The organism is Streptococcus sp. A23, assembly GCF_043674155.1.
Taxonomy (GTDB): Bacteria; Bacillota; Bacilli; order Lactobacillales; family Streptococcaceae; genus Streptococcus; species Streptococcus suis_V.
The window spans coordinates 1-44,758 of sequence record NZ_JBIMJP010000015.1 but is presented as its reverse complement, the minus strand read 5'-3'; the positions used below and the strand labels follow the sequence as shown (position 1 = coordinate 44,758).

Here is a 44,758-nt window from a genome sequence, read left to right as displayed (position 1 = left end):
CTACTTGCATGTATTAGGCACGCCGCCAGCGTTCGTCCTGAGCCAGGATCAAACTCTCATTAAAATTAGTTTGTCCGACTAAGCACTCTGGCTTATCCGTTTATTGTTTTTTGTCATTGACGATTTATATAAATATAAATCACCCTGCACGTTTGGTTCGTCTTCTTTAATTTTCAAAGGTCTTGTCGTCCTTGCGACAACTATATCAGTATATCACATCCGTGATTTCCTGTCAACTACTTTTTGAAACTTTTTTTCGTTTCTACTTCGCCAACAGTCCCTCACGAGACAACTTCATTATTCTATCATCTATAGCTAATACTGTCAATAGCTTTTTTCAAAAATTTTTAATTTTTTTCATCGGCTAGGTTCTAAAAGCCTGATCAACAAATGCTTCAAATGATAGCTTGATTATTCTATCAGCTAAAGAGTCAATTGTCAATAAGGAAAATTGGGTTTTAAGCAAAAAAGAAGACCAAGAGGTCCTCTCGTGAATGTAGCTGTTCATCAGCCCACTACAATTGACAGAGACAAAAAAGACGCCTGAAGGCGTCCTGGTTAGCAATTATGCATTGCCACCGTTTTTCTTGATAATTTCGTCTTGTACAGATTTTGGTACATCTTCGTAGTGGTCAAATACCATCATGAAGGTACCGCGACCTTGTGTTGCTGAACGAAGAACAGTTGCGTAACCGAACATTTCAGCAAGTGGCACATAAGCACGAACGATTTGTGTGTTACCACGAGCTTCCATACCGTCAACGCGACCACGACGTGCAGTAACGTGACCCATAACGTCACCGAGGTTATCTTCTGGTGCAGTGATGGTTACGAGCATCATTGGCTCAAGGATAGTTGGTTGAGCTGATTTCGCTGCTTCTTTAAGGGCAAGAGATGCTGCCACTTTGAAGGCTGTTTCAGATGAGTCGACATCGTGGTATGAACCATCGTAAAGCTTCGCTTTAACGTCAACGATTGGGTAACCAGCAAGAACACCATTAGCCATAGATTCTACGAGACCTTTTTCAACCGCTGGGATGAATTCACGTGGAACCACACCACCGACGATAGCGTTCTCGAACTCGAAACCTTTACCTTCTTCATTTGGTGTGAATTCGATCCAAACGTCACCGAATTGACCTTTACCACCAGACTGGCGTTTGAAGAAACCACGAGCTTGAGTAGAAGCACGGAATGTTTCACGGTAAGATACTTGAGGAGCACCTACGTTTGCTTCAACCTTGAATTCACGACGCATACGGTCAACAAGGACGTCAAGGTGGAGCTCACCCATACCAGAGATAACTGTTTCACCAGTTTCAACGTTTGTTTCAACGCGGAAGGTTGGATCTTCTTCAGCCAATTTAGAAAGTGCGATACCCATCTTGTCTTGGTCAGCTTTAGACTTAGGCTCAACCATCAATTGGATAACTGGTTCTGGAACGTGGATAGACTCAAGGATGATTTTTGCCTTTTCATCTGTCAATGAGTCACCTGTTGTAGTATCTTTCAAGCCAACTGCAGCGGCAATATCACCTGAGTAAACTACGTCGATTTCTTGACGGCTGTTTGCGTGCATTTGAAGGATACGTCCGATACGCTCACGTTTACCTTTAGAAGTGTTCAATACGTAAGAACCTGAGTTCAAGACACCTGAGTACACACGGAAGAATGTCAAACGACCTACGAATGGGTCAGTCATAATCTTGAAAGCAAGGGCCGCAAATGGCTCTTCATCAGAAGCATGGCGCTCTTCTTCACCATCAGTATCTGGGTTTACACCCTTGATTGCAGGGATGTCAAGTGGGCTTGGAAGGTAGTCAATAACCGCGTCAAGCATCAATTGAACACCTTTGTTCTTGAAGGCAGAACCACACAATACTGGGAAGAATTCAACGTTGATAGTCGCTTTACGGATACCAGCTTTCAATTCTTCGTTTGTGATTTCTTCACCTTCAAGGTATTTCATCATCAATTCTTCATCAGTTTCAGCAACTGCTTCAACCAATTTTTCACGGTATTCTTGAGCTTGCTCAAGGTATTCAGCCGGAATATCTTCTTCAAGAATATCTGTACCAAGGTCGTTAGTATAGATTTCAGCTTTCATCTTGATCAAGTCGATGATACCACGGAACTCATCTTCAGAACCGATTGGCAATTGAATTGGGTGAGCATTTGCTTGAAGACGCTCATGAAGTGTGCTTACTGAGTAAAGGAAGTCAGCACCGATTTTGTCCATTTTGTTGGCAAATACGATACGTGGAACACCGTATTCAGTTGCTTGACGCCATACTGTTTCAGTTTGTGGCTCAACACCTGATTGTGAGTCAAGAACGGTAACCGCACCATCAAGAACGCGAAGTGAACGTTGTACTTCGATTGTGAAGTCCACGTGTCCTGGTGTGTCGATGATGTTTACACGGTGGTTGTTCCATTGAGCTGTTGTCGCAGCAGATGTGATTGTGATACCACGCTCTTGCTCTTGCTCCATCCAGTCCATTTGTGATGCACCTTCGTGAGTTTCACCGATTTTGTGGATTTTACCAGTGTAGTAAAGAATACGCTCAGTTGTCGTTGTTTTACCCGCGTCAACGTGCGCCATGATACCGATATTACGAGTTTTTTCTAATGAAAATTCGCGTGCCATGAGGTTTGTTCTCCTATAATTTTAGTTTTGTACTTTATTATACCATATTTTAAGAAAAGCGAGTGGGCAAGTCCCACCCGCTTGATTTCTTACTAATGGTGTGAAGTGGATGAGGCAAGCCTCGATCCGGTTTGTGATGGTTGAACGAAGTTCATTCATCTTAGATTAAATTCAGTTAACTTGCGTATATCCAATGTCGAACTGAACTCGAACGGCCTGCTGGCAACGAAAAAAGATAAATCTCATTGAATGCAAAAGCATTCTGCTTCGATTTCCTATTTTTCGTCGGCAGGCACGTTCTCTGTATCTTAATCTTACCAGCGGAAGTGTGCGAATGCGCGGTTTGCTTCTGCCATTTTATGGGTGTCTTCACGTTTCTTAACAGCTGCACCAGTGTTGTTTGCTGCATCCATGATTTCTTTCGCAAGGCGATCAATCATAGTGTGCTCACCACGGTTACGAGCGATCGTTACCAACCAACGAAGACCAAGTGTTGTACGACGCTCTGGACGAACTTCAACTGGGACTTGGTAGTTAGAACCACCGACACGACGTGCACGTACTTCAAGTACAGGCATGATGTTTTCCATTGCTGTTTCAAATACTTCAAGTGCATCGTTACCAGTTGCTTCTTTGATTTGATCAAAGGCACCGTAAACGATTGATGCAGCAGTACCACGTTTACCGTCCAACATAACACGGTTGATCAAACGAGTTACCAATTTTGAGTTATACAATGGATCTGGCAATACTTCGCGCTTAGGCGCTTGATTTTTACGACTCATTTATATTTCCCCTTTCTTAGCCTTTTGGACGTTTAGTACCGTATTTAGAACGGCCTTGCTTACGATCGTTTACACCTGCAGTATCAAGCGCACCACGAACGATATGGTAACGTACCCCTGGAAGGTCCTTTACACGTCCACCACGAAGAAGAACAACGCTGTGCTCTTGCAAGTTGTGACCGATACCTGGGATGTAAGCAGTAACCTCGATAAGGTTGCTCAAACGTACACGAGCAAATTTACGAAGGGCTGAGTTAGGTTTTTTAGGTGTCATTGTTCCGACACGAGTTGCAACACCGCGTTTTTGTGGTGATGAAACGTTAGTTTGAACTTTTTTACGGCTGTTGTAACCAACGTTCAAAGCTGGTGATTTAGATTTTTCTACTTTAGACTTACGTGGTTTACGTACCAACTGGTTAATTGTAGGCATCTACATTCTCCTGTATATATTTTTTATTTTTGGTGATAGGGCATTGGTGACAACCCCTATCTGTGTGTACTTTTGCAACATTTGTCAGCACGTCCCTGTACACTCTTGAGAGACCAAAAGTAAAAAGTACCGTCTAGTATAATACCATAGATGAGAAGCTGTGTCAAATAGATATGCTTTATTTTTTCTTGTCCAAAGCGACAAAAACAGCCAACAAAAGTTAGCTGTTCAAAACTTCTACCAAATAATCACACGGTCTTCTTTAGCACGCCACATACCGTCGCCTTCTTGAACGCCAAAGGTTTCATGGAATTCATCGAAGTTTGGCAACTGGATGTTGGTGCGTAGGTGCCCTGGTGCGTGGACATCGACACTCGCCAACATCTGCATGAACTCAGGACGGGCCTTCATTCGCCAGATGCGAGCAAAGTTAGTGAAGAATTCCTCTGCGGAGAAGTCATCTTCTGACTTGGCTGCTTCTAGGGCTGCCGCAATCCCACCAAGGTCAGCAATGTTTTCTGACACGGTCAATTTACCATTGATTTTGGCACCGTAAGAATCCTGACCTTCAAACTGGTCGATGACCTGCTGGGTACGAGCCTCAAAGGCAGCATAGTCTTCCTCTGTCCACCAGTTATTGAGGCTGCCATGCTCATCAAAGGAAGCACCATTTGAGTCGAAGGCATGGGAAATCTCGTGGGCAATAACCGCACCGATACCGCCGTAGTTAGCTGACGAAGACTGCTCCAGAGAGTAGAATGGCGCCTGCAAAATGGCCGCTGGGAAGACAATCAAGTTCTTCTGTGGATTGTAGTAGGCGTTGACCATGTGAGCTGGCATGCCCCATTCCTTAATGTCCACAGGCTTGTTCCACTTGCTCCAACCATGAGCAATGTCAATCTTGTTTAGCTCAATGGCATTTTCCACCAAGGACTTGCTTGGGTCAACAATCTTCTTATAATAACGCTCTGGCAAGGCTTCTGGGTAGCCAATGTAAGGCTTGATAACATTGAGTTTGACAATGGCCTTGTCACGCGTTTCCTGAGCCAACCAGTCAGCTGTTTCCAAACGAGATTTGTAGACTTCAATCATCTTGGCAACTTTGGCTTCCACATCTGCCTTGGCTTCTGGTGAGAATTTCTCTCCAGCATACCAAAGACCGAGGGCTTGGTTAAAGTAGCCTTGTGCCAAGTTGTAGGCTGCTTTTTCTTGGTTTTGCGCCTGCGGTGTACCGGAAAGAGCACGGCTGTAGGCTCCTGCTAGAATACGAATTTCATCCGATAAGAAGGCTGTATAAGCTCCTGCCGCTTTCAAAATCAAGGTCGCCTTCAAAAGCTCCCAATTATCCGCACTGTAAATGTCCTTGGCAGCCTGCCAAAAACGTTCCTCAGGCACGATAATCTTGTCTGGCGTTTGCCCTAAAATCGCTGTGAAGAAATCATCCAAAGGCAGCTCTGGTGCCAAGGCAGTAAAATCTACCCACTCGTAGGGGTGGTAAAGTTTGGCGTACTCAGAACCCTCTTCATTTGACAGGACATACTTGGCAATCGTGGCATCTAGTTCCAAACGCTTGTCCAAGAGGTCTTTGATTTCCTCATCGCTGAAACCGAACTTAGGTAGGAGGGCTTCTTGACTTTCACGCCAGATTTTGAGCAATTCCGATCCTTTTTCATGGCCTTCTTCATAGTAGGTCGTATCTGGCAAGATAATGCCTAGAGAATCTGCCCAGAGGACATTAGTAGTCGCATCCATAAAGTCAGGTGCCACACCAAAAGGCATGAGGTTTGGCTTGCCGGCCAATTCGTACTCTGCCAGCTTGCTGGTAAATTCTTCGAAAGAGTTGAGAGCCTTGTACTCTGCAATTAAGGCTTGTGCTGGCTCTGCTCCCAATCGATCACGGGTTGCATAGTCGGCTACTTGTTTGTGGAAGGCCACAAAGTTTTGCAAAACGCTATCTTCTGGGACATTTTCACCAGCCAACCATGCGTTTGTCGTGTCAATCATAAGTTTTTCAATCTCATCCGCCAAGTCTGAGAAACCACCTGTTCTTGGCTTATCGTCTGGAATGACGGCTGTTTTTGCCCATTCACCATTGACGTATTCGTAAAAATCATCTTGTAAACGTGTCATTATTTTCTCCTTTGCTTGTGTGATTACTTACTATAATAACAAAAAAGTCTGACAATTTCATTTGCCAAACTAAACTTTTAGGGCATTTTTTAGGAAAAAGCTGACGCAAACTGTCAGAAGCCCCATGACCGAACAGGTTCCAGACATGGTCAGGTCAAGCCAGCTGGCAAGCCCAAAGCCTAGACAAATCATCAGAATGGCGCAGCATTGCCCCAAAACTAAAAACTGACAGAAATGCTTCGACCAAGGTAAGGCCGCCATGCTAGGTGCCAGTAAGAAAATAATGACCGCCATAGAGCCGACCGCCTCAAAGGACGATACCGTTGTCAAGGAAACCAGAAAAATCAATCCCAGCTCCAGTCTTTTAGTGGCAATCCCTTGGAGTTTAGCCTGCTCCTTGTCCAAGAGATAGAGGGTCAGAGCTTGAAAATTCAAGAAAAAGAAGACCAGCAAAACCAGTAAGAGCCCGACGGACTTGACCAAGGCCAAGGGTAGGGATAGACCTAAAAAATCCAGCCTGTTAAGAGGGGCAAAGAGCACCTCGCCCATCAGGACCATATCCAAGTCCAGATGGACATTACGGGCAAAGAGGGAGATGAGAATAACCGCTAGGGCAAAGAAAAAAGTAAAGAGCAAGCCCGTCGCCGCATCCTGAGCCAACTTGCGAGTGTGTAGCCCCTCAATCGCTAGAACTGTCAGTAGACCAAAAACCGCCGCCCCAAACAAGAGCAGGGGGGAATCTAGGCTGTGACTGACAAAGAAGCCCAGTACTATCCCCAACAGAACCGAGTGGGACAAGGCATCTGCCAGCATGGCCTGATTGCGCACCACCAAGACAGACCCAATCAAGCCACAAGAAGAACCAACAGCCAGTAAAATCAATAAGACCTCAAGCACCTGCATTCTCCTTTCTGATATAGGTCATATAAGCAAAAGCCACTAAAGAGGACAAACTCAAGCAAACAATAATAGCCGGCCCAGTCGATAAACCTGTCACCACCGAACTCACATAACTTCCAAGTAGGGCTGAAAATCCAGCAATTCCTGCTGCTAATACCAAGGTCTGACCATAGGACTTTCCTAGAAGCAAGCCAAAGACAGCTGGTGCTATCAAGAAACTACTCATCAGGATAGCCCCAACCACCTTCAAGCCAACCGCAATCAAACTCATCATCAGAAACAGGGTCATACGGTCAATCTTTTCCACAGAAATCCCCACTAGCTTGGCAAACTGTTTATCAAACAGATAGAGCTTGAGCGACTGGTAGTGCCACCCAAATAGGAACAAGGCTAGCAAGGCTACTAGGCAAATCAATACAACATCGTCCAACTGCATAAAGGCTGCCTGACCAAAGACATAGTTTTCCAAACCTGCCTGGGCTGCTCCTTGAAAGGCAACATTTCCCTGAACATACTGCTTGAGAACCAAGCCCAGTCCAAAAAAAGCCGCCGAAACCAGTGCCAAGGCATTGACCCGACTGGTCCGCCCTCCTCGACAGAGCCAGCTGACCAGACCATAGGACAGGTAACCCGAAGCCACCGCTCCAATCAAGAGGAGCAGGGGGTGGCGTGACTGAAAAATCATATAGGACAGGATGATACCTGGATAGGCCGCATGCCCCAAGCTATCTCCGATTAAACTCTGTCTGGTCAAGACGCTAATGGTCCCGATTTGACTAGCCGCCAAGGCTAAAACAAGGGTTCCCAGAGCTACCGTCCAAAAAGAATAGTCCTGCAAGAGATCAAACATGACCAGGCCCCTCCTTTAGAAATAAGGCAGGTTCCTGACCAAAGGCAGCTTGATAGGCTTGCAGCAAATCCACCTGATCCATAGCCCCCTCTGCCACCAAACGACCATTGAGCCAGAGGACATAATCAAAATACTTTTCCAAGGTCAAAAGGTCATGGTGGATAACCAGGGAGGTCTTGCCTTCTTGCTGGAACTTCTTCAAACAGTCCATGATGACTTGCTCTGTCACCTGATCAATCCCAGCCAAGGGCTCATCCATCATGTAGATTTCAGCTTCCTGAGCCAAGGCCCTAGCCAGAAAGACCCGTTGCCGCTGACCTCCCGATAACTGATCAATCTGCCGATTACGTAAATCACTGATTTTCATCTCTTCCAGAGCCTGCTCTGCCTTTTCCTTATCCAAGGAACTTGGTCGGCGGAAGAAACCACTGGTATGGGCAAAACGCCCCATCAGGACAATATCCAGAACCCTTGCAGGAAACTGCCAGTTGACCTGGCTGGCTTGGGGAATATAGGCAACATTTTTTTGAATAACTTGATTCAGTTTCTCTGACTGACCCAGTATCGAAACCTTGCCACTTACCCCCTTCTCCAATCCCAAAATCGCCTTAAACAAGCTCGATTTCCCTGCACCATTTGGACCGACCAGGGCTGCACGACAACCCTTGGGCAGCTGAAAACTGACCCGATCTAGAGCCTTGACCTGTCCTGCACCATAGTGCAAGGACAAGTCTTCAACTCTCAGTATTTCTTCCATTCTTCCAACCTTTCTTACTGCAAATGCTCCACAATTAACTGGACATTGTGCTTATACATATCGATAAATGTCGCTCCCTCTTCCCCTTCTGGCGCTAGGGAATCTGAGAATAGCTCCTTGCCTTCACCGCTTACAATCGCTACTTGACCACCCTTGGCCTTGACAGCTTCTTGCAATTTTTCCATGCGTTCTGGACTGGTTGTTGACTCGGTAAAGATAGCCTTGATACCATGTTCTAAAATCATATTGACCGTTTCAATCATATCGCTGTTGGCAACTTCTGACTCGGTACTAATGCCCTGCGGTGCATAGAGGGTAAAGTCATAGCTGGCTGCGAAGTAGTTAAAGGCATCATGTGGGGTGACTAGGTAACGGCTCTCCGCAGGCAGGACGCTCAACTCTTTTTCAATCCAAGTATGTAAGTCATCCAGCTGAGCCAAGTAGTTTTCCGTATTTTTCTGAATCAGCTCTGCTTTAGCAGGTAAAAGTTTTTGTAGTTCCTCTGAAGCTACAGCTACAGCTGACTTGTACAAGGGAATTGAAAACCAGAAGTGTGGATCGACAATCTCTTCTCCATCTTCATCCATCGTATTCAAGTCTTTTGCATTAAAGTTCTTAGACACTGCTACACCCGTCTTTTCCAAGGCTTCCACCATCTTGCCCTCAAAGTGCAAACCGTGGTAGAGAACAAGATCTGCTTGCTGCAACTTGGACAGGTCGCTGGTCTTGGCAACATAGAGGTGCGGGTCTTCCCCTGCTGGAATCAGCAAATCACGTTCCACCTCATCACCCGCCAACTGATAGACCATGTCATTGAGGAAAGAGGTCGTGACCGCCACTCGCGGCTTGCTGGAAGCCTCTGGGCTTTGCGTTGAACGACAGGCTCCTAGCCCGATAAGGGACAATAGCAGAGCCAAACTGAGAAATAGTTTTTTCATAGTAGGTTCTCCTTTGTGTTTTATTAGGTATACTTAACTTTAGTTTTAATATATATTAAAAAAATCTTTCTGTCAATGATTTTTATAAAATTTTGGTATACTATTCTTACTAGAAAGTGAGAGAATATGACACCAAACAAAGAAGATTACCTGAAAGTCATCTATGAACTAGGACAGGCAGAACAAAAAATAACCAATAAGCAGATTGCTGAAAAGATGAATTTTTCCGCCCCAGCCGTTTCCGAAATGCTGAAAAAAATGGTCACGGAAGAGCTGATTGAAAAAGATAAAACAGCAGGTTACCTCCTCAGCCAAGTCGCCTTGGAAATGGTAGCCAACCTCTACCGCAAGCACCGCCTGATAGAAGTCTTTTTAGTTGAACAGCTGGGCTATTCCCCTGAGCAAGTCCATGAAGAAGCTGAAATTTTAGAACACACCGTTTCAGACCATTTTATCAACCAACTGGACAAACTGCTGGGCTATCCCCAAACCTGCCCACACGGTGGCAGCATTCCTAAAGAAAACCAGTTGCTTGTGGAACGCTACCAGACCCGGCTGTCCCAACTGACCGAAATCGGCAGCTACCAACTGGTCCGCATCCATGATTTCTACCAACTTCTCCAATACCTCGAACAACATGAGTTAGCTGTCGGCGATCAACTACTTGTGACAGCCTTCGACCAGTTTGCCCAGACCATCACCATCCAGTACAAGGACAAAGAACTGGCAATACCTGTAACCATCGCCCAAGAATTATTCGTAGAAAAGACTAATCGCCCAGCCTAAACAAGCTGAGCGATTAGTCTTGTTTAGTAAAAAAAGAGAGGAATGCCGAATCAAAATCTAAAGGAAAAAGAAGATGAAAAAGAAAATACTTGTTGCCCTTATCCTAACCTTCATAAGCCTCCTGCTTTGGGGGTTTGGAAAGTTGTATATCGCATATAATCTCTCTCACTATGCAGGGTACTATGTCCAACACATGCCTCGGAAAGAGGGGACCAATCCTGAGTTGGTCATCATTTTAACTCATTTGGACAGTATTGAAAGACCAGAAGTAAACGGACTTACTTATAACTTAAGGGGAAATGGCGGTATCATAAAAGATGATAGTTTTTACCTTTTTGATGTATCGGATGAATTTCAACTGACTATATCAGATGAAGACGGAGACTACTTCTTTAACCATGATAACGGTGATTTTTTGTATTATTACACTGATGATATCGACAATACAAATTCTGACACGCAATATCAAAAAGAGGCGGAATTACTTCTCGATAAAATCTTGCCCCCTATCCTAGAAGCGCAACCCAAACCAAAAATAAACCTTCAAAATCTATTTAACGACAAATACTACAAACAGTTTAATGAATAAGCTATCTATGAAAAAGAAAATACTTGTTGCCCTTATCCTAACCTTCATAAGCCTCCTGCTTTGGGGGATTGGAAAGCTGTATATCGCATATAATCTATCTCACTACGCAGGGTACTATGTCCAGCACATGCCTCGGAAAGAGGGGACCAATCCTGAGTTGGTCATCATTTTAACTCATTTGGACAGTATTGAAAGACCGACAACTAATAAATTATCCTATGACCTTGATGGGAATGGTGCAGTTTTATTGGATAAATCTTTGGTGTTAGCCTACGGGATAGATTTCTTACTCTGGAATAGTACTAAAAATGAAAATTATCATTTTGATATGACTGGAAAATTTTCTTATTATTACACTAATGATATTGATAACAAAAAATATGATTCACAATATCAAAAAGAGGCGGAATTACTTCTCAATAAAATCCTGCCCCCTATCTTAGAAGCACAACCTAAACCTAAAATCAACCTTCAAAAACTATTTAACGAGAAGTACTATAAGCAGTTTAATGAATAAGCATGCAGTTAAAATCAGGTATAGAGGGCTATTTTTGCTGTTCATTGAGTATCCAATCTCCTCTATTCTCTTTCAAAACCAATCGCCCAGCCTAAACAAGCTGAGCGATTGGTTTTTTCTTCATGTTATAGAAAATGGATCTAGTTGCAAAAAACACTTGCCCTAAGATATATACCAAACCCAAAAAAGAACCTAGATAAAAACAGCCCAAGAGAAAGAAAGGATTGTAGGTTATAGGCTGCACGACAAACATGAACACGAGCACCAAGCCCCACCGCATACCCCAGGTCATCTTTCTCTGAATCAACCATTCCAGCCTATCTTCTCCAACTGAACTTCTGGTTTCCAGATATTCTTGATTGAGGTCTTGAAAAAATTTTCTCATATTTCTGCCCACCTCTGCACTTGATAGTGGGAGTGGGAAAGAACTTGACCATTCATAGAAGAGTTCGTCAACAAGTCCTTATTTCCATTTGTTGAGCTGAAACAGTCTATCCCCAGACTGTTTCACTCCCATCCCCGCACAGCTCAAAAGGTTCAGTGAACCTTTTGAGGTTGGAAATAGAGCGAACTTTGTTCGCAACAGTCGTAATGGTCAGATTTGGAGTGTAAAACACGAACAAATCTGCCAATCAACCACTGCGCTGAGATGTTGACACTAACCTTGAGAAGCGGGCTTTTTGCCCAGCCTCGTTTCCTCTTAGTATACAGGCATTTCCCAAAAATGTCTACTGTCAATTTTTATCCACCAACCTGCACCAAACCAAATAAAATTTGGAGGAGTAAAATGGAGGCGTTATAGAAGCTATGTGCAAGGATAGTATCCGTCATTCGTCTATTGCACATATACAGATAGCCCAGATAAGCCCCTGTTATAAAGTGCCCTAAAAATGCTACTGAAAAGCTCCAAGTATGACAATAGGCAAATAGAAGGGCAGAAAATACGATGACCATTTGAGGATGCTTAGGAAAATACTGGGCTGTCTTTTCTAACAAAATCCCTCTGTAAAGAAATTCTTCTAAAACTGGTGCAAACAAGATAACTGAGAGAGCCATCACCCAAAAATTGTCCGAATTTAACTGATTGACTGTATCTAAGGCGTTAGAATCACTAAGGCTAAGACCCAAATACTGCCAAAGGAGGTTTAGAAAAGTTTGTCCAGTAAATACCAACGTTGTCATACCGACTATTTTAAAAATATTCAGCTTCTCTCTTGAAAATTCTTGATTCTTCACCATTCCTCGTCTGATGACAGAAAGTAGTGTCAATATTGCAAGACCAAGCCCTATCATGACTGCAAGTTTTAAAAGCACACTCTCTTGAAAGGCTGTTATCCCCACATAAGCCGGAAATTGAATGAGTAAAGTGAGTAGCAAGGTACCCACAGCGAAACCGATTGATTTTATTATTTTCATATTCTACTTATTTTTTATCTATTACAACTAATTCCGACTGTCATTTTTAAATGTATGATAACTCAGAATTAAGATTCCTACTAACCCCAGTATATTTAGAATATACCGCAAGTAGTCTGTCACTCGAAACAAGTTTAGTATTCCCATCATTAATAGTATAAACAAGGGAATAATAGTTATCAATTTTATTATTCTCATAATTTTGCTCCTTTTCTATCACCACAGATTTAGAAACTTATAACATTTAAAACGGTCACAATACTGTTCGACAAAATATGTGCCACTATCGGATATTTGAGATCGTTCGTTTTATAGTAAATCCAAGAAAACAAAAATCCTGGAAAAAGTGCCGACCAGAAACTAAAAGAAATTTCATAACTATGTACAAAAGCAAATAAAATGGCTGTAATTAACACGCTAATGATTGGATAGTGCTTACTCCTTATTCTCTCCTGAAAGATTCCCCTATAGAGATACTCTTCTCGGATAGGAGAGAGAATATTTGTACTAAGCAAGACCAGCCAGCCATATTTGGACTGAAATAGCTCCAGCATACTACTATTATCAACCGTCGAGCCAGATAATCGCAAGGAAACATTTAATAGTAAAATTTTAATAATGATTCCCAAAATAACCAATCCAAACAATTTACCATAGCTATAGCCTTTTGCCTCTAAACTATTGTCACGACAGTTTTTCCGAAGAGTTTCCAATAACCCAAAAACGAAAAGAGTGAGAAGAATCCAACAAAACACATGTAGGATATAACCAAGTAGATGTTCATCTATATTCCCCCAACTCATCTCAGCAATGAAGGGGACTTGTATGACTAAGGTTAACAATAAAACCTGCACTATGCTTTTTATCCAATGAATCATTACTACTCTCCCGTTCTAATAGAATCTTTTTATGAACTTAGTATATAGCAAATCAACACACTATTCTCATCCCTGTCACGAACGGTCGCTATTTTGTAATGAATGACCATTTTTTCGAAGTCACCGAATCTTATCCAAGATATTCAGTACCAGATTATCGCTTGACAGATGTAAAACAAATAGCTACACTATTGTTATACATATTAGAATTTGGAGTTGAAGACAATGGCAGGATTGGTTAGGGATAGACAATATAATTTTAGAGTAAATGCAAAATTATTGGAACAAGCAAAAATAATCTTATCAGAAAAAGATATGACCCTTTCTGATGCTCTTAATTTATTTGTAGAAAGAGTGGTTGAAGAGCAAGATTTGCCAATAAAAACGGTAGAAGAGGCACGTGCAGATGCTTTTCTAGATGAGTTGATTGCAGAGCTTGATGAAGGCTACCAAGAAGTTTTATCAGGACACACGACACCTGCTCGTGAGGTATTCGCCAAATATGGTCTATGAAGTACATTTATCTGCTAAAGCCGAGCAAGATTTAGAGGAGATCTACCAGTATTATGTCCGTGAATTTTCAGAATCAAGTACACGAAAGGTGCTTGCATCTCTGAGCACAGCTATCTTGACTTTAGAAACATTTCCAGAGGGATATATTGACCTCGACGCTCGTCTGGGACGAGCATTATTCCCAGAAGGAAAAACAAGGATGATTCCTGGAAAACAGCACCTCATCTTCTATTTGATTCGTGGCTCTCGTGTAGATATCCTTCGCATTAGAGGAGCAAGGACAGACTACCTAAACAACCTAGACAATCTATTCAAGCAAACCCTCAAATAGCGAGCAACTCCCCCACCTTCAACAAGTCTAACGAAACAAGCGTAAACAAAAAGCTGATTCCTCAGCTTTTTTCATTTTATTTTCTACCACTCCCTTATCCAAAAACAGAATACAGGAAGGCACCGAAATCTTGCCCTGCAGAATAAATCGCTGGCACAAGAACTGAACCAAGAGTCATCAAGGTCATAGCTATTCCTACCCATACTAAGAATTTCATTGCCAACGAGGAAGACTCATAAGCTGTTTCAAATTCTTGGTATTTTTTATCTAGTTTTTCTATCATTGTCATAACTAAACTCCTTTAACATCACTAACCAAACAGTATCAATAAGTAACCAATAATTGAGAAGATAACCATCAAGCTGTTGTTCAATATATGAACAAGAATCGCATCCACAATATTGCCACGGCGAGCGTAAGCCAAATAGAAGACTGCCCCAAGCAAGAAGTAAAGTGGCAACTCAATTGGATGAATCGCATGAAGAAGAGCAAAGACTGCTGAACTGATTATCAATTTTAGCCATTTTTGATTTTCTTTGAAGAAATAATTGCTAAACAAACCTCTGAAAACAAGCTCTTCCATAAAAGGAGCAAAAACGCCTATTGCAATATGAAAGGCAATAAAGTATAGCGGAAACATCTTCGCCAATTGCTCATTTGTAGCCAAAAGTGCTGCATCGTTGGCTGTGGTGGCATTACCAGTGACCAACTGGGTCAATAACGTTCCGCCAATACCGACAACCCGTCCGGCCAAGAAAAATAGCAGAGCAAACCCAAAATCTTTCCAGGTAAAAGTGAACCGTTTTTGCTGGTCAGGTAGACCTTTCTTATACCGTTTCCAAGTCCACACCACAATAGCTGTCGCAATGACCAGATAGCCAATGCCAGAAACCCACTGCATGGCACCTGACATCGAATCCTGTATGGCAATAAATCGCATCGGAGTTATGTTAATCGCAATGATGACAAGAATCAAACCAATAAATTTTAAAATATTTTTAACACGTTTCATAAGCTAGTCCTCCTTTTTAATCTTATTCACTTTCATTAGGAAATACAATGCAATAAAGAGCATTGGATAGAAATTAGATTAGAAAACATCTACTGTTTTTCCAAGAACAAGCCAAGCCACTAGGTGAATAAGAACGGCAGTGACCAAAATTCCTTCAACAAGCCCTTGCAAGAACTGCATAATTTTATTCGTTTCTTTGATAGTCATCATTTGATGTTTGTTTTCCATTTTCATTTCTCCTTGTTCTTGTTTTCTTTACAAACTTACTTTTCCTTGTTTTGTTCCTTATTTGTTAAAGCAGTAAAAGTAATGATTGAACCTGGGATACTAACTGCCAAAACATTGAAAAAATCTTTAAGGCTATCGCCTGACAAGTTCGCACTAATCTTAAACACCAAACATAGTGCAATAGCAATCAAAACTGCATAGAATTTTTTATTCTTCATCTTCAATTCTCCTTGTTTTCGTTTTATTTTGAATGACCATTTTTATCATTTTCAGAATTGAGTCTATTTGTTTCAATATTTCCCAAAATACCTAAATATATGCAGATTACAATTGTAAGTGGAATCGGTTCTGAAAATGGGATTACTCCTATATCAGATAGTATGGTAGCTATACCATATAAAATAAAGAGTATAGTACAAGTTATCTCAACCATTATAGCTTTATTGATTTTTTTCATCTTCAATTCTCCTCACTATCATTTTCCTTAACGTTCAATTCTGATTTCAAATAACGATTTGCCACTTTTTTCCATTTTTTCAAGAATAAGGGTAAGTAGATAAAATCCGTATGGTATCAACATCGGCAACTCAAGATTCTGTCTAATGAATGCAAATCCAATAAAGAAGGTATATACAAGCATTGTTGCATGTAATACAAGCATTGTTGCATGTAATACATGCTTCCCTGTAATAACAATTTCCTTTTTTTCTCTCATCTTTGTTTCTCCTGTTCTTGTTTTCTTTACACTCTTAGTATAAGTCAACCCAGACCAAATTTTTCATCCATGTCATGAACGGTCGTTATTTTGTAATGAATGACCATTTTTTATCGATTCATTAAGTTGTGATATAGTTTTTTGCAAAATTTCTCTAATTTTTCTTCAACGAGAACAAATAGATACAGTCCATAGGGAGTTATGAAGCGTGGTACAAAATTCTTGGTGACAAGTAAGTACAGCACATACAAGGTATAGACTATCATAGCGACATGTAGCAATTGTTCTTCTGTCATAGCGATTTTCTTTTTTACTGTCATCTCATTTCTCCTTGTTCTTATTTTTTTACCATATAAATCAAACCTCTAATGACAAGATAACTGAATAGGTAAATCATTCCATAATACACTCCCCATAGACAAATGATAGCTCCTGCTCCGAGTCCTACAAGTAGGGAGCGGAAATGACGGTGTTTAACAATTGTTTTTAAAGTATTCATGCTCGTGTCCCCTTTTTGTTTTTTACACTCTTAGTATAGACCAACACACCACCATTTTTTCATCCATGTCATGAACTGTCGTTATTTTGTAATGAATGACCATTTGTTCGAGAAAATGCAAAAAAATCCAGCCTTTCGACTGGACTTACATCTATAAATCTTATTCCAAAAACACCAACTCTTGAACAAATCGATGATTGCTACTCTTCGTTGATATAGAAAATTTAGGATAGTTATCTAAAATAGCTTTTACATTGGCCAAGCCAATTCCTCGATTATCTCCTTTTGTAGAGTGACCATATTCAAAAATATGACTTGTAGATACTTTATCTTCAACCGTAGTATTTTCTACAACGATAATTTTTCGATCATCTTCCTGGAAGTAGGCAAATACAATATTTCCATTTGCACACTGCTTTGCAGCATCAATCGCATTATCTAATAAGATAGATAGAATAGTTATGAATTCTATCAACTCTAAATCAGGTGGTTCAATTTCAGCATCTACTTCCACAGAAATTGCAATACCCTTTTTTTGTGCCTCCAACATCTTAGATGACAGCAAACTCTTCACAGCAGGATTTTGTATATTGGACAATCTAGCTATATCGTACTTTCCATCATAGAATTTTCTATCAGAATCTGCTATCACTCCCTGATAAATTGTACGAATCGCAACAATATCCTCTTCCTTAATTGCTTCATTCAGACTAATAAGAATATTAGTGTAGTCATGTCGGAAACTTCGAATTTCTTTATAAAGTGACTCAACATGACGACTATAACGGCCTAAATCGGCTAATTGTTTGTCCTTCAACTCCTGGATTTCTTTGTCTTGCTTTTCTTTCTTCTGATAGTTCAAATACAGCATACTAACAATAAATATTGTAAAATATATCAGCAATACATTAGTTCTAATAAAGTAAGTATCTATATTTAAAATCAATCCATTGTCAATCGCAATTTCAAGTTGAATCATACCACGAATTATCAAAAAGTATGTAATAAAAAATACATTCAGACTAATGAATATCTTTTTAAAAGTTTGATCTAAAGTATCAACTTGAAGATTCTTAGACTCTATCCCGAGCCCTTTGAAGAGTATTGTATAAAATGGAACTAATAATATTGTTAGGATGATATTAAAAAATGGGCTGCTATTAAACGAAATAATATCAATATCAAAGATAAATCGTAAATACAAACCTATTATCCTTTGAAACATATCTCCAATGACAAACGGTAATAAACAATAGAATATTTTTTGAGTCTTATTCCAATCAGTTTTTAAAAAAGAAACTATCAGCAACAGTGAAAAGGGCTCCCATAGTTGGAATGTACTACTTAACAATATAGAAGCTAAGGTTATAATGGATGCTATCATAATTATATTTTTCTTCTCTATTTTAAATCCACTAATTTGCTGAAAAATATAAAGTCTTATTAAGATATCAATGAAAAAAAGAATATCATACCCTAGTGAAACCTTCATCACTTATCCTCTATCAATTCTATCAATCTTCCTTGTTTTATTCTAGATATGAAACAAGAATCTCCATTCTCAAAATAGGCAATATGGTTTGTTCTGTCCAATCTCGTTATATTTAATGGATTCACTACACAAGAACGATGTGCCTGGTAAAGTCGTTCGTCAGCTTTCGCTATATCGGATACTTTCCCGTAAAACTCAGTCTGACCTGTTTTGGTTTTTAAAATGACTTTATGTATTGTTGATGATGTTTCAAAATAAAGGATATCACTAAAAGGGACTTGAATATGAGCAGTTTCAGTTTTGTATATAAAAGAATTTTCAGCTATAGTATGATCAATATTTTCAAAAGCATGCACTAACACATCTGATACTGCCTTTTGAAAGTCACTATCCTCCAGGCCTTTATCTATAAAATCTAAAGCAGAGACTCGATAACGATACGTTACCGGCATAAATTCTGAGTGAGTTGTTACAAAGACAATAACAGCATAAGGATCTCGAGCACGGATTTCTTTAGCGATTTCCATTCCTTTCTTTTCTTCACCTTTAATTTCAATATCTAAAAAGAAAAATTGGTGATTGCCTGCTTCCTCAATTGATTCCAATAACTGATTTGGTTTACCAAAAACTTCTAGGAATTTATATCTTACTGACGTTTCTTCAACACACCTCCTAATAGCATTTTCTAGCCTACTCTGCTGAAAAAAATCATCTTCTAATACAAAAATATTAAGCATAGAAATCTCCTACATTTTTTGTAAGTTATAATCATTATTATAGCATATTTCGGCAAAAGATAAATGTCCAACTTGACTTGATAGACCTACCGATGTATAATAAACATAGAAAAAGGTAGTTGCCAGAAACAACTACCCAATGCAGAACCGTTTAAGACGGTGGCTTGTTATAAATTATTAAAAAATAACCGTTAACCTGCCAAAGTTATAGACGGTTATTTTTTTGTCGTTTTTACCAATTCAAGAACTAACATCACGAGAGCGATAAAAGATAATAGTCATCCAGTTTACTTTTAGTACTAGGCAACGAGCTGCAGACAGCTTGTACAGTCGAGTGACTGTACAAGGTTGTAGATAGCACTTGCGAAAGCAAGTTACCCCTGCAGAGTACGGCAAAGCGAGTTCAAAGACTCCAGTGGTGTCTTTGAAGTTGGAAATAAGGAAACGACGTTTCCTCGCTCGTCGAAGTAATAAAAGAAAAACTGGATGACTGTACCAGCTACAAACATGAGTGTCAGCACCTCAAAGGTTGACAAGCAATAACCTCCGACGTGAGAGTTTTGAAACGATATTTTTCAAAACTCGAGCTAGTGCGAGCCCTAGACAAATCTTATAGGATTTGTCGTTGCCAGATGAGTAAGTTCACTTACCAGCTGGCTTGGGCTAGCCCTTCTGTTAGATTTTGATGATTTGCCCATAGGCACCACCTACCTTTCAGAAATTAGAGCCACCGTCTTTACTTTTCTGCAAAAACTATTATAGCATATTTAATAAAGAATTGTAGTCCAATTTACACATCAAAAAACCAGCCTACTTGGGCTGGTCTTCTTGTAGCCGCTCTTTAAGGCGACGACGGTATAAAATCTGCGAAGGGATAAAATAGAGAAAACTTGCCAGAATAATCCAGCGTTTGTCAATTCCACTAAAGTAAATCACCAAAATCAAGGTAAATGCTACCACTAGGTAGAAAAAATGATTGGTCAGTAAGTTTTTCATGGCACACCTCCACATCTAATTCACTTTTAGTATATCAAAATAGACACAAAAAGTATAGAGGTCTAGCGATTTTTGGTATCTAACACAATGGTCACCGGTCCATCATTGACCAGGCTAACCGCCATATCCGCCCCAAAAACGCCCACTTCAACGGGCACAAAGGCTGACAGGGCTTGGTTAAAGGCATCGTAGAGTTGGCTGGCTAGGGCAGGAGCTGCCGCTCCTGTAAAGGCCGGGCGATTGCCTTTTTTTGTATCCGCAAAGAGGGTAAATTGGGAAATGGATAAAATCTTGCCTGCCACATCTTGAACAGACTTGTTCATCTTACCTGCCTCATCTGAAAAAATCCGCATGTTGACAATTTTGCGAACAGCATAGTCCAGGTCTTCCTGGCTGTCATCTGGACCCACACCAACTAGGAGCAAGAGCCCTTGATCAATTTGCCCGTGGATGCTTCCTTCAATGGTCACACTGGCCTGCGACACACGTTGTAATACAATTTTCATTTTATCCGTTGGTCCTTTTCACTGAGTAAACTTCTGGCACAGACTTGATCTTGTCCACCAAACTGGTCAAGGTTGCCAGATTGGAAATGCCAAAGGAAACATGGATAGTCGCAAACTTCATATCCTTGGTTGGCTGGGCATTGACCGAAGAAATGTTCTTGCTAGCATTGGTCAAGACCTTAAGGACATCGTTGAGCAATCCTGAGCGGTTGAGACCGTAGATATCGATATTTGCCATGTATTCCTTGGTAGAGTTTTCATCCTCCCAACCGACATCAATCAGGCGGACATCATAGTTTTCCTGACTCTTGAGGTTCATACAGTCTACACGGTGGACGGCTACCCCACGCCCCTTGGTGATGTAACCGACAATTTCATCGCCAGGTACTGGATTACAACATTTGGCAATCCGTATCAACAAGCCTGACGCCCCTTCAATGACCACCCCACCTTCGTGACGGATTTTCAAACTATCTTTGTTGTCGTGTTTGACTTCGCCACCGTTGACCAATTCGTCCGCGACAGCCTTGGCTTTGGCGCGCTCAGCCTCCTTACGCTCTTTCTCCGTCAGGCGATTGAAAACAGAGATAGCCGAAACCTCACCGAAACCAACTGCGGCAAAGAGGGCCTCATCCGTCTTGTAGCTGGCCTTCTGCAAAACGGCATCCATGTGCTTTCTGTCCAAATACTGATTTGGAGCGTAGCCATTTTCCAACAGCAAGGCCTGAATCATCTCTCGACCCTTAGAAACAGATAGTTCCTTGTCTTGGTTTTTGAAGAACTGCTTGATCCGGTTACGAGCCTTATGGGTCTTGACGATGTTGACCCAGTCACGACTTGGTCCGAAGGAATTGGCCGAGGTGATGATTTCCACCTGGTCGCCTGTCTTGAGCTTGGTAGTCAGTGGCACCATGCGACCATTGACCTTGGCTCCGGTTGCACGCTCGCCGACCTTGGTATGAATCTCATAGGCAAAGTCAATGGGAACGGAGTCTTTAGGCAATTCACGAACGGCACCGTCGGGAGTGAAAACGTAAATCCGCTCAGTAAAAATATCATCTTTCACAGAATCCACAAAGGTCTGGGCATCTCCGCCAGCTCCCTCCTGCAGCTCAATCAGGTTGTTAATCCAGCGCAATTCTTTTTCAGAAGCCTTGGCAGCACCACCACGCTTGTAGGCCCAGTGGGCCGCAACCCCGTACTCCGCCACCTGGTGCATTTCCATGGTCCGAATCTGGAACTCGATAGGGCCTTTTGGTCCGTAAACAGTCGTATGGATGGACTGGTAGCCATTGGCCTTGGGGCTGGCAATGTAGTCCTTGAACCTACCTGGCATGGGTTTCCACAATTCATGAATGTAGCCCAGCATGGCATAAACATCGCTCGGCGTGTCCATAATACAGCGAATGGCTGTCAAGTCGTAGAGCTCGTCAAACCGCTTTTTCTTGTCGTGCATCTTGCGGTAAATAGAGTAAATATGCTTTGGTCGGCCATAAATCTGCCCGTGAAGGTGGCGCTCCTCCGTGTACTCACGCAGTTTGTCCACTACTTCTGTGACCAGAGCCTCCCTCTCCCGACGTTTCTCTCGCATCATGTGGGTAATCTTATAGAACTCCACTTCATTGAGGTAACGGAAGGACATGTCTTCCAATTCCCACTTGATAGAAGAAATACCTAGACGGTGGGCAAGGGGTGCATAGATTTCCATTGTTTCACGTGAAATACGTTCCTGCTTGTCCTTGCGCAAGTGCTTAAGAGTCCGCATGTTGTGAAGGCGGTCTGCCAATTTAACCAGAATGACCCGCATGTCTTGGGACATGGCAATCAGCATGTTGCGGTGGTTTTCAGCTAGTTGCTCCGCGTGAGATTTGTACTCGACCTTACCCAGCTTGGTCACACCACCAACAATATGGCGGACCTCTGGACCAAATTCATCCTCCATATCATCCAAGGTAACTTCCGTATCCTCAACCACATCATGTAAGAAACCACAGGCAACCGTCACAGCATCCAGCTTGAGTCCTGCTAAAATACCTGCTACCTGGATCGGGTGTACAATATAGGGCTCGCCCGATTTACGAAATTGAGACTTGTGTGCCTCTGTCGCAAAATCCAAGGCCTTCTGAACAAAAGCAACATCTTCGGCTGGAAGGTAGGTGGCAGTCAGCCCAACAACCTCTTCTCCTGTAAAATTGATTTCCTTCATTTGTCTCTCTCCCTAACTATTTCCTACTATTTTACCATTTTCACTGGAAAAGAAAAAGGAAAGCGCTGAAAGGGTTTGAGAAAGTCTATTTTTCAGATATACTATCTTTATGATTAATACATTATTTGACACTATCCCATTTCTTGACCACCCTCCGATTTTACTACGACACATCCAAGAAAGTGATCTAGACGACCTTTGGGAAATCTATTCCAATCCCCTTCATTTCCAATACACTCCTAACACGTCAACTAAAAATAAAGAAACCCTTCGCAAACGAATCAGTCATTTCCAACGTGATTTTGATAAGAAAAAAAGATTGTTTTTAGGACTAGAATTTCAAGGAAAATTGATTGGCGTTTTGGAAGTTTTCGACTACAAGAAACGGTCTGCATCGATAACCATTGGCTATCGGATTCATCATGCCTTCTGGAATCAGGGTCTAGCTAGTCAGGCAGTCAGCCTGCTCTGCCATTTCCTAATGGAAGAATGTCAGATAAAAGCAATCCTTGCCTTTGTCCTGCCAGAAAACAGAGCCTCTCAGAAGGTGCTACTGAAAAATGGTTTCCAACAGAGTGGGCAAATCGAGGAGGTCTGGAAGGGCTTGGGGCAGGTCAGCCTCTTGCAATTTGAGCGAAAATAGTAAAAACCAGGGAAATCCTGGTTTTTCTTATGCAAAGTAGCTCCAAACAACCGCGATAAGAATGGCAGGCAACATATTGGCAACGCGAATCTTTTTGTCCCAGATGATATTGACACCGACGCAGAAGATGAGGGCGGAGCCGATAAAGGAGAGATTGGCAAGCGCCTGAGCCGTCATCAGCGGCTCAATCAAACTTGCCAAGAGGGTAATAGCCCCTTGAAAGAGAAAGACTGGTACCGCTGAAAATCCAGCCCCCTTGCCCAAACTCGAGGTCATAATCAAAATGATAATAAAGTCCAAAATACTCTTAACGGCCAACAAGCGATAATCACCCGTCAATCCATCTTGGATGGCTCCTAGTATAGCCATGGCACCGATACAAACGGTCAATGACGCTGTCAGGAAATCATCTAAAAACTGAGAGTCTTGACCATTGCCCGACTTTTCCCGTAACCAAATGCCCAATCGTTCAAACCAGCCTTCAATATGGAGTACTTCGCCCAGAAAGGTTCCAAAGGCTAGAGTCAGTACAAAAAGCATGGTGTTCTGGGTGACCAATTGACCATTTTCTACTCTTAAAAGGCCTGTCAGCGTTCCTGAAATCCCTAAAAAGAGAATGGCAACGCCGCTAGCCAAGGTTAGCCCAGACTGATGCCGTTCTTTCAGTAAATGTCCAAACCAAGATCCTAGCAAACCTGCTAGGGAAATGGCCACCGTATTGATAATGGTTCCTAATGCGAACATATCTCTCCTCTATCATCCTCTACCATCTGGCAACAGATAATAAACTTTGCCATCGTCAAGTAACAATTCTACATTCTCACCATAGTTGTTAATCGATAGTTGCTTACTAGATTGGTAGAAAACAGCTTTTTGTTCTGAAATTAGCTTAACTGTCCGTTTTCGAACATCAATGTAACGAATGGCCTTATTTAGCTCTCCAGCCGCTTTACCAATTCCAAAACCTGCTGCTGCACCTACGATACCTCCAAGAAAGCCTACTCCAGCAGCAACATGGGCATTCTTATCCAACTCTTTTGCAATATCTGCAACTACTTTCATAGGACCCTCTTGGGTACGTCTATTGCGCTTAGTGTCAATTTGGAAAAATTTTATCTTATCTTTGTGCCAATTGGCTATCTTTTCACCTAGACTATTACAATTGTTTAGATAGTACTCATACACATAGTAACTACTATCCTCTGACATCACTCCTTGCGAGAAGGCTAGATCTAGCTTACTAAGTTCCGCTAATAATCTCAACAAGGTTTGTTGATAGGATAAATTAGTACTTAACTTATCAATTAACTGTTCATACTTTTCAAAAGATAATTCTTTTCCCTTAGTGAGACTCTCTTCAATAGCTAGATTGACCTGTTCTAGTAACTTGGTTACTTCAGCACGGAAGTTAGCACACTCCATCAACTTTAGTCTTGCAAGTTCAGCATTTTCGACATAGTCTGCTGAAAATTTTGATAGTTGAGAAATATTAACTATCAAAGCGCGAACAGTCCCTTTAAATTCCCTTACTTGAAAATCCTTAACATCGTTCAACGTTTCTTTCATTGAATCAAGCTGACCATTGATTTCAGCCATATAATACTGACCAACTACCATAGCAGCGACCTGCATAGCTCCTGAAACAGCAGCTGCAGCTTTTGCTCCTTTTGCAATTTCAACTTGAGCAGGAGTTAGTATTGCATGAGCCTTAAATTTTCCTTCCGCACCTTTAACAAAAGCACGATACTTATCCGTTTCCCCTTTGATTTTGTGCAAATCGCCTATCGGCAAATCCACTTTGAACAATCCCTTAGGAATATTAGCCTGCCCGGCTTTCTTAAGATGATGGTTGATTGCTGGTCGAACTATCTTTTCAACATGAGCCAAAACTTTCGGATTTGTAATTTCATGTTTTTGATATGTCGGTAATGCCAACGCATCCATTTCCTGAATGAGGGCAAAACAGTTCTCAGATACAATTAGTTCTCCTTGTTCCTTTGACTTTAGTTCATTCATCTTGAGACTCTCCTTATTTCAACAATTCCGTAGCGTAGCTAATGGCAGAAAGGGCGTAGAGGGGAGCCGTTTCTGCTCGCAAAATACGAGGACCAAGACCTGTCTTGACCGCTCCTGCTCCTTCAAATGCGGCTACTTCTTCAGGCGATACGCCGCCTTCTGGACCGACGATGACCAGGACTGATTGTCCTGCTTCTAAGCCAGACAAGGTTTTTACTAGGTTGACTTGTTCGCCCTCTTTGGCAGCCTCTTCGTAGGCTAGGATAATCTGGTCAAAACCTGCCAGCTGGGATAGGAAATCGCCTTTTTTCTCGAACAAACGAACTGCTGGAATCCGATTGCGTTTGCTTTGCTCGGCTGCTCCTTGGGCGATTTTTTCTAGCTTCTCTGCTTTTTTGCCTAATTTTTTACCGTCCCATTTGACCACTGACCAGTCAGCTGGAAAGGCCCAGAGGGCTGCCATGCCTAATTCCGTTGCCTTTTGGGCGACAAATTCTAACTTATCTCCTTTTGGAAAGCCCATGGCAATGGTAACGGAAACGGGTAATTCAACATTATCTACCAGTTCTTCGATGATTTCAACAGATTGGTTTTGGCTGTCCACTACACGCGCCAAGCGTTTGATCCCATCGTCAAAGACCAGGACAAGCTGGTCATCTGCCTGCAAGCGCATGACAGAAAACATATGCTTGGCAGTATCCTTATCGCTAATCTGGAACACGCCCTGCGGTGCTCTGCCATTGACAAAATACTGCTGCATCCTAGCCTCCAATCACACCTGAGCGATCAGCCGTCTTCTTGAAGATACAGCAATTCCACTCACCTTGAATCATATGGGTCTCAAGGAAGAAGCCAGCCGCCTCCGCAGATGCTCGCACCATATCCCACTTGTCCGCGATGATACCGCTCATAATCAGGTAGCCCTCTTCCTTGACCAGACGGTAGGCATCCTCGGTCAGATGGATGAGAATGTCCGCCAAGATGTTGGCAACGATAACTTCTGCTTTAATATCAACGCCACGAAGCAAGTCACCTGCCGCGACATGAATATTGCTAGTATTGGCATTGAGGTCAATGTTTTCCTGAGCTACACGCACCGCCACCTCATCCAAGTCATAGGCGTAAATCTCCTTGGCACCCAAGAGAGAACTTGCAATGGAGAGGACGCCTGAACCTGTACCGACGTCAATCACCGTTTCGCCACCACGAAGGACCTGAGAAAGAGCAAAGAGGCTCATCTTGGTCGTCGGGTGGGTTCCCGTACCGAAAGCCATGCCTGGATCCAAGCGGATAATTTTCTCACCTGCTGTCGCCTCGTAGTCCGTCCAAGACGGCACAATGGTCAAATCGTGGGTAATGCGGGCTGGTTCATAGTATTTCTTCCAGTTGTCCGCCCAGTCTTCCTCTACCAGTTCCTGACTTTCTAGACTGACCTGACCAATCTCCAAGCCAAAGCCTGTCAAATCCGCCATGCGAGTCGCCAAGTCTGCCTTAACTTCCTCAATATCTACAGTATCAGGATAATAGGCCGTAATCGCAATCATATCTGACTGCTCCACCTCGGGATAGAGTTCACCAAAACGGTCCTCCTGCCCCACATAGTCAGCCGAGTCGCTAATAGCCACTCCCTGACTGCCCGTTTCAATCATTAGATTTGAAACTGCTTCTTCTGCATCACGATGTACGTGAATCGTTAATTCTTGCCATGAGTTCATATTTGTTTTCCTTTTCTTTTCTATCGTCAATCACTGTATTATTGTACCGATTTCTAGCCTATTTTACAAGTTAATGTTACGCGATGGAGCCCTAATAATACTTTTTCGAAAATTTTCTAATCGTACTGCGAATAAATATGTGTAGGAAAGTTTGAGACGGTGGTTCCAAGTTTCTGAACGGAGGTGATGCCCATGAAAGTGGACAGCAAATCTGCTAGAAAGGCTAGCCCATGCCAGATGGTAAGTAAACTTACTCATCTGGCAACGACAAATCCTATAAGATTTGTCTAGGGCACGCACTAGCTCGAGTTTTGAAAAATATCGTTTCAAAACTCTCACGTCGGAGAACTCTGGATTTATATTTATCAGGTCTGCTTGTTGAAATGCTGAGCTTGATAATCGTCATCATTTTAGCTATTCGAGATAAAAAATAACCGTCAGCAAACTTTGACACAGTTCTGACGGTTATTTAATCTAACGAACTGAACCACCATTTAGCGGTCCTACTGGGCGTTGAGCTGGAACTCAACGCCTTTTCTATTTTTATAATAGCAAAAGTTTCGCCTGCAGTCAAGCAAGAGAGAAAACGGAATGTCAAATAGAATCTATTACCCTCAATTCTATACCCACTGCACCATATTGTTCTAATTGTTCTCGCGAATAGTAAACTTCCATATCTTCTGGTTTCGCCTCTCTGATACTGCTTTGCGTATACCCACAAGACAATAAATCTAGTTCTTTGTATAACTGAGCAAAATTATCAAATATGTGAAGATCTAATACTTGCACCTCGATCGTTTGCGTCTGATTTTCTGTACAATAAAAACGGATGTGATCTCCAATTTGTATATGCTTGCGCTTCTCATCATAAAGTCGTAGCTCAATGGTCTTCTGACCAGACTTCATCATTTCAAAAGGTTTTGGAGCCAGTAACATTTCATGAACCATCTCAATACCTCGGATATGGGTAAAATTCCCCTTCCACCAAGTCTGCTCTTCCTTTTTCAAAGGCCTCTCCGTCCCAAGAAATCGCAAATTCTTGGGCTTCTGGGTCCGCCAAAAAGTCCATGAGGTCATCTAAACCTTGGTCTGCGGTGTCCTTGAGAAAGCTTGCGAAGTAGGTCAGAAACTCCGCTGAAAAGCCCTTCTTGGCGTCAAATGGCAGAGCGACCAGGTAGTCTTCCTCGTCAAAGCGAGACTTGTCCTGGTTGTAGAAAAGGACATACTCCTCCAAGAAAATATCCTCCGCAGAGGCATTGCCTTCGTCGTCCACCGTTTCTATCCCAGCTGCGTTCTGCGCTTCCAAGATGAAAGCCAACTCAACTGCGTGGTTTTTCTTGTCCCAGTTGAGTTCATAATCGTAGGTAAAATGTTTATCCAGTGCCGCTTCCAGCACATCTAAAAAGCCATGTTTCGCCATTCTATTTCCTCTTTTCTATAAATTCCAATAAATTTATTTCTCGACCATATTTGACGGAAGCCCGCTTGTCTTTCTCCAAAATGGACTTGGTTAAATCTAGTTGATTTACCGCTGCTAAGGCTACAGCATAGTGAATAACGTCAGCTAATTCTTCTGCCAAACGAGCAGAGCTGTCGTCTTTGCTATCCATCATCTTGCGGCCTGCACGCTTGTTCAGTAGCTCTGCCACCTCACCAATTTCTTCCACTAATTTCATAAAGAGACTTTGCTCGGAAACTGTCGTCCCATAGTGGTCACGCAAGTATTCTTCCAAAACACTCACCGTCAACTCCGCCATCTTCGTTTCTCTCCAAATCCTAAAATTGTAGTATAATGATTATACCATAAATGTACTGAAAGGAAGCCTATGCCAGCCAATCTCGCCCTTCGTATGCGGCCAAAATCCATTGATGAAGTGATCGGTCAGGAACACCTGGTCGGTCCTGGAAAGATTATCCGCCGCATGATTGATGCCAATATGCTGTCGTCCATGATTCTCTACGGTCCGCCAGGGATTGGCAAGACCTCGATCGCCTCTGCCATTGCTGGTACGACCAAGTATGCCTTTCGGACCTTTAATGCCACGACCGACAACCAAAAACGCCTGCAGGAAATCGCTGAAGAAGCCAAGTTTTCTGGCGGTCTGGTTCTCATGCTCGATGAAATCCACCGCCTTAACAAGACCAAACAGGACTTCCTACTTCCTCTTTTGGAAAATGGCAATATCATCATGATTGGGGCAACGACAGAAAATCCATTTTTCTCGATTCTGCCTGCCATTCGCAGTCGGGTGCAGATTTTTGAGTTGCAGCCTTTGCAAACCAGCCATATCCGACAGGCCTTGGAGTTGGCTTTGACAGACAGCGAACGCGGTTTTGACTTCCCCGTCACCATTGAACCTGAGACTCTGGATTTTCTGGCAAATGCGACCAATGGCGACCTCCGTGCTGCCTACAATTCTCTAGAACTGGCTGTGCTTTCGACCAAGGAAAGTGACGACGGTAGCCGTCATATCGACTTGGATGCCGTGGAAAATAGCCTGCAAAAGTCCTACATCAGCATGGACAAGAACGGTGATGCCCACTACGACATTCTCTCCGCCCTGCAAAAATCCATTCGGGGTAGCGATGTCAATGCCAGCCTTCACTACGCTGCCCGCTTGATTGAAGCGGAAGACTTGCCTAGTCTTGCTCGTCGTTTGACGGTCATTGCCTATGAAGACATCGGCTTGGCCAATCCAGAGGCTCAGATTCATACGGTGACTGCACTTGAAGCTGCCCAGAAAATCGGATTCCCAGAGGCACGGATTTTGATTGCCAATGTAGTAGTCGATTTGGCTCTTTCTCCCAAGTCCAATTCTGCCTATCTGGCTATGGATGCAGCTCTGGCCGATTTGCGAAAAAACGGTCATCTGCCTATCCCAAATCATCTGCGGGACGGTCACTATGCCGGCAGTAAGGAGCTGGGAAATGCCATTGGCTACCAGTATCCCCATGCCTATCCTGAAAAATGGGTGGACCAGCAATACCTGCCCGATAAGTTATTGGCTGCGGACTACTTCACCGCCAACGACACCGGCAAATACGAGCGTGCCTTGGGCATGACCCAAGAAAAAATCAAGCAGCTAAAACAGCATAAGAAAAATGTGTAATGTAGGACTAGTTTCTATTGATTATGAGCCAAAGACCATCAAACTGTTTGTAGAAATCTTAAAATGAGGTATTCCAATGAAAATAGAACGAAATTTTGGCGAGGGCTTTCCGTATTCGATGCATGATGCAAGAATTACGAAGATTGAACACCTGGATAATCAGCTGATACTGCATATGGATTCTCTGTTTTATTATACTGATAATCAAACTGAACAGATTCATAAAGCAACCATCCTGTTTGAACAGGTTGATAAAGAGGACGTCGAGTTTTTCGTATTCGAAGATACTGTTACAGGGGATTTTTCAGGAACTTGTATTGGACTGAAAGAATACCAGAAAAAGTACCAAGATAGTGAATTTGAAGTAATTGTGGAAACCTACAACTGGAGTCGAGCTGTATTTCAGGGGTGGTTATGGACTGGTGCTACTCCTGTAACCTGTCTAATGAATATTTTCTATTCAGGAAAAATGCTTTACCAAATAGGTGAGTAAGAGAAACACAGGGACTTCCTGATTTTACAACGCTTATCAATAAGGAATGGGAGAAATATAGGTAATAAATGAACTGAACACAATATCGTCCTGTATCATAAATTGTAGTGCTTTTCTTCAGAAAAATAAAATTTGACACCGCTTACATTTTTTGCCGTTTTCCTCTTGATTTTTTCAAAAAATATGGTAATATTAAATCATAAATAAGAACTGCTGTGGTATACGAATTCATACCTATGTGTTGACCGACTATTTTTGTATTACTAGGGAGACAAAGATCTTTTGGCAGTATGCAGGCTGGTACACCCAGAAGCAACTAAGTCAGAAACACGTCACCCACCTGCTTCTAGCGTGCGGGATCAATACAATTCATGAATAACCGGTACCAATACAGCATTTTTATTTTGCCCTTCCTTAGCTCAGCTGGCAGAGCAGCGGACTCTTAATCCGTGGGTCGTAGGTTCGATCCCTACAGGGAGGATCATGATGGGAAACATCTCCTTGAGCCTTGGAAACAAGGCTTTTTGTGTTTGAAAAAATCCTATTTGTTCTTCTTTTGTTCAAAAAAACATCGCTCCAAAAGGAATGATGTTACCACTCATCTTTACCAAGCTCGTCCCTTAAGGTCAATATCTCCTTCTGGAAAATCTTTTTTGCCCTTCTTAGCCGATGCAATCATAATGGTAGCCGAAATCTGATGTTGCTCCTTGCCTGTCAGTCGGTCAACATGAGTCTCCACACGAGTGATTCGAGAAAACCCACAAGCCTCATAGTAAGGAACCACTTCTTCTCGGCAGCCCAAATAAGAAAAATCAACTGCTAAAGTTTGCGTATTTTCCTCTAACAAGCGGGTCATCATATCTCTCCCCAATCCTTTCCCACGAAATTCTGGCGCTATTAAAACTCCTCCGATTCCCGCAATAAGACACTCTGCAGCTCCTACAGAAATAGTACGAACCTGACTCCCCATATGACCTACCAATTCCTCGCCTAGATAGGCTAACAAATGATAGTCTTGCGGCGCGTAGCCATAGGGCTGCTTCAAATTCCACTCTCCGTGGTCATCTCTATATTCTCTATCAAACAACTCTTTGATAGCTTGAACCTGCTGACCAGTCAAATGTTCTGTTGAACAAAATAAAAGATTCGGTTTTGTCATTTCTCCAACCTCTCCCACAAGATAACTTTCCCTTCTTGGAGAGACTTTTGCACGTCAATGATGCGCTGGTTAGAAGAACCGCGAAATTGGAGCATGAGGTTGCGTTTTGTCTTGTCATAGCGGCCATCGACTAGGATGTCCAAATGGGATAACAACTCCAGCTTGTCTGGGGTTTCCTGCATCAATTCTTCCCATGTGTAGCCTGTCCAGGACCAAATATCCTTGTCTGGCAATTCCGTCCGAACCCGCTTGACAAGAGGGAGGACGGTTCCTGTATTAAGAAAAGGCTCACCACCCAAGAGGGTCAGGCCCTGTACATAGGGTTGGGCCAGGTCTGCTAAAATGCGGTCTTCCAGCTCCTTGGTGTAGGGAATCCCGGCCTTGAAGGACCAGGTAGCAACATTGTAGCAGCCCTCGCAGTGAAAGAGACAGCCGCTGACATAGAGGGAGCAGCGAACGCCTTCACCGTCCACAAAATTAAAGGCCTTGTAGTCCATAATCCGGCCCTGACTCAGCTCTTCGGATTTCCATTCTTGGGGTTTGGGATTGTTCATATCAGCACTCTTCTATATAGTATCTCTCCGTGCCATGACGGACGTCTTCGAGGCTACCTCCGCAGGATAGGATAGTTCGCTTGCTGGCTGTATTGGTCTCATCACAGGTCACAAGGACCTTAGGGATGTTTTTGGAAAATGCTTCCTGCACACCAAGGCGCAACTGCTCCTTGGCATAGCCCTTCTGCCGCTGGCTAGGGCGGATAGAATAGCCAATGTGTCCACCAATGTTGAGCAGATAATCACTGAGACGCAGGCGTAGACTGAGAAAACCGACTGCTTGCCCAGCATCATCAAAGGAGACATACTGGATAGAAGGGACAAAGCCCTCTGGCAAATTCAGTCCCATTTCCCAGTCCTGACCTTGCTGCAACCAGCTTTCAAAGTCAAAATTCGCAAAGAGATTACCGCCGTCTGTTGCGGAATCTTCTCGCTCAAATTCAGCAATCATATCCAAAATCGTTTCTTTATCTACTAAGGTTGGTCGTCTTAAAGTCAATTTCGTTTGGGATGGTGACATGTAATTCTCCTATTCCTTTATCTGCGTATACAATTTGGTGACAGATCCAGTGGCTGAGCAGGCTCGAGCTTGGGGTGACTGGATTTTTCTTACTTTCTAGGGCTTGGAAAAACTCTTCGACAATGCTTTCAAAGCCGCGTTTGTAAAGAGTTGTGTCCCAAGAACCAAAGCCTTCTATGATTTCTTGGTTGGCGGTAAAGGTGCGCAATTCTTCTAAGTTTTTAACCTGATGGGTCGCTTGCGGTGTCTGGACTTCCATGATTTCCCGACGGCTGCCCGACTGGAGATTCATGGATACGACCACAGAAGTTTGAGCGGTTTGAAGGGTCACATTGACCTGACTGAGTTTATTATTTTCCAGATAGTAGGCATAGGAACCTGACAGAGGCTGGTCATCCAGCAAGTAAAGGGCCGTATCCAGCGGGTGGATAAAGAGGTCAAAGAGCTTGAATTGCAGGTCGCCCAAGCCATTGACTTCATTTTTCTCGACGACAATTCTCCGCTTGTTGGGCTTGGTTTTCAATTCTTGAACCTTGGGAGCAAAGCGACGATTGAAACCAGCCATAAGTAGGACTCCCTTGGACTGGGCTAATTTGTAAAGCTCTGCCGACTGGTAAAAATCCTCGGCTAGTGGCTTGTCCATGTAGACAGGAATGCCACGCTCCAAAAACAGCTCTGCCATTTCCACATGGGCCTGTGTCGCCACATGAATCATGACACCGTCCAAGTCTGCCTCGGCCAAATCTTGTGCTGTCGCATAGGTCTGACTGCGGGGCAAACTGGCCGCAATGCTTGACAGAACTTCTTGATTGCGGGTGAACAAATGCCAGTCAATGCCTGACAAACTCCGCAGATAGGTCAGGTAGGCCTTTTGAAAAATACCTCCTAAACCGACGAGACCGATTTTTAGCATGGACATGTCCTCTTACTTTCCAAATCTTTTCCTTAAAAATTCACTCAAAATATCCACATCCAGGCCCAAATCTCGGATAATAATCGCCTTGTGGAAATCATCATAGTTATCCTTACCAGACCAAACAAAGGAGTTGGTCACAATCTGGTAGCTGGTATCCGGCTCAATCGCTCTGCCATTGACCAAAAAATCATCGCCTTGGCGAGAAATGCCATGAAGCTGCGGATGGAGACCGGTCGAGAGGCTGGACATCAAATCTTGACCCTTGATACTGACCAGGAGCACGCGCTTGGAGAAGGGCAAAACCTTGACCACATCGCTATAGTAAATCGGGCCTGCGTTGAGCGACATCCGAATACCAAAACCATTGATGACCGCTCCGTCCGGCTGATAACCGAGAGCAACCGCCTGCTCAAAAAGGGCCTGCGTAATCAGAGGTGCCAGCGTAGACTGTCCCTGACGGATGTTCTCCCGCTCACCATCCAAGGTTTGAGGCAGGTTCGCAATAGAATGGGCAAAGCGAGCATTGCGCTCCGCCTGCATCCGCTCGATAAATTCCCGAATGGTCGGTTCTTCTGTTGCCAGCTGCTCAATCTCCACCAAGTCATAGGACAGCACCTCATGACTGCCGTCCTCGTAGCAACGGAGCAGAAGATTGCCCAGAAAACGCCCATACTGGCCCGCTTGGAAAATACTGACGCTACCGACCTGACTGGGTTCTTTCAAAATCGTATGGGTGTGACCACCGAAAATGACATTGATTTCCGGAAACTCCGCCGCCAGCTGAACATCTTGATCATAGCCCAAATGACTGAGCAAGACAATGTGCGCCTGCTTATCCATCTCAGACAAGGTCCGCTTGAGCGCCTGTCTGTGGTCCTCAAAGACCACATTGTCCGTCGGAGAAGCCACTTCCTCGGTCTCCAAGGTCGTTAAGCCCAAGACATAGAGCGGTCGACCCGCCATATCAAAGACCAACTTGTCTTTCAAGGGCACCAATTCGTCTGCATCGGCTGGATTGCGGTAGGAAATATTGGTGGAGACAATTGGAAAAGCCGCAAAGTCATCCAAGCGACTGAGCAACTCGTCTCCGTGGTCAAATTCGTGATTGCCCAAGGTCATGGCCTGACAACCAATGGCATTCATGAGCTGGATTTCCTTTACCCCACGGTACATATTGAAGAAAATATTCCCCGAAAACAGATCTCCGCTGTCAAAGACAAAAGTCGGAATGTTTTTCGCCCGGTTTGCCTCCTTAATCTCAGCAATCAGCGCTGCCTTCTTGGGAAAATTCTCTATATAAGAGTGCATATCATTGCTGTGGAGAATGGTAATATCGCGATAGTTCTTAGACATTACGTTTCTTCTGCGCCTTTTGTAAAAATTGTTGACGAAGGGTGGCTAGCTTGTCTTGCTTGCTGTCTCCCACCTTTGCATTCTTCTCATGATAACGCTGCACCAAGGCCTTACCCTTATCATCTAGTTGGTATTTTCCCATTGTTTTTTCTCCTTTTTTGAACATAGCAGAGCTATTAGATTTTCCCTCTATTATAACAAACTTCCGTAGTTCCTCAAAACCACGGAAGCCCTCATGTCCATTCTTTATAAACTCGACCCGTTCATGTGTTTGACGCGGGCGGAGATTTCTTTGTGTCGACCATTGACCATGGGACGGGCTTGAGGGTTGCCCAGATAACCACAGGTCCGTTTGACAACATCTACTAGTTTTGGATCGCTATTGCCACAGCTTGGACACTTGAACCCACGCTCAGTCGGCTCGAAGTCGCCTTCAAAACCGCAGGCATAACAATGGTCAATCGGCGTATTGGTTCCCAAATAACCGACACGGTCATAGGCATAGTCCCACACCGCCTCGAGAGCCTTGGGATTTTGCTGTAGAACAGGGTATTCGCAATAATGGATAAAGCCACCGCTAGCACCAGCCTCCGGATAAACCTTTTCAAAATCCAGCTTTTCAAACGGCGTCGGATTTTTCCGCACGTCATAATGGAAGGAATTTGTATAGTATTCCTTATCCGTAATGTCCTTGACCAATCCGAATTTCTCCGTATCCAAACGGCAGAAACGGTCTGTCAAACTTTCTGATGGGGTTGAGTAAACAGAAAAATGGTAGCCGTATTCGTCAGACCAGTCGCCAGCCAACTCCTTCATCCGCTTGATAATAGAAACCGTGAAGTCCTTGGCTTCAGGATTTCCTTCCCAGGCACCGCCGTAAAACACAGTCGCCACTTCGTAGAGACCGATATAGCCTAGAGAAACAGTCGCGCGACGGTTCTTAAAGACCTGATCAACAGCGTCCGTCTTGGCCAAACGTTTCCCAAAAGCTCCGTACTGATAGAGAATAGGCGCATTTGCCGGCGTCGCTTCCTTGACCCGCTCGACACGATAGACCAAGGCATCCTTGGCAATGGCCATGCGTTCTGCAAAAATTTCCCAGAATTTTTCTTGACTACCCCCACTTTCAAGGGCAATCCGTGGTAGATTGACGGTCACCACACCCAAATTCATCCGACCGGAATTGATTTCAAGGCCATTTTCATCCTTCCAACCTTGCAAGAAAGAACGGCAACCCATAGGAACCTTGAAGGAACCCGTTAACTCAATAATCTTGTCATAAGACAGCATATCTGGATACATGCGCTTGGTTGCACACTCAATCGCCAGTTGCTTAATATCATAATTGGGCGAATCGGGCTCCAAATTTAGCCCGCGTTTGACAGTGAAAATCAATTTTGGAAAGATGGCTGTCCGTCCTTCGCGCCCCAAACCCTTGATACGGATGTTGAGAATCGCCTTCTGGATTTCCCGCTCAAACCAAGAAGTTCCTAAACCGAAACCAAGCGAAGTAAAGGGCGTTTGACCATTGGACGTAAAGAGCGTGTTAATTTCATATTCCAAAGACTGCATAGCGTCATAAATATCCTTCTGGGTCTTGGCACGTGCATATTCTTCAGCCTTGTCTGGCAGCACCCATTCCTCCGCATCCTTCAAATGCTTTTGATAATTGAGCTCAGCATAAGGCGCCAACACTTCGTCAATACGGTCCGCCGAGCAGCCACCGTACTGGCTGGAAGCCACATTGGCAATAATTTGCGAAATCTGCGCCGTCGCTGTCTGGATGGACTTAGGACTTTCCACATCGGCATTTCCAATCTTAAACCCTTGCGCTAACATGCCCTTGAAATCAATCAGGCAGCAGTTGGTCATGGGCGTGTAAGGACTATAATCCAAATCGTGGTAATGAATGTCCCCCTTCTGGTGAGCGTTGGCAACGTGGGCTGGCAGGAGCTTGAGCCCGATAGATTTGCCAACAATCCCAGCCGTCAAATCACGTTGCGTATTAAAGACATCCGCATCCTTATTGGCGTTTTCATTGACGACAGACTGATCTTTGCTGAGCAATTTGTGGATTTCAAAGTTGATGTCCGTCGCTTGATGCCGGCGAAAATCGCGTTGCGTCCGGTACTGAATATAACGCTCTGCCAAGTCATAGAGGTGGGACTTGAGCAATTCCTGTTCGACAACCGTCTGGATTTCATAAATTTGCACATCCTTGGTAAAACGACGGGCAATTTCCTGCAGGACCCCTGCCAAAACGACTGACAGACCCGCATCTGACACAGGATGGTCCAATTCTTGATTAGCCCGCTGCAAGGCAGAATAAATCTTTTCTTGTTCAAAAGCGACCGTTCGACCGTCACGCTTTAAGACCGCTAATTCTAATTCGGGTAAGATTGTTTCTTGCACTTTCATCTGGCTATCCTCCATTTTTCTCACTGCTTATAGTCTAGCACTTTGAATGACGAAAATCAATATCTAGTATGTATTTTCAAAAATTTTCATTTTTTACACAAGATATAGATAAAAGCAACTACTTTCATAGTCGCTTTCATTCTTTTTCTTGATATAGTTTGAAGTGATTGAAGCTGAGTTGGACAGGGACATAATTGTCTTCTAGGGTCGCTGAGACCTGTTCCAAGAGCGGAATCTCCGTGTTGACCAAGATATACTTGGCTCTCCCTTGATTCAAATCATAGATTAAATTGTTTCGGTTGTCTTCCGTGTTAAGATAGGGTTGAGCTGTAATCAGATTAGCAGACGAGAGCCGCTGACTTTCTAGATAGGCTTGTGCACTATTATCCCAGGCATAAATCGGATCATCACTGGTCGTGTTATCCCGGATATAGCGGGCTATTTCCTGCCTCTCCACACGGACCGGTTCTTCAAACAGATAGGCGTAGGTTGGTTGGAAAAACAGGGCTAGAAGCATCAAAATAGGCAGATAATAACTAGCTTTTAGATAGCTATAATCCTCATTCTCCTCCTCATCCAGCATCTCAAACTCTTCATCAGTTTCTGGACCATGCAAAGATGCTGCAGCTAGCACAAAACCATACGGAATCAAGGATGTCAATTGGCTCCATTCAAAATTTGGATTCCCAATCAGGAAAACCATTTGAACAAGAAAAGCCAGTAACATTATCAGCTTAATTTCTGTCTGTTGCCCCTTGCTAATAGACAATAGGGTTGTCAAAATATGATTTAAAAATCCTGAAATCAGCAGGAACCCAAAAACCACAGCTAGGGTCATCAAAATGCCTTCATAGGTAAATTGTAGGCTAATATTGTAGAGAAAAGTCTGTTGAATTGCCATTCCCAGAATCTGCTCGATGAAGGTGTAATAGCCTACAGTGTAGACAACGAGAAGAAAGCCAAATACAGCTGCTAAAAACTGATAAACACCTCTCGCCAACCTCTTGTTTCGACTATTGTACACAAATAAAACCAGGGGCGATACCAGCCATAAAATCAGACTTTTAGGGTAAATCATGAATACAATCGCCGCATCAATCCCGTAGAGAATGAAACCTTCGTCACTGACTGCATCATTTATATAGCGAATCAAAAACCAGATACTGGTCAGCACAAAAGGTAGAGCAAAGATGCTGGCATAGAGTCCACCCAAGTCCACCACCAGCAAGAAACAATAGAACCAAAAATTGATATGGTGGGCAACCCGCTGTGAACGACCAAAATATGCACTAATCTTATTGAGATAAATCCCTGCTATCAAGAGGGCGATGAACTGAAAAATCATCAAGCCAATGGTCGTATTGAACAGGGAACCAACAGCCAAGATTAGGTAATAGAGGACACCATTGGTTCCAAAAAAATACTCATAAGGCTTATGACCAGCCTGCATTGCCATGCCTGCATAGAGTGCCTGTGACTGCAAATTGGTCGCAAAGGAACTCAAAAGAGGATTGGCAACATTCAATACACTCAGAAATAAACTCCACAGTAGGGTCGGCCAAATAGGCACATCCGGCACATTCCGTATAAATTCATGGTGGGCTTGCTTTCTCCGTTTAGAACGATGCCTGCGACCACCCCACAAACTTTTATCTCCCAAATTTACACTTGACTCTACTTCTGTCATAACTCACTCCTTGGATTTACTTTACTTATTATATCAAAAAGCTCGAGGCATGTCATTGACTTTCGGAAGTTGTTTGGTCATTTCCGACCCTGTACCTTTCTCCGTCCAGCTCTTGTACTTGGACCATAGCCTCCAAGGGATAGCGTATGGTCCTATAGCTAATCTGGCTCCCATTCTGATTGGAAAACAGACTGGCATAGCGTTCAATCTGACGAAATGTATGACGTTGGGCACGCTTGTACTCTATCAAAAATTCCTCATTATTTTTCTGTCTCATACCTATTTATTCGCAAAAAGCGGTCCAAAAACTGCTTAGTCCAGATATTTTTTTCGGACTTCCGAGATGAAATAGAGGGAACCTGTGACAATCAGGATGCCCTGGTCTTGTTCCTGAAATTCCTGTATAAATCCTTCATAATCAGCTACGTAGGTCAGCCCCTGACGCTGCTCCTCTTTCAAGGCTCCGTCGTAGGAAAAGCTGGTCAAGACAAGCTGGATACCTGGCAATATTTCCTCTAATAAATCCAGCATTTCCTGAAAATCCTTGCGCTGTAGGGCTGAAAATAAGAGGGTCACAGGCTGGTCCTGCATCTCAATGAACTCAATCAAGCGTTCCATGGCAGGAACGTTATGGGCACCGTCTAGGTATATCTTGGGGTTTTCGGCTATCAATTCCAAACGTCCTGCCCAGCTGGTTTGGGCTAGAGCCTGTCTGACCAAATCCGCAGAAACAGTTTGCCCGATTTGCTCCATGTAAAGCAAGAAACTCTGCAGGGCCAGGGCCGCATTTTCTTGCTGGTGCTGACCTGGGAGACCCAAGACTAATTCTGACAGCTGAAAACTTGGACTATTGAAAGTAGCTGCTTTAGAGGTAAATTCTTGACCCAGCTGGTAGATTGGAGCTTTTTTTTCAGCAGCAATTTGGCGAATCTGCTGGCTGATGTCAGCAGAAAATGGTCCCAGAACGACAGGCATCTCTGGCTTGATAATTCCTGCTTTCTGCTCTGCGATTTCTCCCAAAGTCGCGCCTAATAAATCCTGGTGATCCAGACCTATGGAAGTGATGATGCTGAGGGCCGGGGAGACTACATTGGTCGTGTCCAGAAGGCCGCCGATGCCAACTTCGATAAGTGCCAGGTCAGGCTGCTGCTCGCGAAAATAGAGGAACATGATTAGAACCATGACCTCGAAATAGCGGAAGGGTTCATAGACCGTAGCAACCTCCTGCTCCAACTCATAGACCTGCTGGAGAAGGCGCTGAAAATCCTGGTCTGAAATCGGTGTCTGATCAATGCAAATCCTGTCGTGTACCGTGACCATGTGAGGGGAGACAAAACTGCCGACCCGCAGTCCGTGAGCCTGAAAGAGCTGGCGCATAAAGGCAATCGTTGAGCCCTTGCCATTGGTCCCCGCCACATGAATGACCGGTAAATCCAAGTGAGGCTTGCCCAACAAATCCAGGGCATAGGTGATTTTCTCTAGCTTGTAATGAAATAGCTGACCCTGCTTGCTATTGAGCCAGGTGTCTAATTTGTGAAAAGTTTGCATGTATTAAGTATAGCAAAAAACCAACAATTGCGTTGGTTTTTGACGGATATGATATTAGCCTTTCCACCACCAATCCCAGCCAGCTCCGAACGTTGTAAATGCCTTAATAAAATTCATAATCTTTAGTCTCCTTTATTTTGATGAGACTATTATAGAATTTTATTGGGTCAGTAAACAGGACAAAAATGTCACTTGTTTTTTATAGTTCTCTCATCCCAACCTGCTCCTCTTCTGCAGGTTGTCATAATGCTCTTCATAAGCATCTTACACTTTTCCAGTGGAATCCCCTTTCCATGATTCTTCTAGTTTAGCCACCAAATGATCATCACCTATTAATTTCGCAAACATAACGGCCTCTTCGTACAGTTTTTGTGCCTCTTCACGGTCACTGTTGGTATATAGTACGTACTTCCACTTTAATAGATTCAGAATCGGTTTCTTTTGGAAATCGTGCGTCTGGACCATTATCTGGTCTAGAGTATCAAAAATAGGCGGAATATAGTCATAGCACTCCTTAGTCCCAAGGATACCAATAGAAGCTAGCATCACATCACGCAAAATAAATAGCTCATTTGAATCTATAGCTTCCACCTGTACCGGAAAATGCTGGATAATATCTAAAAAATGTTGAAATCTTGGCGAGGTCCTGTCCTCATCCTGTAAATGCTCCAAATATAGCCGCACAATCAATAAATCATTGACAGTAAATTTATCTTTACGATGGACCTGCTCGAAATAATCATCTAAGATAGCTTTCCCAAAATGGACAGACTTTGTTTCATATATGTCAACAAAAGACTGAAAAGCATCAATTGCTATCTGCTCTTCCTCTGGCAGGTCGTCGTAATAGTGGTCATAAATTTCTTCCATCAGACGATTGCGTTTTTCTATCAAGTCCGTATTTTCATAGGTCGGTGTGCGAAGAACCTCAAACTTTAATTTCGAGTATCTATCTGGGAGCTTAACATAGTCTGGCATCAATTCATACAAGGTCATTCCCAAACGTGTGGCAATGTACTGGATTTTAGACAACGTGGGTTTTGAGCTACCAGTCTCAATCCGAATCAATTGCCGGACTGAAAGTTCAACCTCATCACCACAAAACTGTTCGCGCGTCAAATTAATCTGCTCTCTCAGCTGGCGAATACGTTGCCCAAATTCCTTATCGTTCATATAATTCCCCTTTATTTATACTAAAATATGGTTAATTATACCAAATTTTTCAAGAAAAAAACAAACTTTCTTTTGTAAACTACGGTAGAAAGTTTATTTTTTATGTGAAATTTCTAAATTCATACTGACGGAACAATCTGCAATAAACTCTCGATTTTTATATTCCCTTCCACCCCGTCAATCTGGAGGTTGATACTCCGAATCCCTGCGTTGACAGCCGTTTCTACATCGAGCAAACGGTCACCGATATAGTAGGTATTTTCTTTGTTCAGTCCGTATTTTTCGATGAGAAATAGCAGAGCTTCTGGACTTGGTTTGCGGGCAAAACCTGAATCGCTTGTCAAGATTTCTGTGAAATGGTGACGGACACCCAAATCCTCCAAAACCTGAAAAGCATTGTCACTCTTGTGTGTATAAACGAAATTTTGAATTCCTTTCTCTGCTGTCCAGTCCAGAATTTCACGCGCACCAGCCATCAAAGGAATCTGCGTATTTTTCTCCTTCAAGGAAGTCGCACGCACATGATTGAGTTCATCGCTATCTAGGTTGTAATTGTCCGCATCACGCACCAGCAAATCCTTGACAGAATAGCGAAGGATAAACTTTCTTACTTCTTCACGGTCAAAAGGAAGTTTGTATTGTTCATAGGTTTCTTGAATCCCTGCCAAAATCGCTTCATAGGAATCCAACAGCGTTCCGTCCAAATCCCAAATAAATGTCGGTTTCATCTTATCTCCATTCGTAAGCCTGATAGGGTCTGTCCAGTTGGTAGCCAAGCTTTTCAGCCAGTTTCAAGGATGTCAAGGTGTGGGCATCCCAGCTTGGATAGAGTCCGCGGTCTAAACAAGCTAAAATTAACTGAGCCGCACAGGCTTTTGCCAAACCCAGACCTCGATAATCTTCCCTAGTATCCACTTCTATCTCAATCCCAGCTGAATAGCTGGCATAGGATGAAGCCCCTGAGACCACCTGTCCCTTATGCAAGATGACATAGCCCAAACCCAAGTCCAAAAATTGTTCCACATCTATATAATTTCCCACCAAATCCCGTGACCATTCCTCTACCAGACAAGCCTCGTACAGATTACGGTCAATCAGTTTCACATCAAAGCTTTCAGGCAAGTCATCAACCATTTCCTGTAAAGCGCCCCGGTCAAATACCGTATTTTTCTTTGTTGCATAACGAGTAAATGAATAAACACCATCTGGGTAGGTTTCTTCTATTAAATCAGACCAAGCCTGAGTTTGTGGAACCATAATCACATCTTTTTCCTCGCAGATTTTTAGCAAGTCTCGATGTGGCTGGCCAGCTAAAAAACCAAAGAAGCTCTGCCGTCCATAGAGAGCTAGAACTGACTGGGGCGACTGGCTGTCATCAACATAAATATCTCCCATGGCACCTTCTAAACAGGTCCATATAATCGTCTCAGACCAGTCTCCAAATAAACGAGCTACTTGTCTCATCTGCTCTGCCATTATTTTTCTCTATAGGGATAACCCAAGTGCTCGTAGGCCTTGGCTGTCGCAACCCGCCCTGTCCGCGTCCGCATGAGGAAGCCCTGCTGAATCAGGTAGGGTTCGTACATATCCTCCACCGTTTCACGCTCCTCGGCAATATTGACCGATAGAGTGTTGAGGCCGACAGGACCGCCACCGTACATTTCAATCATGGTACGGAGAATCTTTTGGTCCACATAGTCCAGCCCCTCTCGGTCCACGTCCAGCATGGTCAGGGCCTTGTCCGTAATGCTATCGTCAATCAGACCGTCGCCCATAATCTGTGCGAAATCCCGCACCCGCTTGAGCAGGCGGTTGGCGATACGGGGAGTTCCACGAGACCGACGAGCCAGCTCAATAGCAGCTTCATGAGTAATCTCCATGTCAAAGATATCCGCCGTCCGCTCGACAATCTCCGTCAAATCAGCCAGTTCGTAATACTCCATGTGACCGGTAATCCCAAATCGAGCCCGCAGAGGATTGGACAGCATGCCTGCACGAGTGGTCGCTCCAATCAGGGTAAAAGGTGGCAACTCCAAATGCACGGAGCGGCTAGCTTCCCCTGCCCCAATCATGATGTCGATGTAGAAATCCTCCATAGCAGAGTAGAGAATTTCCTCGACCGCCATAGGCATACGGTGGATTTCATCGATAAAGAGGACGTCGCCTGGCTCTAGGTCGTTGAGAAGCGCCACCAAGTCACCCGCCTTTTCAATGACTGGGCCGCTGGTTTGCTTGATATTAACGCCCAGTTCATTGGCAATCACAAAAGCCATAGTGGTCTTACCCAAACCCGGAGGACCGAAAAGCAGGGTGTGGTCCAGAGCCTCATCACGGAGCTTGGCCGCCTCGATAAAAATTTTCAGCTGGTCCTTGACCTTGTCCTGACCGATGTATTCATTTAATATCTGCGGACGCAGGGTGCGCTCAACGTACTCCTCATCCTGCATTTGTTCCATATCTAAAATTCTTGTCATGAGATTATTATAGCACAAAAGAAAAGACCAGACTAAGTCTGGCATTCAGACTGAAGACAAAGTCGTTAGAATTGTATTTCTAACGGCTTTTTCATATGTAAAGTAGTATAATAGAGTTAGG

51 protein-coding genes, 1 tRNA gene, 1 rRNA gene and 1 other RNA gene are annotated in these 44,758 nt (G+C 43.3%); 10 read left to right on the top strand and 44 right to left on the bottom strand.

The annotated features are described in order from the left end of the window. The 9 genes from ACHBIE_RS08840 to ACHBIE_RS08800 all read right to left on the bottom strand — a co-directional run. Window positions 1-64 (bottom strand): 16S ribosomal RNA (locus ACHBIE_RS08840); the annotation flags it as partial. A 501-nt stretch (window positions 65-565) separates the two neighbouring features. Continuing rightward, window positions 566-2,647, bottom strand: a complete 2,082-nt coding sequence (gene fusA / locus ACHBIE_RS08835) for an elongation factor G (RefSeq protein WP_394733166.1) — start codon at window positions 2,645-2,647, stop codon at window positions 566-568. A 314-nt stretch (window positions 2,648-2,961) separates the two neighbouring features. Continuing rightward, window positions 2,962-3,432, bottom strand: coding sequence for a 30S ribosomal protein S7 (gene rpsG / locus ACHBIE_RS08830; RefSeq protein ID WP_002940031.1), 471 nt, complete (start codon window positions 3,430-3,432; stop codon window positions 2,962-2,964). A 16-nt stretch (window positions 3,433-3,448) separates the two neighbouring features. Then, window positions 3,449-3,862: a 30S ribosomal protein S12 gene (gene rpsL, locus ACHBIE_RS08825; RefSeq protein ID WP_002940030.1), complete on the bottom strand. Its 414-nt coding sequence runs from the start codon at window positions 3,860-3,862 to the stop codon at window positions 3,449-3,451. A gap of 237 nt (window positions 3,863-4,099) precedes the next feature. Next, a complete protein-coding gene (locus tag ACHBIE_RS08820; protein ID WP_394733165.1) occupies window positions 4,100-5,992 on the bottom strand; it encodes a M13 family metallopeptidase in 1,893 nt (630 codons plus the stop codon). A 69-nt stretch (window positions 5,993-6,061) separates the two neighbouring features. After that, window positions 6,062-6,889: a metal ABC transporter permease gene (locus ACHBIE_RS08815; protein WP_394733164.1), complete on the bottom strand. Its 828-nt coding sequence runs from the start codon at window positions 6,887-6,889 to the stop codon at window positions 6,062-6,064. Then, the gene (locus ACHBIE_RS08810; protein WP_394733163.1) at window positions 6,882-7,742 is read right to left on the bottom strand and encodes a metal ABC transporter permease; all 861 of its coding nucleotides are present in this window, start codon (window positions 7,740-7,742) and stop codon (window positions 6,882-6,884) included. Before ACHBIE_RS08810 ends, ACHBIE_RS08815 begins: the two co-directional genes overlap by 8 nt. After that, window positions 7,735-8,499: a metal ABC transporter ATP-binding protein gene (locus ACHBIE_RS08805; RefSeq protein WP_394733162.1), complete on the bottom strand. Its 765-nt coding sequence runs from the start codon at window positions 8,497-8,499 to the stop codon at window positions 7,735-7,737. Before ACHBIE_RS08805 ends, ACHBIE_RS08810 begins: the two co-directional genes overlap by 8 nt. Window positions 8,500-8,513: 14 nt before the next feature. Beyond that, entirely contained in the window at window positions 8,514-9,437 is a 924-nt protein-coding gene (locus ACHBIE_RS08800) for a metal ABC transporter solute-binding protein, Zn/Mn family (RefSeq protein WP_394733161.1), read from the bottom strand. A gap of 126 nt (window positions 9,438-9,563) precedes the next feature. Here ACHBIE_RS08800 and ACHBIE_RS08795 point away from each other — a divergent pair, with 126 nt between their 5' ends. From ACHBIE_RS08795 to ACHBIE_RS08785, 3 genes are all read left to right on the top strand, one after another. Further along, entirely contained in the window at window positions 9,564-10,223 is a 660-nt protein-coding gene (locus tag ACHBIE_RS08795) for a metal-dependent transcriptional regulator (protein ID WP_394733160.1), read from the top strand. A gap of 73 nt (window positions 10,224-10,296) precedes the next feature. After that, window positions 10,297-10,812, top strand: coding sequence for a hypothetical protein (locus ACHBIE_RS08790; protein ID WP_394733159.1), 516 nt, complete (start codon window positions 10,297-10,299; stop codon window positions 10,810-10,812). 7 nt (window positions 10,813-10,819) lie between these two features. After that, the gene (locus ACHBIE_RS08785) at window positions 10,820-11,329 is read left to right on the top strand and encodes a hypothetical protein (protein ID WP_105122110.1); all 510 of its coding nucleotides are present in this window, start codon (window positions 10,820-10,822) and stop codon (window positions 11,327-11,329) included. Window positions 11,330-11,420: 91 nt separating this feature from the next. Here the strand turns inward: ACHBIE_RS08785 and ACHBIE_RS08780 are convergent, their stop codons facing one another. The 3 genes from ACHBIE_RS08780 to ACHBIE_RS08770 all read right to left on the bottom strand — a co-directional run bounded on the left by ACHBIE_RS08780 (window position 11,421) and on the right by ACHBIE_RS08770 (window position 13,623). Next, window positions 11,421-11,714 (bottom strand): hypothetical protein, encoded by a 294-nt coding sequence (locus ACHBIE_RS08780; protein WP_161943325.1) that lies wholly within the window; start codon window positions 11,712-11,714, stop codon window positions 11,421-11,423. A gap of 356 nt (window positions 11,715-12,070) precedes the next feature. Then, window positions 12,071-12,745: a CPBP family intramembrane glutamic endopeptidase gene (locus tag ACHBIE_RS08775; protein ID WP_394733158.1), complete on the bottom strand. Its 675-nt coding sequence runs from the start codon at window positions 12,743-12,745 to the stop codon at window positions 12,071-12,073. Window positions 12,746-12,972: 227 nt separating this feature from the next. After that, complete coding sequence (locus tag ACHBIE_RS08770) at window positions 12,973-13,623, bottom strand: CPBP family intramembrane glutamic endopeptidase (protein WP_394733157.1); 651 nt, start codon at window positions 13,621-13,623, stop codon at window positions 12,973-12,975. A 225-nt stretch (window positions 13,624-13,848) separates the two neighbouring features. Here ACHBIE_RS08770 and ACHBIE_RS08765 point away from each other — a divergent pair, with 225 nt between their 5' ends. Next, on the top strand, window positions 13,849-14,136 hold the full coding sequence (locus ACHBIE_RS08765) for a type II toxin-antitoxin system RelB/DinJ family antitoxin (protein WP_394733168.1): 288 nt from the start codon (window positions 13,849-13,851) through the stop codon (window positions 14,134-14,136). Beyond that, window positions 14,126-14,467 (top strand): type II toxin-antitoxin system RelE/ParE family toxin, encoded by a 342-nt coding sequence (locus ACHBIE_RS08760; RefSeq protein WP_394733156.1) that lies wholly within the window; start codon window positions 14,126-14,128, stop codon window positions 14,465-14,467. Before ACHBIE_RS08765 ends, ACHBIE_RS08760 begins: the two co-directional genes overlap by 11 nt. Window positions 14,468-14,561: 94 nt before the next feature. Here ACHBIE_RS08760 and ACHBIE_RS08755 read toward each other — a convergent pair whose 3' ends face one another. The 11 genes from ACHBIE_RS08755 to ACHBIE_RS08705 form a co-directional block, all read right to left on the bottom strand. Beyond that, window positions 14,562-14,756 (bottom strand): hypothetical protein, encoded by a 195-nt coding sequence (locus ACHBIE_RS08755; RefSeq protein WP_024376177.1) that lies wholly within the window; start codon window positions 14,754-14,756, stop codon window positions 14,562-14,564. 21 nt (window positions 14,757-14,777) lie between these two features. Beyond that, window positions 14,778-15,479 carry a CPBP family intramembrane glutamic endopeptidase gene (locus ACHBIE_RS08750; RefSeq protein ID WP_394733155.1) on the bottom strand — a complete coding sequence of 234 codons (702 nt, stop codon included), beginning with the start codon at window positions 15,477-15,479 and terminating at the stop codon, window positions 14,778-14,780. 78 nt (window positions 15,480-15,557) lie between these two features. After that, window positions 15,558-15,707, bottom strand: coding sequence for a hypothetical protein (locus tag ACHBIE_RS08745; protein ID WP_394733154.1), 150 nt, complete (start codon window positions 15,705-15,707; stop codon window positions 15,558-15,560). Between the two features lie 35 nt (window positions 15,708-15,742). Beyond that, window positions 15,743-15,925, bottom strand: coding sequence for a hypothetical protein (locus ACHBIE_RS08740; protein WP_024376180.1), 183 nt, complete (start codon window positions 15,923-15,925; stop codon window positions 15,743-15,745). A 23-nt stretch (window positions 15,926-15,948) separates the two neighbouring features. After that, window positions 15,949-16,164, bottom strand: coding sequence for a hypothetical protein (locus tag ACHBIE_RS08735; protein ID WP_024376181.1), 216 nt, complete (start codon window positions 16,162-16,164; stop codon window positions 15,949-15,951). A gap of 27 nt (window positions 16,165-16,191) precedes the next feature. Next, on the bottom strand, window positions 16,192-16,422 hold the full coding sequence (locus tag ACHBIE_RS08730; protein ID WP_024376182.1) for a hypothetical protein: 231 nt from the start codon (window positions 16,420-16,422) through the stop codon (window positions 16,192-16,194). A 659-nt stretch (window positions 16,423-17,081) separates the two neighbouring features. Next, window positions 17,082-18,413, bottom strand: coding sequence for a sensor histidine kinase (locus ACHBIE_RS08725; RefSeq protein WP_394733153.1), 1,332 nt, complete (start codon window positions 18,411-18,413; stop codon window positions 17,082-17,084). Continuing rightward, window positions 18,413-19,150: a response regulator transcription factor gene (locus tag ACHBIE_RS08720; protein WP_105143757.1), complete on the bottom strand. Its 738-nt coding sequence runs from the start codon at window positions 19,148-19,150 to the stop codon at window positions 18,413-18,415. The genes ACHBIE_RS08725 and ACHBIE_RS08720 overlap by 1 nt, the downstream gene beginning before the upstream one ends. 810 nt (window positions 19,151-19,960) lie before the next feature. Continuing rightward, window positions 19,961-20,146 (bottom strand): hypothetical protein, encoded by a 186-nt coding sequence (locus ACHBIE_RS08715; RefSeq protein ID WP_002941993.1) that lies wholly within the window; start codon window positions 20,144-20,146, stop codon window positions 19,961-19,963. A gap of 62 nt (window positions 20,147-20,208) precedes the next feature. Then, window positions 20,209-20,652 (bottom strand): D-aminoacyl-tRNA deacylase, encoded by a 444-nt coding sequence (gene dtd / locus ACHBIE_RS08710; RefSeq protein ID WP_024377597.1) that lies wholly within the window; start codon window positions 20,650-20,652, stop codon window positions 20,209-20,211. 1 nt (window position 20,653) lies between these two features. Beyond that, a complete protein-coding gene (locus tag ACHBIE_RS08705) occupies window positions 20,654-22,858 on the bottom strand; it encodes a bifunctional (p)ppGpp synthetase/guanosine-3',5'-bis(diphosphate) 3'-pyrophosphohydrolase (RefSeq protein WP_105122097.1) in 2,205 nt (734 codons plus the stop codon). Window positions 22,859-22,967: 109 nt separating this feature from the next. On the opposite strand from ACHBIE_RS08705, the gene ACHBIE_RS08700 reads away from it, so the two are divergent. Continuing rightward, window positions 22,968-23,501: a GNAT family N-acetyltransferase gene (locus ACHBIE_RS08700; RefSeq protein WP_105122096.1), complete on the top strand. Its 534-nt coding sequence runs from the start codon at window positions 22,968-22,970 to the stop codon at window positions 23,499-23,501. Window positions 23,502-23,528: 27 nt separating this feature from the next. Here the strand turns inward: ACHBIE_RS08700 and ACHBIE_RS08695 are convergent, their stop codons facing one another. The 7 genes from ACHBIE_RS08695 to ACHBIE_RS08665 all read right to left on the bottom strand — a co-directional run bounded on the left by ACHBIE_RS08695 (window position 23,529) and on the right by ACHBIE_RS08665 (window position 28,989). Then, complete coding sequence (locus tag ACHBIE_RS08695) at window positions 23,529-24,245, bottom strand: DUF554 domain-containing protein (RefSeq protein ID WP_105122095.1); 717 nt, start codon at window positions 24,243-24,245, stop codon at window positions 23,529-23,531. Window positions 24,246-24,257: 12 nt separating this feature from the next. Continuing rightward, window positions 24,258-25,517, bottom strand: coding sequence for a hypothetical protein (locus tag ACHBIE_RS08690; protein WP_105097156.1), 1,260 nt, complete (start codon window positions 25,515-25,517; stop codon window positions 24,258-24,260). Window positions 25,518-25,530: 13 nt separating this feature from the next. Continuing rightward, window positions 25,531-26,277 carry a 16S rRNA (uracil(1498)-N(3))-methyltransferase gene (locus ACHBIE_RS08685; RefSeq protein ID WP_394733152.1) on the bottom strand — a complete coding sequence of 249 codons (747 nt, stop codon included), beginning with the start codon at window positions 26,275-26,277 and terminating at the stop codon, window positions 25,531-25,533. Between the two features lies 1 nt (window position 26,278). Further along, entirely contained in the window at window positions 26,279-27,232 is a 954-nt protein-coding gene (prmA, locus tag ACHBIE_RS08680; RefSeq protein WP_172079752.1) for a 50S ribosomal protein L11 methyltransferase, read from the bottom strand. A gap of 594 nt (window positions 27,233-27,826) precedes the next feature. Beyond that, window positions 27,827-28,180 (bottom strand): ASCH domain-containing protein, encoded by a 354-nt coding sequence (locus ACHBIE_RS08675; protein WP_172019968.1) that lies wholly within the window; start codon window positions 28,178-28,180, stop codon window positions 27,827-27,829. A 1-nt stretch (window position 28,181) separates the two neighbouring features. Beyond that, on the bottom strand, window positions 28,182-28,652 hold the full coding sequence (locus ACHBIE_RS08670; RefSeq protein ID WP_394733151.1) for a DUF3013 family protein: 471 nt from the start codon (window positions 28,650-28,652) through the stop codon (window positions 28,182-28,184). A gap of 1 nt (window position 28,653) precedes the next feature. Further along, entirely contained in the window at window positions 28,654-28,989 is a 336-nt protein-coding gene (locus tag ACHBIE_RS08665; RefSeq protein WP_394733150.1) for a MazG nucleotide pyrophosphohydrolase domain-containing protein, read from the bottom strand. Window positions 28,990-29,058: 69 nt separating this feature from the next. Between ACHBIE_RS08665 and ACHBIE_RS08660 the strand changes: the two genes are divergently transcribed. From ACHBIE_RS08660 to ACHBIE_RS08645, 4 genes are all read left to right on the top strand, one after another. Then, on the top strand, window positions 29,059-30,342 hold the full coding sequence (locus tag ACHBIE_RS08660) for a replication-associated recombination protein A (RefSeq protein ID WP_394733149.1): 1,284 nt from the start codon (window positions 29,059-29,061) through the stop codon (window positions 30,340-30,342). A gap of 76 nt (window positions 30,343-30,418) precedes the next feature. Beyond that, on the top strand, window positions 30,419-30,835 hold the full coding sequence (locus ACHBIE_RS08655; protein WP_105108732.1) for a hypothetical protein: 417 nt from the start codon (window positions 30,419-30,421) through the stop codon (window positions 30,833-30,835). A gap of 207 nt (window positions 30,836-31,042) precedes the next feature. Beyond that, window positions 31,043-31,236, top strand: a non-coding RNA gene (gene ssrS, locus ACHBIE_RS08650) — 6S RNA. A gap of 7 nt (window positions 31,237-31,243) precedes the next feature. After that, window positions 31,244-31,316, top strand: a tRNA-Lys gene (locus ACHBIE_RS08645). Between the two features lie 123 nt (window positions 31,317-31,439). Here ACHBIE_RS08645 and ACHBIE_RS08640 read toward each other — a convergent pair. The 14 genes from ACHBIE_RS08640 to ruvB form a co-directional block, all read right to left on the bottom strand. Continuing rightward, complete coding sequence (locus ACHBIE_RS08640; RefSeq protein ID WP_257104968.1) at window positions 31,440-31,994, bottom strand: GNAT family N-acetyltransferase; 555 nt, start codon at window positions 31,992-31,994, stop codon at window positions 31,440-31,442. After that, the gene (gene nrdG / locus ACHBIE_RS08635; RefSeq protein WP_394733148.1) at window positions 31,991-32,548 is read right to left on the bottom strand and encodes an anaerobic ribonucleoside-triphosphate reductase activating protein; all 558 of its coding nucleotides are present in this window, start codon (window positions 32,546-32,548) and stop codon (window positions 31,991-31,993) included. Before nrdG ends, ACHBIE_RS08640 begins: the two co-directional genes overlap by 4 nt. 1 nt (window position 32,549) lies before the next feature. Continuing rightward, window positions 32,550-33,047, bottom strand: coding sequence for a GNAT family N-acetyltransferase (locus ACHBIE_RS08630; RefSeq protein ID WP_105122117.1), 498 nt, complete (start codon window positions 33,045-33,047; stop codon window positions 32,550-32,552). Next, window positions 33,016-33,981 carry a Gfo/Idh/MocA family protein gene (locus tag ACHBIE_RS08625; RefSeq protein WP_394733167.1) on the bottom strand — a complete coding sequence of 322 codons (966 nt, stop codon included), beginning with the start codon at window positions 33,979-33,981 and terminating at the stop codon, window positions 33,016-33,018. The genes ACHBIE_RS08630 and ACHBIE_RS08625 overlap by 32 nt, the downstream gene beginning before the upstream one ends. A 12-nt stretch (window positions 33,982-33,993) precedes the next feature. Then, entirely contained in the window at window positions 33,994-35,337 is a 1,344-nt protein-coding gene (locus tag ACHBIE_RS08620) for a bifunctional UDP-sugar hydrolase/5'-nucleotidase (RefSeq protein WP_105122088.1), read from the bottom strand. Continuing rightward, window positions 35,330-35,479, bottom strand: coding sequence for a hypothetical protein (locus tag ACHBIE_RS08615; protein WP_193438444.1), 150 nt, complete (start codon window positions 35,477-35,479; stop codon window positions 35,330-35,332). Before ACHBIE_RS08615 ends, ACHBIE_RS08620 begins: the two co-directional genes overlap by 8 nt. Before the next feature lie 104 nt (window positions 35,480-35,583). Further along, window positions 35,584-37,755: an anaerobic ribonucleoside-triphosphate reductase gene (gene nrdD / locus ACHBIE_RS08610; protein ID WP_105122087.1), complete on the bottom strand. Its 2,172-nt coding sequence runs from the start codon at window positions 37,753-37,755 to the stop codon at window positions 35,584-35,586. A 136-nt stretch (window positions 37,756-37,891) separates the two neighbouring features. Further along, the gene (locus ACHBIE_RS08605) at window positions 37,892-39,442 is read right to left on the bottom strand and encodes a quinol oxidase (RefSeq protein ID WP_394733147.1); all 1,551 of its coding nucleotides are present in this window, start codon (window positions 39,440-39,442) and stop codon (window positions 37,892-37,894) included. Between the two features lie 52 nt (window positions 39,443-39,494). Then, on the bottom strand, window positions 39,495-39,719 hold the full coding sequence (locus ACHBIE_RS08600) for a hypothetical protein (protein WP_153047894.1): 225 nt from the start codon (window positions 39,717-39,719) through the stop codon (window positions 39,495-39,497). Between the two features lie 35 nt (window positions 39,720-39,754). Then, window positions 39,755-40,990: a bifunctional folylpolyglutamate synthase/dihydrofolate synthase gene (locus tag ACHBIE_RS08595; RefSeq protein WP_394733146.1), complete on the bottom strand. Its 1,236-nt coding sequence runs from the start codon at window positions 40,988-40,990 to the stop codon at window positions 39,755-39,757. A gap of 264 nt (window positions 40,991-41,254) precedes the next feature. Beyond that, window positions 41,255-42,163: a helix-turn-helix domain-containing protein gene (locus ACHBIE_RS08590; protein ID WP_172059536.1), complete on the bottom strand. Its 909-nt coding sequence runs from the start codon at window positions 42,161-42,163 to the stop codon at window positions 41,255-41,257. Between the two features lie 119 nt (window positions 42,164-42,282). Beyond that, the gene (locus ACHBIE_RS08585; RefSeq protein ID WP_394733145.1) at window positions 42,283-42,891 is read right to left on the bottom strand and encodes an HAD-IA family hydrolase; all 609 of its coding nucleotides are present in this window, start codon (window positions 42,889-42,891) and stop codon (window positions 42,283-42,285) included. Window position 42,892: 1 nt separating this feature from the next. Next, entirely contained in the window at window positions 42,893-43,639 is a 747-nt protein-coding gene (locus ACHBIE_RS08580) for a GNAT family N-acetyltransferase (RefSeq protein WP_394733144.1), read from the bottom strand. Further along, on the bottom strand, window positions 43,639-44,637 hold the full coding sequence (gene ruvB / locus ACHBIE_RS08575; protein ID WP_161943321.1) for a Holliday junction branch migration DNA helicase RuvB: 999 nt from the start codon (window positions 44,635-44,637) through the stop codon (window positions 43,639-43,641). The genes ACHBIE_RS08580 and ruvB overlap by 1 nt, the downstream gene beginning before the upstream one ends. Between the last annotated feature and the right edge of the window lie 121 nt (window positions 44,638-44,758).

Coding starts and splice junctions, on each gene's coding strand:
- ACHBIE_RS08715 (WP_002941993.1), bottom strand. CDS start 20,146: ATGAAAAACTTACTGACCAATCATTTTTTCTACCTAGTGGTAGCATTT.
- ACHBIE_RS08785 (WP_105122110.1), top strand. CDS start 10,820: ATGAAAAAGAAAATACTTGTTGCCCTTATCCTAACCTTCATAAGCCTC.
- ACHBIE_RS08790 (WP_394733159.1), top strand. CDS start 10,297: ATGAAAAAGAAAATACTTGTTGCCCTTATCCTAACCTTCATAAGCCTC.
- ACHBIE_RS08755 (WP_024376177.1), bottom strand. CDS start 14,756: ATGACAATGATAGAAAAACTAGATAAAAAATACCAAGAATTTGAAACA.
- ACHBIE_RS08600 (WP_153047894.1), bottom strand. CDS start 39,719: ATGAGACAGAAAAATAATGAGGAATTTTTGATAGAGTACAAGCGTGCC.
- fusA (WP_394733166.1), bottom strand. CDS start 2,647: ATGGCACGCGAATTTTCATTAGAAAAAACTCGTAATATCGGTATCATG.
- rpsL (WP_002940030.1), bottom strand. CDS start 3,862: ATGCCTACAATTAACCAGTTGGTACGTAAACCACGTAAGTCTAAAGTA.
- ACHBIE_RS08685 (WP_394733152.1), bottom strand. CDS start 26,277: ATGCAGCAGTATTTTGTCAATGGCAGAGCACCGCAGGGCGTGTTCCAG.
- nrdD (WP_105122087.1), bottom strand. CDS start 37,755: ATGAAAGTGCAAGAAACAATCTTACCCGAATTAGAATTAGCGGTCTTA.
- ACHBIE_RS08800 (WP_394733161.1), bottom strand. CDS start 9,437: ATGAAAAAACTATTTCTCAGTTTGGCTCTGCTATTGTCCCTTATCGGG.
- ACHBIE_RS08640 (WP_257104968.1), bottom strand. CDS start 31,994: ATGACAAAACCGAATCTTTTATTTTGTTCAACAGAACATTTGACTGGT.
- ACHBIE_RS08590 (WP_172059536.1), bottom strand. CDS start 42,163: ATGAACGATAAGGAATTTGGGCAACGTATTCGCCAGCTGAGAGAGCAG.
- ACHBIE_RS08720 (WP_105143757.1), bottom strand. CDS start 19,150: ATGCTTAATATTTTTGTATTAGAAGATGATTTTTTTCAGCAGAGTAGG.
- ACHBIE_RS08745 (WP_394733154.1), bottom strand. CDS start 15,707: ATGGAAAACAAACATCAAATGATGACTATCAAAGAAACGAATAAAATT.
- ACHBIE_RS08780 (WP_161943325.1), bottom strand. CDS start 11,714: ATGAGAAAATTTTTTCAAGACCTCAATCAAGAATATCTGGAAACCAGA.
- ACHBIE_RS08735 (WP_024376181.1), bottom strand. CDS start 16,164: ATGAAAAAAATCAATAAAGCTATAATGGTTGAGATAACTTGTACTATA.
- prmA (WP_172079752.1), bottom strand. CDS start 27,232: ATGAACTCATGGCAAGAATTAACGATTCACGTACATCGTGATGCAGAA.
- ACHBIE_RS08760 (WP_394733156.1), top strand. CDS start 14,126: ATGGTCTATGAAGTACATTTATCTGCTAAAGCCGAGCAAGATTTAGAG.
- ACHBIE_RS08665 (WP_394733150.1), bottom strand. CDS start 28,989: ATGGCGGAGTTGACGGTGAGTGTTTTGGAAGAATACTTGCGTGACCAC.
- rpsG (WP_002940031.1), bottom strand. CDS start 3,432: ATGAGTCGTAAAAATCAAGCGCCTAAGCGCGAAGTATTGCCAGATCCA.
- ACHBIE_RS08580 (WP_394733144.1), bottom strand. CDS start 43,639: ATGGCAGAGCAGATGAGACAAGTAGCTCGTTTATTTGGAGACTGGTCT.
- ACHBIE_RS08820 (WP_394733165.1), bottom strand. CDS start 5,992: ATGACACGTTTACAAGATGATTTTTACGAATACGTCAATGGTGAATGG.
- ACHBIE_RS08585 (WP_394733145.1), bottom strand. CDS start 42,891: ATGAAACCGACATTTATTTGGGATTTGGACGGAACGCTGTTGGATTCC.
- ACHBIE_RS08690 (WP_105097156.1), bottom strand. CDS start 25,517: ATGAATGAACTAAAGTCAAAGGAACAAGGAGAACTAATTGTATCTGAG.
- ACHBIE_RS08595 (WP_394733146.1), bottom strand. CDS start 40,990: ATGCAAACTTTTCACAAATTAGACACCTGGCTCAATAGCAAGCAGGGT.
- ruvB (WP_161943321.1), bottom strand. CDS start 44,637: ATGACAAGAATTTTAGATATGGAACAAATGCAGGATGAGGAGTACGTT.
- ACHBIE_RS08700 (WP_105122096.1), top strand. CDS start 22,968: ATGATTAATACATTATTTGACACTATCCCATTTCTTGACCACCCTCCG.
- ACHBIE_RS08810 (WP_394733163.1), bottom strand. CDS start 7,742: ATGTTTGATCTCTTGCAGGACTATTCTTTTTGGACGGTAGCTCTGGGA.
- ACHBIE_RS08675 (WP_172019968.1), bottom strand. CDS start 28,180: ATGGTTCATGAAATGTTACTGGCTCCAAAACCTTTTGAAATGATGAAG.
- ACHBIE_RS08775 (WP_394733158.1), bottom strand. CDS start 12,745: ATGAAAATAATAAAATCAATCGGTTTCGCTGTGGGTACCTTGCTACTC.
- ACHBIE_RS08770 (WP_394733157.1), bottom strand. CDS start 13,623: ATGATTCATTGGATAAAAAGCATAGTGCAGGTTTTATTGTTAACCTTA.
- ACHBIE_RS08705 (WP_105122097.1), bottom strand. CDS start 22,858: ATGAAGGAAATCAATTTTACAGGAGAAGAGGTTGTTGGGCTGACTGCC.
- ACHBIE_RS08670 (WP_394733151.1), bottom strand. CDS start 28,652: ATGGCGAAACATGGCTTTTTAGATGTGCTGGAAGCGGCACTGGATAAA.
- ACHBIE_RS08805 (WP_394733162.1), bottom strand. CDS start 8,499: ATGGAAGAAATACTGAGAGTTGAAGACTTGTCCTTGCACTATGGTGCA.
- ACHBIE_RS08620 (WP_105122088.1), bottom strand. CDS start 35,337: ATGTCTAAGAACTATCGCGATATTACCATTCTCCACAGCAATGATATG.
- ACHBIE_RS08725 (WP_394733153.1), bottom strand. CDS start 18,413: ATGAAGGTTTCACTAGGGTATGATATTCTTTTTTTCATTGATATCTTA.
- nrdG (WP_394733148.1), bottom strand. CDS start 32,548: ATGAACAATCCCAAACCCCAAGAATGGAAATCCGAAGAGCTGAGTCAG.
- ACHBIE_RS08615 (WP_193438444.1), bottom strand. CDS start 35,479: ATGGGAAAATACCAACTAGATGATAAGGGTAAGGCCTTGGTGCAGCGT.
- ACHBIE_RS08765 (WP_394733168.1), top strand. CDS start 13,849: ATGGCAGGATTGGTTAGGGATAGACAATATAATTTTAGAGTAAATGCA.
- ACHBIE_RS08655 (WP_105108732.1), top strand. CDS start 30,419: ATGAAAATAGAACGAAATTTTGGCGAGGGCTTTCCGTATTCGATGCAT.
- ACHBIE_RS08605 (WP_394733147.1), bottom strand. CDS start 39,442: ATGACAGAAGTAGAGTCAAGTGTAAATTTGGGAGATAAAAGTTTGTGG.
- dtd (WP_024377597.1), bottom strand. CDS start 20,652: ATGAAAATTGTATTACAACGTGTGTCGCAGGCCAGTGTGACCATTGAA.
- ACHBIE_RS08660 (WP_394733149.1), top strand. CDS start 29,059: ATGCCAGCCAATCTCGCCCTTCGTATGCGGCCAAAATCCATTGATGAA.
- ACHBIE_RS08730 (WP_024376182.1), bottom strand. CDS start 16,422: ATGAGAGAAAAAAAGGAAATTGTTATTACAGGGAAGCATGTATTACAT.
- ACHBIE_RS08695 (WP_105122095.1), bottom strand. CDS start 24,245: ATGTTCGCATTAGGAACCATTATCAATACGGTGGCCATTTCCCTAGCA.
- ACHBIE_RS08795 (WP_394733160.1), top strand. CDS start 9,564: ATGACACCAAACAAAGAAGATTACCTGAAAGTCATCTATGAACTAGGA.
- ACHBIE_RS08750 (WP_394733155.1), bottom strand. CDS start 15,479: ATGAAACGTGTTAAAAATATTTTAAAATTTATTGGTTTGATTCTTGTC.
- ACHBIE_RS08625 (WP_394733167.1), bottom strand. CDS start 33,981: ATGCTAAAAATCGGTCTCGTCGGTTTAGGAGGTATTTTTCAAAAGGCC.
- ACHBIE_RS08740 (WP_024376180.1), bottom strand. CDS start 15,925: ATGAAGAATAAAAAATTCTATGCAGTTTTGATTGCTATTGCACTATGT.